The sequence below is a fragment of the Arthrospira sp. PCC 9901 genome (genome assembly GCF_059013425.1).
The window spans coordinates 1,384,114-1,441,784 of sequence record NZ_CP102296.1 but is presented as its reverse complement, the minus strand read 5'-3'; the positions used below and the strand labels follow the sequence as shown (position 1 = coordinate 1,441,784).

The 57,671-nt window shown below is 44.4% G+C and carries 53 protein-coding genes, 1 tRNA gene and 1 pseudogene (2 of these 55 only partly in view); 25 read left to right on the top strand and 30 right to left on the bottom strand.

Annotated features, from left to right (window positions below):
- Both NLZ44_RS06320 and NLZ44_RS06315 read right to left on the bottom strand, forming a co-directional pair.
- Positions 1-349: the 5' end (the start) of an ABC transporter permease gene (locus tag NLZ44_RS06320; protein ID WP_493752215.1), read on the bottom strand. Its footprint begins 452 nt before the window's first position; 349 of the gene's 801 nt are visible here — the first part of the coding sequence; its start codon is at positions 347-349; its stop codon lies off the left edge, out of view.
- A gap of 43 nt (positions 350-392) precedes the next feature.
- Entirely contained in the window at positions 393-1,457 is a 1,065-nt protein-coding gene (locus NLZ44_RS06315; protein WP_493752214.1) for an ABC transporter ATP-binding protein, read from the bottom strand.
- A 300-nt stretch (positions 1,458-1,757) separates the two neighbouring features.
- On the opposite strand from NLZ44_RS06315, the gene NLZ44_RS06310 reads away from it, so the two are divergent.
- Positions 1,758-2,657: a Uma2 family endonuclease gene (locus NLZ44_RS06310; RefSeq protein WP_493752213.1), complete on the top strand. Its 900-nt coding sequence runs from the start codon at positions 1,758-1,760 to the stop codon at positions 2,655-2,657.
- Between the two features lie 308 nt (positions 2,658-2,965).
- Positions 2,966-3,931, top strand: a complete 966-nt coding sequence (locus NLZ44_RS06305) for a glycosyltransferase family protein (protein ID WP_493752212.1) — start codon at positions 2,966-2,968, stop codon at positions 3,929-3,931.
- A 110-nt stretch (positions 3,932-4,041) separates the two neighbouring features.
- On the opposite strand, the gene NLZ44_RS06300 is transcribed toward NLZ44_RS06305, so the two are convergent.
- The 10 genes from NLZ44_RS06300 to hoxE all read right to left on the bottom strand — a co-directional run bounded on the left by NLZ44_RS06300 (position 4,042) and on the right by hoxE (position 13,459).
- Positions 4,042-4,521, bottom strand: coding sequence for a hydrogenase maturation protease (locus NLZ44_RS06300; protein ID WP_493752211.1), 480 nt, complete (start codon positions 4,519-4,521; stop codon positions 4,042-4,044).
- 74 nt (positions 4,522-4,595) lie between these two features.
- Positions 4,596-5,762 (bottom strand): SpoIIE family protein phosphatase, encoded by a 1,167-nt coding sequence (locus NLZ44_RS06295; RefSeq protein ID WP_008053062.1) that lies wholly within the window; start codon positions 5,760-5,762, stop codon positions 4,596-4,598.
- Between the two features lie 39 nt (positions 5,763-5,801).
- Positions 5,802-6,305: a PAS domain S-box protein gene (locus NLZ44_RS06290; RefSeq protein WP_493752210.1), complete on the bottom strand. Its 504-nt coding sequence runs from the start codon at positions 6,303-6,305 to the stop codon at positions 5,802-5,804.
- Complete coding sequence (locus tag NLZ44_RS06285; protein WP_048895188.1) at positions 6,305-6,583, bottom strand: (2Fe-2S) ferredoxin domain-containing protein; 279 nt, start codon at positions 6,581-6,583, stop codon at positions 6,305-6,307. The genes NLZ44_RS06290 and NLZ44_RS06285 overlap by 1 nt, the downstream gene beginning before the upstream one ends.
- 111 nt (positions 6,584-6,694) lie before the next feature.
- Positions 6,695-8,125: a Ni/Fe hydrogenase subunit alpha gene (locus tag NLZ44_RS06280; RefSeq protein ID WP_493752209.1), complete on the bottom strand. Its 1,431-nt coding sequence runs from the start codon at positions 8,123-8,125 to the stop codon at positions 6,695-6,697.
- 98 nt (positions 8,126-8,223) lie between these two features.
- Positions 8,224-8,772, bottom strand: a complete 549-nt coding sequence (locus tag NLZ44_RS06275; RefSeq protein ID WP_006624082.1) for an NADH-quinone oxidoreductase subunit B family protein — start codon at positions 8,770-8,772, stop codon at positions 8,224-8,226.
- Positions 8,760-9,476, bottom strand: coding sequence for a bidirectional hydrogenase complex protein HoxU (hoxU, locus tag NLZ44_RS06270; protein WP_493752957.1), 717 nt, complete (start codon positions 9,474-9,476; stop codon positions 8,760-8,762). The genes NLZ44_RS06275 and hoxU overlap by 13 nt, the downstream gene beginning before the upstream one ends.
- Before the next feature lie 75 nt (positions 9,477-9,551).
- Positions 9,552-11,201, bottom strand: a complete 1,650-nt coding sequence (gene hcp / locus NLZ44_RS06265) for a hydroxylamine reductase (RefSeq protein WP_493752208.1) — start codon at positions 11,199-11,201, stop codon at positions 9,552-9,554.
- 58 nt (positions 11,202-11,259) lie between these two features.
- A complete protein-coding gene (locus tag NLZ44_RS06260) occupies positions 11,260-12,873 on the bottom strand; it encodes an NADH-ubiquinone oxidoreductase-F iron-sulfur binding region domain-containing protein (protein ID WP_493752207.1) in 1,614 nt (537 codons plus the stop codon).
- A gap of 49 nt (positions 12,874-12,922) precedes the next feature.
- Positions 12,923-13,459, bottom strand: a complete 537-nt coding sequence (hoxE, locus tag NLZ44_RS06255; RefSeq protein WP_006669194.1) for a bidirectional hydrogenase complex protein HoxE — start codon at positions 13,457-13,459, stop codon at positions 12,923-12,925.
- Positions 13,460-13,817: 358 nt separating this feature from the next.
- Here hoxE and NLZ44_RS06250 point away from each other — a divergent pair, with 358 nt between their 5' ends.
- Entirely contained in the window at positions 13,818-14,084 is a 267-nt protein-coding gene (locus NLZ44_RS06250; protein WP_006669195.1) for a HypC/HybG/HupF family hydrogenase formation chaperone, read from the top strand.
- Positions 14,085-14,267: 183 nt separating this feature from the next.
- Here NLZ44_RS06250 and NLZ44_RS06245 read toward each other — a convergent pair whose 3' ends face one another.
- Complete coding sequence (locus NLZ44_RS06245) at positions 14,268-14,453, bottom strand: hypothetical protein (protein ID WP_493752206.1); 186 nt, start codon at positions 14,451-14,453, stop codon at positions 14,268-14,270.
- A 22-nt stretch (positions 14,454-14,475) separates the two neighbouring features.
- Between NLZ44_RS06245 and nifJ the strand changes: the two genes are divergently transcribed.
- Both nifJ and NLZ44_RS06235 read left to right on the top strand, forming a co-directional pair.
- Entirely contained in the window at positions 14,476-18,057 is a 3,582-nt protein-coding gene (nifJ, locus tag NLZ44_RS06240; RefSeq protein WP_493752205.1) for a pyruvate:ferredoxin (flavodoxin) oxidoreductase, read from the top strand.
- A gap of 138 nt (positions 18,058-18,195) precedes the next feature.
- Entirely contained in the window at positions 18,196-19,206 is a 1,011-nt protein-coding gene (locus NLZ44_RS06235; protein WP_493752204.1) for a dihydroorotate dehydrogenase-like protein, read from the top strand.
- Between the two features lie 39 nt (positions 19,207-19,245).
- Here the strand turns inward: NLZ44_RS06235 and NLZ44_RS06230 are convergent, their stop codons facing one another.
- The 3 genes from NLZ44_RS06230 to NLZ44_RS06220 all read right to left on the bottom strand — a co-directional run bounded on the left by NLZ44_RS06230 (position 19,246) and on the right by NLZ44_RS06220 (position 23,740).
- The gene (locus tag NLZ44_RS06230) at positions 19,246-20,661 is read right to left on the bottom strand and encodes an AAA-like domain-containing protein (RefSeq protein ID WP_493752203.1); all 1,416 of its coding nucleotides are present in this window, start codon (positions 20,659-20,661) and stop codon (positions 19,246-19,248) included.
- A gap of 104 nt (positions 20,662-20,765) precedes the next feature.
- The gene (locus NLZ44_RS06225) at positions 20,766-22,442 is read right to left on the bottom strand and encodes an ABC1 kinase family protein (protein WP_111890967.1); all 1,677 of its coding nucleotides are present in this window, start codon (positions 22,440-22,442) and stop codon (positions 20,766-20,768) included.
- Between the two features lie 155 nt (positions 22,443-22,597).
- Entirely contained in the window at positions 22,598-23,740 is a 1,143-nt protein-coding gene (locus NLZ44_RS06220) for a DegT/DnrJ/EryC1/StrS family aminotransferase (RefSeq protein WP_493752202.1), read from the bottom strand.
- Positions 23,741-23,797: 57 nt separating this feature from the next.
- Here NLZ44_RS06220 and NLZ44_RS06215 point away from each other — a divergent pair, with 57 nt between their 5' ends.
- From NLZ44_RS06215 to NLZ44_RS06185, 7 genes and pseudogenes are all read left to right on the top strand, one after another.
- On the top strand, positions 23,798-24,577 hold the full coding sequence (locus NLZ44_RS06215; protein WP_493752201.1) for an ABC transporter permease: 780 nt from the start codon (positions 23,798-23,800) through the stop codon (positions 24,575-24,577).
- 869 nt (positions 24,578-25,446) lie between these two features.
- The gene (locus tag NLZ44_RS06210) at positions 25,447-25,782 is read left to right on the top strand and encodes an antibiotic biosynthesis monooxygenase (RefSeq protein ID WP_493752200.1); all 336 of its coding nucleotides are present in this window, start codon (positions 25,447-25,449) and stop codon (positions 25,780-25,782) included.
- A gap of 156 nt (positions 25,783-25,938) precedes the next feature.
- Positions 25,939-26,920, top strand: a pseudogene (locus tag NLZ44_RS06205) (M48 family metallopeptidase).
- A 434-nt stretch (positions 26,921-27,354) separates the two neighbouring features.
- Entirely contained in the window at positions 27,355-27,774 is a 420-nt protein-coding gene (locus tag NLZ44_RS06200; protein ID WP_493752199.1) for a DUF4359 domain-containing protein, read from the top strand.
- Between the two features lie 272 nt (positions 27,775-28,046).
- Entirely contained in the window at positions 28,047-29,489 is a 1,443-nt protein-coding gene (gene gltX, locus NLZ44_RS06195) for a glutamate--tRNA ligase (protein ID WP_008049579.1), read from the top strand.
- A gap of 21 nt (positions 29,490-29,510) precedes the next feature.
- Positions 29,511-30,263, top strand: a complete 753-nt coding sequence (locus NLZ44_RS06190) for a CAAD domain-containing protein (RefSeq protein WP_493752198.1) — start codon at positions 29,511-29,513, stop codon at positions 30,261-30,263.
- A gap of 397 nt (positions 30,264-30,660) precedes the next feature.
- Positions 30,661-31,170, top strand: a complete 510-nt coding sequence (locus NLZ44_RS06185) for a hypothetical protein (protein WP_493752197.1) — start codon at positions 30,661-30,663, stop codon at positions 31,168-31,170.
- Positions 31,171-31,220: 50 nt separating this feature from the next.
- Here NLZ44_RS06185 and msrA read toward each other — a convergent pair whose 3' ends face one another.
- Positions 31,221-31,652 (bottom strand): peptide-methionine (S)-S-oxide reductase MsrA, encoded by a 432-nt coding sequence (msrA, locus tag NLZ44_RS06180; protein ID WP_493752196.1) that lies wholly within the window; start codon positions 31,650-31,652, stop codon positions 31,221-31,223.
- Between the two features lie 170 nt (positions 31,653-31,822).
- Between msrA and NLZ44_RS06175 the strand changes: the two genes are divergently transcribed.
- Complete coding sequence (locus NLZ44_RS06175) at positions 31,823-32,482, top strand: SDR family oxidoreductase (protein WP_493752195.1); 660 nt, start codon at positions 31,823-31,825, stop codon at positions 32,480-32,482.
- Positions 32,483-32,516: 34 nt separating this feature from the next.
- On the opposite strand, the gene NLZ44_RS06170 is transcribed toward NLZ44_RS06175, so the two are convergent.
- Positions 32,517-33,623 carry a sensor histidine kinase gene (locus NLZ44_RS06170; RefSeq protein WP_233497923.1) on the bottom strand — a complete coding sequence of 369 codons (1,107 nt, stop codon included), beginning with the start codon at positions 33,621-33,623 and terminating at the stop codon, positions 32,517-32,519.
- 145 nt (positions 33,624-33,768) lie between these two features.
- Here NLZ44_RS06170 and NLZ44_RS06165 point away from each other — a divergent pair, with 145 nt between their 5' ends.
- Positions 33,769-34,728 carry an MDR/zinc-dependent alcohol dehydrogenase-like family protein gene (locus NLZ44_RS06165; RefSeq protein ID WP_493752194.1) on the top strand — a complete coding sequence of 320 codons (960 nt, stop codon included), beginning with the start codon at positions 33,769-33,771 and terminating at the stop codon, positions 34,726-34,728.
- A gap of 9 nt (positions 34,729-34,737) precedes the next feature.
- Here NLZ44_RS06165 and NLZ44_RS06160 read toward each other — a convergent pair whose 3' ends face one another.
- From NLZ44_RS06160 to thyD, 4 genes are all read right to left on the bottom strand, one after another.
- Positions 34,738-35,007: a hypothetical protein gene (locus tag NLZ44_RS06160; RefSeq protein ID WP_006620513.1), complete on the bottom strand. Its 270-nt coding sequence runs from the start codon at positions 35,005-35,007 to the stop codon at positions 34,738-34,740.
- A 219-nt stretch (positions 35,008-35,226) separates the two neighbouring features.
- The gene (locus NLZ44_RS06155; protein ID WP_493752193.1) at positions 35,227-35,529 is read right to left on the bottom strand and encodes a hypothetical protein; all 303 of its coding nucleotides are present in this window, start codon (positions 35,527-35,529) and stop codon (positions 35,227-35,229) included.
- Between the two features lies 1 nt (position 35,530).
- Complete coding sequence (locus NLZ44_RS06150; protein ID WP_493752192.1) at positions 35,531-36,886, bottom strand: GTP-binding protein; 1,356 nt, start codon at positions 36,884-36,886, stop codon at positions 35,531-35,533.
- A complete protein-coding gene (thyD, locus tag NLZ44_RS06145) occupies positions 36,886-37,806 on the bottom strand; it encodes a thylakoid membrane protein ThyD (protein ID WP_493752191.1) in 921 nt (306 codons plus the stop codon). The genes NLZ44_RS06150 and thyD overlap by 1 nt, the downstream gene beginning before the upstream one ends.
- A 79-nt stretch (positions 37,807-37,885) precedes the next feature.
- Between thyD and NLZ44_RS06140 the strand changes: the two genes are divergently transcribed.
- The 6 genes from NLZ44_RS06140 (at position 37,886) to NLZ44_RS06115 (ending at position 42,995) form a co-directional block, all read left to right on the top strand.
- Complete coding sequence (locus tag NLZ44_RS06140) at positions 37,886-39,577, top strand: DUF3352 domain-containing protein (RefSeq protein ID WP_493752190.1); 1,692 nt, start codon at positions 37,886-37,888, stop codon at positions 39,575-39,577.
- Positions 39,578-39,621: 44 nt separating this feature from the next.
- Positions 39,622-40,860 (top strand): glycosyltransferase family 4 protein, encoded by a 1,239-nt coding sequence (locus NLZ44_RS06135; protein WP_493752189.1) that lies wholly within the window; start codon positions 39,622-39,624, stop codon positions 40,858-40,860.
- 77 nt (positions 40,861-40,937) lie between these two features.
- Positions 40,938-41,378 carry a ribosome silencing factor gene (rsfS, locus tag NLZ44_RS06130; protein ID WP_493752188.1) on the top strand — a complete coding sequence of 147 codons (441 nt, stop codon included), beginning with the start codon at positions 40,938-40,940 and terminating at the stop codon, positions 41,376-41,378.
- Between the two features lie 22 nt (positions 41,379-41,400).
- Positions 41,401-41,901: a CGLD27 family protein gene (locus NLZ44_RS06125; protein ID WP_493752187.1), complete on the top strand. Its 501-nt coding sequence runs from the start codon at positions 41,401-41,403 to the stop codon at positions 41,899-41,901.
- 22 nt (positions 41,902-41,923) lie between these two features.
- Positions 41,924-42,877, top strand: coding sequence for an asparaginase (locus NLZ44_RS06120; protein WP_493752186.1), 954 nt, complete (start codon positions 41,924-41,926; stop codon positions 42,875-42,877).
- Positions 42,878-42,921: 44 nt separating this feature from the next.
- Positions 42,922-42,995 (top strand) — tRNA-Met (locus NLZ44_RS06115).
- 565 nt (positions 42,996-43,560) lie between these two features.
- Here the strand turns inward: NLZ44_RS06115 and NLZ44_RS06110 are convergent.
- The 6 genes from NLZ44_RS06110 to NLZ44_RS06085 form a co-directional block, all read right to left on the bottom strand.
- Positions 43,561-44,859, bottom strand: coding sequence for a site-specific integrase (locus NLZ44_RS06110; RefSeq protein WP_493752185.1), 1,299 nt, complete (start codon positions 44,857-44,859; stop codon positions 43,561-43,563).
- 506 nt (positions 44,860-45,365) lie between these two features.
- Positions 45,366-46,919, bottom strand: coding sequence for a circadian clock protein KaiC (gene kaiC / locus NLZ44_RS06105; RefSeq protein WP_493752184.1), 1,554 nt, complete (start codon positions 46,917-46,919; stop codon positions 45,366-45,368).
- A 373-nt stretch (positions 46,920-47,292) separates the two neighbouring features.
- Positions 47,293-47,607 carry a circadian clock protein KaiB gene (gene kaiB / locus NLZ44_RS06100; protein WP_006618253.1) on the bottom strand — a complete coding sequence of 105 codons (315 nt, stop codon included), beginning with the start codon at positions 47,605-47,607 and terminating at the stop codon, positions 47,293-47,295.
- 96 nt (positions 47,608-47,703) lie between these two features.
- Entirely contained in the window at positions 47,704-48,561 is an 858-nt protein-coding gene (locus NLZ44_RS06095) for a circadian clock protein KaiA (protein WP_493752183.1), read from the bottom strand.
- A 195-nt stretch (positions 48,562-48,756) separates the two neighbouring features.
- Positions 48,757-48,972 (bottom strand): hypothetical protein, encoded by a 216-nt coding sequence (locus NLZ44_RS06090; protein ID WP_493752182.1) that lies wholly within the window; start codon positions 48,970-48,972, stop codon positions 48,757-48,759.
- A 179-nt stretch (positions 48,973-49,151) separates the two neighbouring features.
- Positions 49,152-49,760 (bottom strand): low-complexity tail membrane protein, encoded by a 609-nt coding sequence (locus tag NLZ44_RS06085; RefSeq protein WP_493752181.1) that lies wholly within the window; start codon positions 49,758-49,760, stop codon positions 49,152-49,154.
- A 211-nt stretch (positions 49,761-49,971) separates the two neighbouring features.
- Between NLZ44_RS06085 and NLZ44_RS06080 the strand changes: the two genes are divergently transcribed.
- From NLZ44_RS06080 to NLZ44_RS06065, 4 genes are all read left to right on the top strand, one after another.
- The gene (locus NLZ44_RS06080; RefSeq protein WP_493752180.1) at positions 49,972-50,256 is read left to right on the top strand and encodes a hypothetical protein; all 285 of its coding nucleotides are present in this window, start codon (positions 49,972-49,974) and stop codon (positions 50,254-50,256) included.
- A 70-nt stretch (positions 50,257-50,326) separates the two neighbouring features.
- Positions 50,327-51,340, top strand: a complete 1,014-nt coding sequence (locus NLZ44_RS06075; protein ID WP_493752179.1) for a GGDEF domain-containing protein — start codon at positions 50,327-50,329, stop codon at positions 51,338-51,340.
- Positions 51,341-51,660: 320 nt separating this feature from the next.
- Positions 51,661-53,187, top strand: a complete 1,527-nt coding sequence (gene bchB, locus NLZ44_RS06070) for a ferredoxin:protochlorophyllide reductase (ATP-dependent) subunit B (protein ID WP_493752178.1) — start codon at positions 51,661-51,663, stop codon at positions 53,185-53,187.
- Between the two features lie 242 nt (positions 53,188-53,429).
- Positions 53,430-53,771 carry a hypothetical protein gene (locus NLZ44_RS06065; RefSeq protein ID WP_006618245.1) on the top strand — a complete coding sequence of 114 codons (342 nt, stop codon included), beginning with the start codon at positions 53,430-53,432 and terminating at the stop codon, positions 53,769-53,771.
- Between the two features lie 58 nt (positions 53,772-53,829).
- On the opposite strand, the gene NLZ44_RS06060 is transcribed toward NLZ44_RS06065, so the two are convergent.
- Complete coding sequence (locus NLZ44_RS06060) at positions 53,830-55,113, bottom strand: tetratricopeptide repeat protein (protein ID WP_493752177.1); 1,284 nt, start codon at positions 55,111-55,113, stop codon at positions 53,830-53,832.
- A 299-nt stretch (positions 55,114-55,412) separates the two neighbouring features.
- Here NLZ44_RS06060 and NLZ44_RS06055 point away from each other — a divergent pair, with 299 nt between their 5' ends.
- Positions 55,413-55,886 carry a VOC family protein gene (locus tag NLZ44_RS06055; RefSeq protein ID WP_493752176.1) on the top strand — a complete coding sequence of 158 codons (474 nt, stop codon included), beginning with the start codon at positions 55,413-55,415 and terminating at the stop codon, positions 55,884-55,886.
- Positions 55,887-56,060: 174 nt separating this feature from the next.
- Here the strand turns inward: NLZ44_RS06055 and NLZ44_RS06050 are convergent, their stop codons facing one another.
- Positions 56,061-57,671, bottom strand: the 3' portion of a protein-coding gene (locus NLZ44_RS06050) for an Rqc2 family fibronectin-binding protein (protein WP_493752175.1). Its footprint extends 129 nt past the window's final position; 1,611 of the gene's 1,740 nt are visible here — the last part of the coding sequence; its start codon lies beyond the right edge, outside the window; the stop codon is at positions 56,061-56,063.

The window sequence follows — 57,671 nt, the reverse complement described above, 5'->3', positions numbered from 1 at the left end:
AGTTCGTAATTGGAGAAGTCGCCAACAGTTCTAGGGTTCCGCGTTTGCGTTCTTCTGCATATAATCCCATTGATAACATGGGCAGCACAAACAGAGATATGGTTCCCATAAGCCTCAGAAATACTTGCAGAAACTCATAGGATAAATCAATGGGGGGTTCAGTTAAACCCATTTGATCTCTCAAAGCTACTTGTTGAATCAGTCCCTCTGGTCCTAACAGAATAGCTATCAAAAAGTATCCAGTTAGTAGCCAAAAAATTCCGGCGATCGCATAAGCCAACGGAGAGGCAAAATACCCCTGGAGTTCTTTGCGATATATGGCGATGATATTACTAAAAACGACTAGCATAGTTTCCTATTAGTTTACGCAGAACCGGAGCCATCATCAGTTATTAATTCTCAACTGTTTCTTCTGTTTCTTCTGTTTCTTCTGTTAGCTGGTCTTCTTCTAGCTGGTCTTTGGCTATGTCCTGAGAATCGGGTTTATCCTCAGAAGGCGATCGGGCGATCGTCGCTTCTTCTTGGGCGGTTAGAGTTAGGAAAACATCCTCTAAACTAGCACGAGTGCGCCGCATTTCATAAACTTTTATCCCCTCAGTCACACAGGCGGCTATCAGCTCAGGTCCGGGTTCCCTGTTATTTTCACAAACGACCTGTAACCGCTGGCGTGGTTCCGTGGGAGATGTTGTTAATAGGTCAACTATTTTAACTCCAGGAACTGCTAACAGCGAGTTTAGGGTTTCCTCCTCGATTTCTCCCTCTACTTCTATCTCATACCCTGCACCCGCCGTCAACTTCTCCATCAGATTATCGGGGGTTCCCGTCGCTACAATTTGACCCTTATTGATAATTACCACCTGGCTACAGGTCATGCTAACTTCAGGTAAAATATGGGTAGACAGGATAATCGTATGGTCTCCGGCTAGACTCTTGATTAAATTCCGCACTTCAATAATTTGGCGCGGATCTAACCCCACTGTCGGCTCATCTAACACTATCACAGGTGGGTCATGCACGATCGCCTGGGCTATTCCCACCCGCTGACGATAGCCTTTAGATAGTTTACGAATGAGACTCTGGCCGCGATCCAATATACCGCAGCGTTCCATAGCCGCTTGTACTCGTAAAGGGCGATCGCCCGCCGCCACCCGTTTAATTCGCGCCACAAAATGCAGAAAACCCTCAACCGTCATATCAGGGTATAATGGGGGTGTTTCCGGCAGGTAGCCAATTCTCTCCCGCACCGCCATTGATTGTTCGTGGACTTCATACCCAGCAATTCTAGCTGTTCCATTTGTGGCTGGTAAATAGCCTGATAAAATACGCAGGGTGGTAGTCTTTCCTGCGCCATTGGGTCCCAAAAACCCTAAGATTTCCCCCGCTTTCACAGAAAAGGATACATCCTCAATGGCTGGGGTTGTGCCATAAATTTTGCACAGATTCTCAACTTCAATCATGGGTTATGTGCTATCGGTCTGGCAATAATCATCTTCAAGATTAACTGATTTCGGGACCTTCCTGATTATTTCCTGGGTCAGTCCTCCCTTCTCCCTTGGCGTGTTGATTTTTTCGTCATGAGTATAGCCATGAAACCCCCACAGGTTTAATCTAGGCGATCGCTCCTCCCTTTGTCAACCCCTATTATTCTTTAAAGGCGACGATGTTGGTTTTAACAGTGTTTCACAATAGGTGTAGACCATCAAATTTAGCCAAATGCTATACTATCTGCCATCACCTGCGATGAGAAACTACTGACTATGACCATCGCCCCATCATCCGAACTGGGAATTACTACCCTTCCCGACCATACTCAACTCCCCGACTCCGATGGCACTTTCGTGAAAAACTTTCAGGAGCATCCCCAAAGTATCTTATTGACTGATTCCATTCTATCAACACTAGATAGTCTACACCCAGACCAGCAATATGCCATAGGTCAAGATTCTGGCATCTATTGGCGATTAACAGAACCCCTAGAACGGGGGGCGGAATCTCCAGACTGGTTTTATGTTCCCAACGTTCCCCCAACTCTTGATGGTAGGGTGAGACGTTCCTATGTATTATGGCAGGAATATATCCCCCCTTTAATTGCCATAGAATTTGTGTCGGGAGATGGTTCAGAAGAACGCGATCGCACTCCCTTATATCAAATTTCTGGAGAACGTCAAAAACCCGGTAAATTTTGGGTATATGAACAAATCATCCGCCCCCCTTTCTATGCTATCTATGAGGTACACAAAGCCAGTGTAGAAGTCTATCACCTAATGGAAAATCACTATGAGTTAGTGGCCGCGAATGAAAGAGGTCACTATCCCATTCACCCCATGGGTGTAGAATTAGGCATTTGGCTCGGACAGTATGGCAACCTAGAATTGCCTTGGCTGCGCTGGTGGGATAGCCAGGGTAATTTGTTATTAACCGGGGATGAACGAGCTAGAATTGAACGCCAGCGGGCGGAAAATGAACATCAACGGGCGGAAAATGAACGTCAACGGGCGGAAAATGAACGTCAACGGGCAGAAAATGAACGTCAACGGGCGGAACAAGCCGAACTAGAGTTACAGCAGGAACGCCAACGGGCCGAAGCTGACCGCCAACGGGCGGAAAGACTAGCGGAGTTTTTGCGCGCCCAGGGAATTAACCCGGAGGAACTTTAAATAAATAGAGGCGATCGCACCTACCTATTTTGGGGAGGGCGATCGCTCTCGAAAATCCTACCCAAATGCTATACTGTCTGCCATAACCTGCGATGAGAAACTACTGACTCTGACCATCGCCCAATTAGATAATAGTAGCCAAAAGTTTGGAGTCCGTATGAAGCAGAGATAGCTTCTATGAATCACGTCCTGGTTAGGCAAATCGGTGGAAAAGGTATTTTGATTGATGATGGGGCTAACTAGACCCTATTATTGGATAGTGTCATGAAAACATACCATTAGAAACTAAAACCTAGGAAACTAAAACCATGATTCAGGACTTTGGGATTATCATTGCTTGTTGTTTTAAGGACTACCACTTTGCGGCAGGATGTTGTGCTAGTATTCGCTACTTTTTGGGGGATGTTCCTATCTGTTTAATCGTTGATGGTGATTTTAATACAACCAGCTTAGAAAGCACTTACGGTGTTAAGATTATTAATCAAAAGACGGTCAAGCATCCGTTTCTCAAGGAAAATAGTTTTGGTTGGGGCTTGACTAAAATGATTGCCTTTTGGGAAAGTCCTTGGCAGAATTTTCTGTTTTTAGATGCGGATACAATAGTCTGGGGGAATGTGCTAGATTTTGGGGGTCTTCAACATTATGACATGATTATTGATCATAATTTGGAGGATTGGAAGGCTGAAGATATTTCGCGTTTATTCTTTGACTTGGAGGGGATGAAAAAGCACTTCCCTGATTTTAATTATCAAGATCGACCCTATTTTGTTACCGGGGTATTTTGGGGCAAGAGGGGGATTTTTGGCTTGAATGAATATGCGGAACTGTTGGAGTTTAAGAATCAATACCCTGATGTTTTTAAATATGGCGAACAAGGGTTATTAAATTTCATGATTTTTCGGGCATTAGATGAGGGAAAAATTAATGTAAAAACTGCGCCAATGCAGGTTTTGATGTGGAACTATTCCCAAGAAGAAATGCGTCAACGTTTCCCCATTGAGGACGGGAAAATTCGGAATCGCGATTGGCACAAAGAGGCTTGTATTATTCATTGGGCGGGAATCAAACCATTCCTGGTTAATGATGTTTATTCAGACCCGATGACTTTTATGCAGCAGAAGTTTTATGAAGACTCTAAATGCCTAATTTATGGCAATGTTAAGATTAATTTGCTGCTGGAAGATTTGTGGCGATATCGACCCACCCGAAAATTTATTAAAAAACTGTTTTTGTATTTGATCCAATCCCCCAGTAGTCTATTTTCTAACACCTAAACTGTGGGTCAAAATCGAGGCTGACAGGTAAAATTGTCTGATGATAAATTTGGTATTTGCCAGTTCATTAACCAGATTTAAAGAAAATTTATAATTTGTATATTCAGGGTTTAATTACTGTCCTCATTTTGTCGGGTATTGCTATAAGTGTCGATTAGCATTTGAATTTGGGTTAAAGCATGATTAACTCCCTCTTCTCCGGTGGGAGAAAGACGATCGCCTAAATCAAAGTTCTCGCCGGGGACTGCTACTAGCCAGGCTTGGGGTGTGTATTCATAGAGAGTTTTGGCTAAGGAAAGAAGCGATCGCGGATTGATAGAATGACCCAAGTTAACCACTGTTTCTGAGTCATCAGGTGTCAGGGGTGAAACTTCCAGGACTTCCCCAGTAATACTAGCATCGACGAAAATGGCATAGTCAAAATGGGTTAATTCTTCGGCTATTTCCGGGGTTAATTGGTGAACTGAACGCGATCGCACATTAGGTTTTTCCCACTCTTCTACCAACCTGGCTACTTCCTGTCCAATGCCATCATCACCCCTTAACTGATTACCATAGCCAATAATTAAGAAATACTTGACATTTTCCATGGTATATGTTAGTCGTATAGTTAGTCGTAATTATCTGTTAAGAGTATCTGATGGTAAGACCATAGTCAGATAATTTAACAATATTCTACGGTAACTTCTTTCTGTTTTTGTTTGAGTAAGTTTACCAAATCTTCAATTAAACTGCGTCGAATCGAGATATTTTTAGGAAGGAGAGGATTTTGGTAAAACTCATTAATCTGTTGACCAACCAAAAGGAAAATAGAATCAGCCTCTAAAATTTCTCGCGCCAGAAGTACCGCACCATTTTGGTCAGAAGGAAGTCGGGTGATATCACAATTACACTGTCGGAGAACTGCTGTAGCTTTAGAAATAGTCAAAATTCCCTCAGTGACCAAATCAATTTCGGTTAATTTACCGATAGGGGGTAAATCTTTTCGCATGGTGGAAATATCCATTTCGACAGTTTCCCCCATATAATTAGCCACCAGATTTCCGGTAGTACCCCCACAGATAACTTTACGACCTTTAAAACTTAACAAACGTTCAGCATATAACTCATCCTTGGTAATATCTAAAGGAGGTCCGGTAAAAATCATAACCGGGTTACGTTTGCGGACATAAATACCAACAAAAGTAGCATCATCTCCGATTTTATCTCGATAAAGCGATCGCGTTTCCGCCATCACCTGTTCAATAATGCTACGGGAGTTAGTCGCTTGAGTCATAAACACTTTTTCCATGTATTTAGCGATATTATCCCACCCCCAACCAAAATTCATGGTATCCCCTAAACCAGCATAAAGAACACCATCACTAATAGCGCCCAGAAAGTCTCCCCTTTCTAGCTGTCCTTCCGAGGAAAGTATTTTTTTGCCGAGGATTTTTTCAGTCTTAGTGTCTAGTTTAATTACCCGTCCTTTGTTAAAATAAAAGACGGGGGGGTTATCAAAATTAATCACCTTAAACTGATTGGTTTGGTGGTCAATTTGAATAATGGTAAATGTGGCGTATGCAATTTGGCGAACTTGACAAATTGGCAGAGTTCCAATCACAGTTTTGATGACTTCCTCTAGGGGAACATCAGCATTTAACATAGTGATTAAAATTTCTGTAGTCAGGGTAGCTAGGATATTAGCTTTTACCCCACTTCCCAAACCATCAGAGAGGACGATGGTGCTTTTAGTTTCAGTTTTGGTAAACTTAACCTGGTCTCCACAGAGTTCCTCGCCTTTTTTATTAAGGCTGCGATCGCAAATATCAAAAAAGTTATCTTGACCCATAAGCCGACTCAACTACTTGGTTTGGTAAACAAAAATATGCTATTGGTTAATCATTTGGATAATTTTGAGAAGACTAACCTTAGTTTCGGCGGTAGTTTCTCCGAGTAGTCCAGCAATTTCTTGGGCAACCTTCATTTGATTGTCAACCACTTCGTTCACTTTTTTAACTGTTTGTTCCCGGATATCATTAATTTCCTTTTTCCTTTGCATTTCCGAGGTAATATCAGTCATAATGCAGGCGATGATATTTTCATCTTTAATCGGGAAAATCACCTCTTTTAAATACAGATGATGATTTTCATATTCCACCTCTATCCCCTGCATCATTTGGTTTTTTTCCCAAACTTTTTTAAATCGGTCTACATTCCCCAACAAATTAAAAGCGGGAGTCCCAATAATCTCGGCAGCCTCGACTTTAAAAAAGTTACAAAATGCCGGATTCACAACTTTAATATTCATGGAGACATCCACGGCAATTAAACCGTTAGGATCATATTCCCAAAGCAGTCGCCATAAATGGGGATTTTCATTATTTTCTAGCATTATGAATTCAATGGTAAATTACTATTTTGAATTATCGGCAAAATTTCACCGACAAATTTTTCTTCGATATTTTTAGGGCTGATATTAATAAAGTGTTGGTCTTGGTATTTCATGACAATACCGGAACTACAGGTCTCCAAGCAAAACGAACCTTTAAGTTCAATGCGGTTTTCTAGTTTATATTCTGCGATTAATTCCTGAAGTTTTGGTAACACTTCATAAACGCCCATTTGGTGACAAGCAGACCCCATACACAGGTATAAGTTTTGTTTTGCCATATCGATTAGTAAGGAAAGGAAGTGAACAAGAGATAGTCCGCAAGCAAATAGTCTGGGGTGGGGGGGGGAGGGGAGGCAACCTGCGGCGGTTGCCTCTGTGTTTAATCGTAGTTAATTACGATAAACCTCATCAACAATTGTGCCATCAGGTTTAAGTAACTCAATATGTAGTGGCATTTGACCAACAGCATGAGTTGAACAACTTAAACAAGGGTCAAAACAGCGAATTCCAGCTTCAACTCGGTTTAACAAGCCTTCTGGGATTTCATTACCATGGATATAATGCTTGGCAATTTGGGTAACAGTTTTATTCATTGCCAAGTTATTTTGTCCGGTGGCAATAATCAAGTTCACCTTTTCAATTAAGCCATTTTCATTGACTTTATAATGGTGAAATAGAGTACCGCGAGGGGCTTCACTAACTCCCACCCCTTCCAAGTTGTTAATTCCGGCATCAGCGCGAACGCGGGGGGAGGTAATATCAGGGTCTTCTACCAAAGCCTCGATCGCTTCAATACAAGCTAGAATTTCCACGAGACGGGCGTAATGGTAGAAGAAGGAAGAAGTAGCAACCCGACCACCAGAGCGATCGCGAAATTCCCGCAATTCCCGATCAGCATCGGTAGTTCCAATTTGATCACAGACATTCAGCCGCGCCAAAGGTCCTACCCGATAAATACCATCAGGATATCCGAGAGGTTTATAATAGGGGAATTTGAGATAAGACCAATTTTCCACAGCCTCACCCAAATAGTCTTGGTAATTATCCTCACTCAAACCATCAGCGACAATATTACCGTCACTATCGATAAAGCGCAGATGTCCGCCATAGTGTTCCCAATTACCATTAGGGGCGACTAACCCCATAAATAGAGAGGGGAATTTCCCAAATATATCGACCTCAGAAGCCAAGTCACTATCGAGGAGACGCTTTAATAGATTTAAGGCTAATTCGGTAGTTTGGCGCGCTTCTGGGAGGCGGTCTTTTATCCATTCCAAACCGTCTTGGGAAAGAGGCGATCGCACTCCTCCAGGAACCGCCCAAGCCGCGTGAATTTTCCGTGCGCCCAATAGTTCAATCACGGTCTGACCAAACTGGCGCAGACGAATACCCGCCCTAGCCAAATCTGGATCAGCGGCAATTAATCCGAATACATTTCTTTTGGCGGGGTCACTATCCCAACCCAACAGAAAATCGGGGCTACTGAGGTGGAAAAAACTCAAAGCATGGGACTGAGTTAACTGGGCTAAATTCATCATCCGCCGCAATTTTTCCCCGGCTGGTGGCACTTTTACCGCCAGAATTTTATCCCCCGTTTTAGCGGCTGCTAAGAGGTGACTCACCGGACAAATCCCGCAAATACGGGCAGTAATTCCGGCCATTTCAAACATGGGTCGTCCTTCGCAGAACTTTTCAAAACCCCGAAATTCTACCACATGAAATCGGGCATCTTCCACCTCTCCCGCATCATCCAAATATATGGAAATTTTCGCATGACCCTCAATGCGGGTCACTGGATCAATAACAACTGTCTTAGCCATAGTATAAAATCACCTCTCCAGGGAATCAACAATTAATAATTAACCAGATAATTGCGGGCTAACCATTAATTTTCTAGTCAGTCAACAACAGGGAAACCTTAGCCAAACTTAATCATTTCTCGCCCTTCCATTTTCGGCATTTTCCCTTCCACCAAAGGCGCGAGGGTAGCCTTAATGCGATCGGCGCTAGGGGGACATCCCGGCATAAAAATATCAACATCGACGACTTCATGCACTGGAGTCACACGTTCCAGCAATTCAGGAACAATACCGGGTTCTCTGGGAAGTTGTGGGGTAAAATCCCCTAGTTCCAAATAGCAGCGTTTGAGTACATGATCGGTGCTACCCAACATATTCCGCATGGCGGGAACATTAGCAGTTACGGCACAATCTCCAAAAGAAATCAAGAGTTTGGTGCGCGATCGCACTTCTTTAATTAGTTCCAGGTTATCTTCGTTAGCGATACCACCCTCGACCAAACAAACATCAACATTTTCGGGATATTCTTTCAGGTCACAACCTACCGGGGAGTAAACCACTTCGACTTTTTCCGATAGTTCAATCAGCCATTCATCCAGGTCTAAAAAAGACATATGGCAACCGGAACATCCTGCTAACCAAACCGTAGCAAATCTTATCTTTTCCATTCGTGTTTCTCCCGTGCATTAACTAAGAATTCTAATTTAGCGCGATCGCGAGTCATTTCGGCGACCGTCGCACCTTTACGGAAAATGGAACCCGTCGGACAAGCATCAACACATTTACCGCAGGAAGTACAGGCATCGACAGCCCCCCAAGGTTGATTAAGTCCTGTAATCATTTTAGCAGCCGGGCCGCGAAAAGCCACATCCCAAACATGAGCGCCTTCAATTTCATCACAGACTCTTTGACAGCGAGTACAGAGAATACAGCGGTTGTGATCAATGCCAAATTGAGGGTGAGAGATATCAACTTCTCGCTGTGGGAAACGGTAGGTAAAGCGGCTATGATCCATACCTACTTCAACGGCGACATCTTGCAATTCGCAGTTTTCATTAGCCACACAAACTGCACAAACATGGTTGCCTTCTGCAAATAGCATTTCCACAACCATTTTGCGATATTCTTTAATCTGGGGGCTATTAGTGCAAACTTCCATCCCTTCCGCAACGGTAGTTACACAGGAGGGCAAAAGTTTATTAATTCCGGCAATTTCCACCAGACATAAGCGACAAGCGCCCACATCAGAAATACCATCCAAATGGCAGAGGGTTGGTATTCTCACCCCCGCCTCTTTAGCGGCTTCTAAGACGCTCGATCCTTCTTCGATCGCCACATCAATGCCATCAATTTTTAAGGTGACAACGGACATAGTTTCTCCTTTCATTAAGGGAACATCTTACCGGGAGTCGGGAATATACAATATTCCCGATTTTCCCAGTTATTTCTAATTCAAACAAGCAGCTAAATCAGCTTCGGGAGTTGTAATAGCCTGTAGGTTGTATTTAGCCGAGAGGATAGCGAAGACATTAGGGGAAATGAAAGCTGGTAAAGTCGGACCCAAACGGATATCTTTGATACCCAAATATAATAGTGTCAGGAGAACCGCCACAGCCTTCTGTTCATACCAAGACAAAATCATAGATAGGGGGAGTTCATTAACTCCGATATCAAAGGCTTGGGCGAGTCCTAGGGCGATTTGAATAGCGGAATAGGCATCATTGCACTGTCCGACATCCATCAGCCGAGGAATGTTACCAATTTCCCCCATTTCCTTATCAAAAAAGCGGAATTTTCCACAGGCGAGGGTTAACACCACACAATCGGACGGAACCTGATCGACAAACTCTGTATAATAATTGCGATCGGGTTTAGCGCCGTCACAACCTCCCACTAGGAAGAAATGGCGAATTTTGCCTTGTTTAACCGCATCAATCACCTGGTCGCTAACATTTAATACCGCATTACGGGCGAAGCCAGTTTTCACCTGACGGGGTGGTTCATCTTCTGCAAAGCCAGGTAAAGAGAGGGCTTTGTGGATAACAGCGCTAAAATCTGGGGTAAGATTTGCCCTATCTTCGAGATAGTTGATGTCAGGATATCCCACCGGACCGAGGGTAAATAATTTATCCTCATAGTGTTCGTGGGGAGGCATCAAACAGTTAGTGGTGATGACTATAGCACCGGGGAACTTAGCGAAATCCTTGGTTTGATTTTGCCAAGCTGTGCCATAGTGACCGTAGAGGTGGGGATATTTTTGTTTAAGGACTGGGTAGCCATGGGCGGGTAGTAACTCCCCGTGGGTGTAAACATTAATACCAGTATTGGCTGTTTGTTGGAGGATGGCTTCGAGTTGTTTAATGTCGTGACCAGAGACCAAAATAGCTTTTCCGGCTTTCGCATTCAGAGGAACAACGGTGGGGATAGGATGACCATAATGGTTAGTGTGTCCCGCGTCGAGAAGTTCCATAGCCAACAGGTTCATTTCCCCGACTTTCATGGCTAGATTAACCCAATCTTCTAAACTGAGGTTAGGTTCTTCCAAGGCGGCGAGGGCTTGGTGTGTGAAACTATAAAGGCGATCGTCTTCCTGACCAAGTTCCTGGGCGTGGAAACTGTAGGAAGCCAAGCCCTTCAGACCGTAGAGGACGGTAAGTTTGAGGGAGAAGATATCGATGTCTTGACTAGAGTCAGCAATAAAGTTACGGGAAACTTCCTCCCCCTGGGCTACTAAACTATCAGTCCAGTCTGGTTGATAGGTAGCAGCTACAGACCAACTGATGGGCCGATCGCTAATCTGTTGGATTTGGGTTTTGAGTTTTTCCCGTTGAGCGATCGCCTCACGAATATAATGGTAAAAGCGTTTACGGTTAAAGTTAACATTCGTCATAGTGGCGAACATCGACTCACAGGAAAACACATCTACAGCATGGGTATCAATGCCCAATTCCTTAGCCTTCAAAGCCACAGGCGCAATACCCCGCAGACAGTACATTAATAGGTCTTGAACCGCATTTACATCCGGTCCTTTACCACAAGCGCCCCACTGGTGGCAACCTTGACCGCTGGCAGTTTGTTCACATTGTTCGCAAAACATCAATCCCTTCTCCTAATTTAGCTTCCTAGTTTCCCGTTTAGCTTCCCGATGTGAAATATTAGTGAACCGCCACCTTACCGTTAGCAGTTTGAAGCAACTCCAAATACTCGCTCTCGAAATACTGCAAGGTACTGGTAACCGGGTTAGGGGCTGTCATTCCCAAGCCACATAAACTGGTAGCCTTCACCATGTCGCACAACTGTTTCAGTTTTTCCAAATCAGCGGAGGTAGCCTGTTTATTGAGTAACTTAGTAAGCAACTGGTACATTTGCACAGTACCCACACGGCAGGGGATACACTTACCACAGGTTTCACCCCGGCAAAATTCCATATAGAATTGAGCCACCTGCACCATGCTAGTGTTTTCATCCATCACCACCATGCCCCCAGATCCCATCATAGATCCCAATCTGGTGAGAGATTCATAATCTACCGGGGTATCAAGAAAATCAGCCGGGATACAACCGCCAGAGGGACCCCCTGTTTGCACGGCTTTAACTTGCAGACCGCCAGGAATACCGCCGCCCATCTCTTCGACAATTTCGCGTAGGGTAATACCCATCGGCACTTCAATCAGGCCGTTATTGCGGATTTTACCCGTCAGGGAGAAGATTTTAGTACCCTTGCTTTTCTCGGTACCAATTTGATTGTACCAGTCCGCCCCGTTGCGGATAATGGGGGCTATATTACCCAGGGTTTCCACGTTATTAATCAGGGTTGGGCAGTCCCACAACCCGGAAACGGCGGGATAGGGTGGACGAGGACGGGGGTTGCCGCGACCGCCGCCAATAGAAGCTATCAGGGCGGTTTCTTCGCCACAAACAAAAGCACCCGCACCAACCCGAATATCAATGTTGAAGTCTATGGAGGAACCAAAGATGCGGCTACCTAACATACTCTGACGTTTAGCCTGTTGAATGGCTTTCTGTAGCCTAGTGATCGCCAGGGGATATTCTGCGCGAACGTATATATAGCCTTGGGTCGCACCGACTGCATATCCAGCGATCGCCATTCCTTCTAGGATACGGTGAGGGTCACTTTCTAAGACACTACGATCCATAAACGCCCCAGGGTCGCCCTCGTCAGCGTTACAGATCACATATTTTTGTCCTGGGGGCATTTTAGCCACAGTCGCCCACTTTAGACCCGTGGGATAGCCAGCGCCTCCCCGTCCCCGTAATCCAGATTTAGTAATTTCTGTCACTACTTCTTCTGGAGTCAGGTCATAAATTGCATGATGTAAGGCTCTGTAGCCTCCCACCGCAATATATTCCCCGATTTTTTCCGGGTCAATTTTGCCGCTAAATTCCCGAACGATTTTTAATTGGCGACTAAAGAAGGGATGATCAGGATCTCCTTTAACTGGTTTGGCTTCCCCGCCTTTCAGCGCTTCGATAATAGATGGCGCATCTTCGGGGGTGACTTTTTCATAATGAATGCCGTTAGGTTCGACTTCCACCATCGGGCCGCGTCCGCAAAACCCCATACACCCCACACCCACTATTTGCACGTCAGCCTCAAGTCCTGACCCCTTCAGGGCATCTTCCATGGCTTTTTTGACTTCTAGGGACTCAGAGGCTTGACAGCCTGTAGATGTGCAGCAGTGGATACGGATACTTTTTTGATTGTTGCGTTCCTTTTCGGCTAGTTCGACTAATTCGGTCAATTCCATAATATTTTATATCTCCTCTCTCAATGGAGTTGGGGTTATGAAGTGGCATTTACTCGGCTGAACCCTGCCACTGTTCCAGTCGTGCTACGGCCATTTCTGGGGTTTGCTGACCCGCGACTTTCCCATCAAAGACTGCGGCCGGAGCAATACCACAGGCTCCGATACAGCGCGCGGTGACAATAGATATCTGGCCGTCGGGGGTGGTTTCCCCGGATTTGATTCCGGTTTTCTCTTCTAAGGCTGCTAGGACTTCTCCACTGCCTTTAACATAGCAGGCGGTTCCTAAACAGACGACGCAGGTATGAGCGCCACTGGGTTTTAGGGAAAATAGATGATAGAAGGTGGCGACTCCGTAAACTTGGCTCAGGGGAAGTTTCAGTTGTCGCGCAACGTATATTAATACGTCTTCTTCTAAGTAGCCAAATGCTTCCTGGGCTTTGTGCAGCACTTCGATTAAGGCATCCTGACTATATTGGCTGCGTTTCATGGTTATATCCAGTACCTTGAAACGTTTATCGCCACTGGGATGGTTTGACGCTGCTTTACTTTTGGCAGATTTTGGGGAGGTTTCTGTGGGAGATGGCATAGTAGTTTTACAGTAATTTCTACACAGTTTCAACCCTATTAAATATGATCAATGTTGATCCCCACAGGGTTGATGTTCTATTTTGATGACAATTCATCCTATTTTGGGGACATTTTTGGGACAAATCCCCAAAACAACTGTAGGGTTGTTTATCTCCAAATATTTCGTTAGTTGAACATTACAACATTCTGTTCTAAATGTTAAGTATAACGGCAAACCCCGGAAAAAAGTATTAAGATAATTAAAAGAATTTCTGCCTCTGCTGGTGGGTCTGCTAACAGTGGTTATACTTAGTTAGCCTGTCATCAAACTACCACAGAGCCTAGAGATAGCCTACAGGTTGCTCTTGTCAACCTAAATGAGAATTATTGTCATTCTAGGGATGAAATATATGTGTCTAGCAGTTCCGGGAAAACTCGTGAGTATATCGGGAGATGATCCTTTACTAAAAAAAGGGCGCGTCAGCTTTGGCGGGGTCATTAAAGAGGTGAGTCTGGCTTATGTTCCTGAAGCGCAAGTGGGTGATTATGTTTTGGTTCATGTGGGTTTTGCTCTGAGTCGGGTAGAACCAGAGGACGCTTTACAAACCTTAGCAGATTTACAACAGATGGTCAAATTGGGTTAAAAATTGTTAAGACCTGATTTATATTTCCAGCTTCCTATAAGATAATAAATAGGGTAAGGTAGGAGGCAGTCAAGTTCCCAAAAACCCTTAACAAAGATTTAAAGATTGTGATCTGACTCAGGGGAAAGGAACCTTTGAATCAGACAACCGGCGCAGAGGTATTGTTGTCAAAATCTAGGTAAATTATCGACCCAATTTTTTTTGTTGTTGAATGACAAAATTTAGCGCGATCGCTTGGTAAAGAGAACTGTCAAGGACATGGCCAAGATAAATAATGCGATCGCCTAAAATTAGCTCGTCAATGGTTGTCCGGTCACAGCCATTAAGGCGGTTAATTCCGCAGTTTTTTGAACCTGGGTTAAATCCCAAGTAAATGAGAGGATTTTCAAGTATGAATACCAGACAGTATGCCACCCTAGACGGGAACGAAGCGGTAGCCCGCGTGGCTTTTCGTCTCAATGAAGTTATTGCCATTTATCCCATCACTCCATCATCACCCATGGGAGAATGGGCGGATGCTTGGACATCGGAAGGACAACCCAACATTTGGGGAACGGTTCCCGCAGTAGTAGAAATGCAAAGTGAAGGAGGCGCGGCGGGGGCTGTCCATGGTTCCCTACAGGGAGGGTCATTAACCACGACATTTACAGCATCCCAGGGATTATTATTAATGATTCCGAACCTGTACAAAATCGCCGGGGAACTAACCTGTGCGGTCCTCCATGTCGCCGCCAGGTCCATCGCCGCCCAAGCCTTGTCTATTTTTGGCGATCACAGTGACGTAATGGCAGTGCGGGCTACTGGTTGCGGATTATTATGTTCAGCCTCAGTCCAGGAAGCCCATGATTTAGCCCTAGTCGCCCAAACAAGTACCCTAAAATCAAGGGTTCCATTTATCCACTTTTTTGATGGGTTCCGCACCTCCCACGAAGTGCAGAAAATCGAACTCTTGGAAGAGAGTGATCTGCGGGCGATGATAGATGATGAGGACGTGTATGCACACCGCGCCCGGGGACTAACACCCGATCGCCCGGCTTTACGAGGAACCGCCCAAAACCCCGATGTTTACTTCCAAGCGAGGGAAAGCGTCAACCCCTTCTATAACGCTTGTCCAGAAATCGTCCAGAAAGCCATGGACAAGTTTGGGGAACTGACGGGACGGCACTATAAACTATTTGAATATCATGGCGCACCGGATGCCGATCGCATCATTATATTAATGGGTTCCGGCTGTGAAACCGTCCACGAAACCGTAGATTATCTTGCCGCCCAGGGAGAAAAAGTCGGAGTGCTAAAAGTCCGTCTGTATCGACCCTGGGATGCTAACGCCTTTATTGGCGCTGTACCAAAAACCGCCAAAGCGATCGCAGTTTTAGACCGCACCAAAGAACCCGGCTCAAGTGGCGAACCCCTATATTTAGATGTCGTCACCGCCATTAGCGAAAGCTGGGAAGGACCCGCCCCCAAAATCGTAGGTGGTCGTTACGGGTTATCCTCCAAAGAATTCAACCCGGCTATGGTAAAAGCCGTTTTTGATAACCTCCAACTCGACAAACCCAAAAATCACTTTACCATCGGTATTAACGACGACCTCACCCACACCTCCCTACCCTTTGACCCGGAATTTTCCACCGAACCGGATAACGTCATCCGCGCCATGTTCTATGGTCTAGGGTCTGATGGTACTGTAGGGGCTAACAAAAACTCGATTAAAATTATCGGGGACGAAACCAATAACTACGCCCAGGGTTACTTCGTCTACGACTCCAAAAAATCCGGCGCTGTCACCGTATCTCACCTGCGTTTCGGTCCTAACTTAATCCGCTCCCCCTATTTAATCGAAAAATCCAACTTTATCGGCTGTCACCAGTGGAATTTCCTAGAAAAACTCAATGTAGTTGATGCAGCCACCAATGGGGCGACCTTCCTGCTGAATAGCCCCTACGGACCTGATGAAGTATGGAATTACCTACCCATTGAAATTCAAGAGCAAATTGTCCGCAAAAACCTCAAACTATATGTCATCGATGCTAATAAAGTAGCCCGTGACAGTGGAATGGGTAGCCGTATCAATACGGTGATGCAGGTCTGTTTCTTCGCTTTGGCGGGAGTTCTACCCAAGGATGAGGCGATCGCCAAAATTAAAAAAGCGATCGAAAAAACATACGGTAAAAAAGGTTCAGCCATTGTCCGCATGAACCTCCAAGCCGTAGACAATACCCTCGACAACCTCTTTGAGGTCAATATCGGCGAAGCCAATAGCCAGGTACGCATAGCGCCGCCAGTCCCCGCTAACGCCCCTGATTTTGTCCGGGAAGTGGAAGGGATGATGTTAGCGCGTAAAGGCGACCAACTCTCCGTCAGCCAACTACCCTGTGACGGAACCTATCCCACAGGTACATCAAAATGGGAGAAACGCAACGTCGCCCAAGAAATCCCCGTTTGGGATGCTGATGTCTGTGTGCAGTGTGGTAAATGTATCATGGTCTGTCCCCATGCGGTAATTCGTGGTAAAGCCTACGATGAAAGCGCCCTCAATGGTGCGCCGGAAACCTTTAAAACCACTGCTGTCCGCGATAAAGCCTTTGAAGGGCAAAAATTCACCATCCAAGTATCTCCAGAAGACTGTACTGGTTGCGGTGTCTGTGTTGATGTCTGTCCGGCGAAAAATAAATCCATGCCTTCCAAAAAGGCGATTAACATGGAGTCTCAGCCACCCATACGAGCCACGGAACGGGAAAACTGGGAATTTTTCCTCAACTTGCCTAACCCCGATCGCCGTAATTTGCGATCGGATATGATTAAACAACAACAATGGCAAGAACCCCTGTTTGAGTTCTCTGGTGCTTGTGCGGGTTGTGGCGAAACTCCCTATATCAAGTTAGCAACCCAACTATTTGGCGATCGTATGGTTGTCGCTAACGCCACTGGCTGTTCTTCTATCTATGGCGGTAACTTACCCACCACACCCTGGGCGCAAAATGCCGAGGGTCGCGGCCCTAGTTGGTCTAATAGCCTATTTGAAGATAACGCCGAATTTGGTCTAGGCTTCCGTCTGTCCATTGATAAACATACCGCCTTCGCCTGTGAATTGTTGCAGAAGTTAGGCGGTCTTGTTGGCGATGAACTGGTAGCCAAAATTACCAATAACCCCCAAAAATCCGAGGCTGATATTTGGGAACAACGGGAACTCGTCGCCCAGGTTAAGCAAAAATTGCAAGGGTCTGATGATACCAACGCCAAACAGTTACTCAGTTTGGCTGATTACCTCGTCAAAAAATCTGTCTGGATACTCGGCGGCGATGGTTGGGCTTATGATATCGGCTATGGCGGTTTAGATCATGTCATTGCTAGTGGTCGCAACGTCAATATCCTGGTGATGGATACTGAGGTCTACTCTAATACTGGTGGTCAGTCTTCTAAAGCTACTCCTCGCGGCGCGGTGGCTAAATTTGCTGCTGGTGGTAAGCCTTCACCTAAGAAAGACTTAGGCTTAATTGCTATGACCTACGGTAACGTTTATGTCGCTTCTGTGGCTATGGGGGCGCGCGATGAACACACCCTTAAAGTCTTCCTGGAAGCTGAAGCATATAACGGCCCTTCCTTGATTATTGCCTACAGTCACTGTATCGCCCACGGTATTAATATGACTACGGCTATGAGTCACCAAAAAGCAATTGTCGAAAGTGGTCGTTGGTTGCTTTATCGTTATCATCCTGACCTCAAAGCTGAAGGCAAAAATCCCCTGCTGTTGGATTCGCGATCGCCTAAAAAATCCATCGAACAATCCATGTATGCCGAAAACCGCTTTAAAATGCTCACCAAAACTAAGCCCGTTGATGCTAAACGCTTGCTGAAAGAAGCACAGAAAGACGTTGACACCCGTTGGCAAATGTATGAGTATCTGGCGGCGCGTCCCTTGGATCAAGAAGGCAATCAGCCCAATACAGACACCTCTGGTGACAAAGAGTGAACTTCGTAAACCCACTGTAGACAGAAACTCCTAGTCCGGTTCTCAATTATAGGGGCGTGCCTATTTTTCGCCCCTATAAACCGGACCCCTAGAACTTTTCACTGCTTCCGTTTCCACTTTTCATAAGGAATCTATATTATGGATTTGAGTACGACCTATTTGGGATTGAATTTGAGGACTCCTATTGTCCCTTCCGCCGCCGCCGCTTTATCGGAAGATGTCGATAATATTCGGCGTATGGAAGATGCGGGCGCATCAGCAGTCGTTTTACACTCCCTATTTGAAGAACAGTTACTGCGAGAAAAATTTGAACTTAATCACCATTTGGAATATGGAACCAATAGCTTTGCTGAGGCTTTAACCTATTTTCCTGAACCAGAAGAATATCACGTCGGACCGGAACTTTATCTTGAGCATATTCGCCAAGCTAAGGAGTTGGTTGATATTCCCATTATTGCCAGTTTAAATGGTTTCTCCTCCGGTGGTTGGGTGGAATATTCCAAACTCATGCAGGAAGCTGGTGCAAATGCGATCGAATTGAATATTTATTATGTTCCCACCGATTTTGATATGAGTGGGGCTCAGGTCGAGGAAAACTATATTACTACTCTCCGGGAAGTTAAAGCCGAGGTTACTATTCCTGTGGCTATGAAACTTAGCCCCTTCTTTAGTAATATGGCAAATATGGCGAAACGTTTAGATGAAGCTGGGGTCGATGGACTCGCTTTATTTAACCGCTTCATACAGCCAGATATTAACCCCGAAGAACTAGAAATTGAGGTTAGTTCCGTTTTGAGTTCTCCCCACGATATGCGCCTACCTATGCGCTGGATTGCTATCTTGTATGGTCGGATTAATGCCGATTTAGCCTCCACTAGCGGTGTCGCGCGCGGTCACGATGCTATTAAAATGTTGATGGCGGGGGCTAAGGTAACTCATGTTTGTTCCGCTTTATTGCGCCATGGTATTGGTTACATCCAAGTGATGGAAAATGAGATGAAACACTGGATGGAAGAACACGAGTATGAGTCCGTTAAACAGATGCAGGGTTCTATGTCTCAGCGCCATTGTGATGATGAGTCAGCCTATGAACGCGCCCAATACATGAAAGCCATTACTTCCTACGTCCCAGAACATAGTTTATTCTAGGTTGATTCTAGGATAATAATTTCACCATATCATCACCCCTCAGTTTTGGCTGGGGGGGGTTGATAACTGTTCCAAAAAATATAGCCGATATAAATCACAGCCAATTTTAGCTAGGTTATCCTCAAAGTTAACTAATCCTAGACTTTCTAATTTATAAGCAGTAATCGCCTCCAAAGGCACACCATTATCGGATTTTAGGACTTTATTTAAAGCCCTATGCAAAGACGAATCTTGTTGAATTGTTACTAATAAATTCCGCAAATGGGCGCTATAAATTCCATCAGGCTTGCGGGCATTTTTGATTAAATTTTCCAGAGAAATACCGGATTTACTAATAGTATAAAAAGCCAGTTGTACTAGATAAGGATGTCCACCGACCATTGAGATTAAACCTTCTAGGCGTTTAAGTCCAGTCTCCTCCGCCGCCCAACTTAATTCATATCTCAAAGCCAGATCTTGCACTTGTTGCGGTGTAAATTGGGGTAGTTTTAACACCAAACCCACATTAAAAGGGGATTGATGTAACTGTAAAGGTACATAAACTTCGGTGCTGTGAACTACAATCAAGCGCAAATTTTCCCAGAGTTTATTATGTTTAGAGAGTTCGTGCCACGATCGCAACATGGGCAAAAAATCACTAGCAATAACCGGATACTCAAAGAGGCGGTTAACCTCATTCATAGCAATCACAATGGGGGTATCTTTAGTGATGAATAGATATTCCTCAAAATACAGCCGACAGGAAACTTTAGTCCCTAAATCTATATCCCAATATTCATCGAGTTTCGCTGGTAGCTTTAACTGCTTAGTCGCATTAGCACAAAACCATCTGACCAATTGTTCTAGGGAATTAAAAGTCTCAGCGTCTACTTCCAGAAAATTCAGATAAACAGTTCCATATCCCCAAGAAACTGCTTGGGTTAACATCCTATTAAGTAGGGAACTTTTACCCATCTTCCGAGGTGCTTTAATCCTCACGACACACCCCGGTTGTTGCAGTTCATTATAGCCCATATTTTCAATGGGTGGACGTTCTATATAAAAGGGAGAGTTAATTGAAATTGGACTCCCTGGGAGTTCTATATTATTGCCATCATTAGGATTCAATGAATTACCTGCAAAAGTTCCTGATTTCTGAACAGGGGGGGAAGTTAATGGGATCTGGTGCCGAGATTTGAAGACAAGTTTGAAATTTTTTTTGCTAACTTTTGTCCCCATGGCCTCGGAGAGTTCCTGCCATAATCGTCCACCAACTTCTTTAACATAATCATTAGCGTATGCAGATTTCTGGGAAATTTCACTGTAGGTCTTACCCATCCATGATTCAGATAAAATTAAACGCTCAATAGGGGAAAGCGATCGCCGCAGGAATTTTTCTTCTATCAGTTTTAAGGCTTCAGGGACATTCATGCCAAGGCAGAATAATTGAGCAAGGGCAATTTGATATATAATCACACTCTACAGATCATAACCAATAAAAGACCCAAATACTTAGACTTGGGCCTTTTTTTCAAGCATCCCTAACAAGGGAATTGTGATGATCTGATGAATAGCGATATTTATTGAATTCTCATAGCAGCCACTTGGGAGGTCGAAAACTCAGTTATTGCCCCCAATGCTACATCAAATAAGCGACTCGGTTTGAGGTCATCCTGAATTAAACCCCAGAGTCGTTGGACTTCAGCGGTATGTAGGCGATCGTCTTCCGTCAACGCCATGACAATTTGACGACGAAGGAAACTACCCTCCTCGGAAAACAGATATTGTAGGCCTAGCTGTGCAGTGGGGAGAATATCAAAATTGCCATCAGTTTGAGCGATCGTAATCATATTTTCCAGACGATGCCACTGGAAGCGACCATCTTTAAATAACACCTCAATCAACCGTCGTCGCAAAGCCGGAGTTTCTCCCTTCAACAGGCGACGCGCCACATAGGGATAAGCCACCTCAACGATTTTAAAATCCGGGTCGAGACTGAGGGCAATTCCTTCCTGAGTTACTAGAGACCGAATAATCAGGGCAAATTTTGCCGGAACCCGGAAGGGGTAATCATACATCAATTCCGAGAAACTATCGGTAATAGTTTTAAAGTTAAAATCCTTAACACTCTCCCCAATAATATCCCCCATAACCGCCTCTAAAGCCGGAATAATGGGAGCCATATTAGTATTAGGTGCTAAAAATCCCAACCTGACAAAATCCTCCGCCAACTCCTTATAGTCTTTATTAATTAAATGCACTACGGAATCAACCAGAGTTTCCTTCGTTTGCTGGCTTAACTGATCCATCATGCCAAAATCAATAAATGCCATGCGACCATCAGGCATAGCAAACAGATTTCCGGGGTGGGGGTCAGCATGGAAAAAACCGAACTCTAGCAGTTGTCGCAAGCCACTGGTCACACCGACAAAAATCATTTTACTCATATCCAAACCCGCCGCTTGGACACTTTCAATATCGGTCAACTTCAAGCCATTAATCCACTCTAAGACTAACACCTGATTGCTGGTATATTTCCAGTAAATTGATGGCACTTTTACGGTCGGATCATCATCAAAATAGGTGGCAAACCTTTCGGCATTTCGACCCTCATTAATATAGTCGATTTCCTCAAATAATTTTAACCCAAATTCATCGACAATTAGGGTTAAATCATGACCCAAATTCAGGGGTAAAATGGGAGACAACCAACCCGCCGCCCAACGCATTAAATACAGATCCAGGGTGAGAGTTGGTAAGAGAAATGGTCTTTGGACTTTAACGGCGACCTCTTCCCCTGTCAGCAGTTGTGCTTTATAGACCTGACCCAAACTGGCGGCGGCGACGGGTTCAGGGGAAATTTGTCGGAAAACAGTATCTAAATCGCGATCGAGTTCTCTCTCGATGATCGCCATGGCGATCTTAGTATCAAAAGGGGGTAGCTGATCTTGGAGTTTGGTTAATTCTTCTAAAAAGTCCTTGCGAATGAGGTCAGGACGGGTTGATAATGCTTGACCTACTTTAATATAGGTGGGACCGAGGCGGGTGAGAATATTACGCAGTTGGGCGGCTCGTTTCGGGGTTTCGGTAACATTCCGATGTCGCCATTGATCCCAAAGTAGACCAATAATGAACCCTGAAAAAAACCATATAACCGTGATCACGCGCCAGATGGCCTTCCAAAGCCGACGGCGATAATATTGAGCAATGGCTTGAGGATCGTAAACTCGGCGATCGCTATTTTGGTAGGGGTTCACTCCTTTTATTTCCTCTTCATATTCCTAAGTTTGGTCAACTGATTGCCTAGTTACCTGCAACCAAGGTCGGGGTAAATAGATCCCCTGGGTGAATTGATGATTTTTTATCGTTATGTTAACTATAATATACAAAACGACATATAACACTCACCTGCTCAACCTATAGCCCCCAATTTTAGGCAATCTTTGACAGCATAGATTACCCTATCTTGTTGTTCGCTGGAAAGTTCCGGGAACATCGGCAAAGACAAAACTTGGTGGCTGACCTGTTCTGCCATGGGAAAATCACCGCAGCCATAGCCTAAATCGCGATGAACCCCCTGTAGATGGAGGGGTATGGGGTAGTATACATTAGTGCTAACTCCGAGGCTCTGGAGTTGTTCTCGCAGGCGATCGCGTCCTGACGAGTCGCTGTTATTACCCACATATCTGATAGTGTACTGATTCCAAACGGTCTCGCCGCCTACACTTTCTGCTGGGACAATTAAACCGGGTATGCCCTCCAGTTCCTGACTATATCGAGAGGCGATCGCCTTTCTCTGTTGATTCCAGCGCGAGAGATACTCTAATTTAATGCTTAAAATCACCCCTTGTAGGGCATCAAGACGACTATTAATCCCCAACAGTTCGGAATTATATCGCTCAGGCTGACCGTGATTTTTCAGCACCCGCAACACACGCGCCAGATCAGGATTATTAGTTGCGATCGCCCCTCCATCTCCACAAGCGCCTAAATTCTTAGTCGGAAAAAAGCTAAAACAGCCTAGATCTCCCATACTACCCACCTTAGCATCACCCCAACTAGCTCCGGTGGCTTGGGCGCAATCTTCAATCACCGCCAAATTATGAGACCGCGCTACCGCCATTAATGCGGTCATGTCCACAGGGCGACCAAACAAATGCACCGGAAGGATAGCACGGGTTTGGGCAGTAATCGCCGCCTCAATTTGACTAATATCTAAGTTGAACGTATCCGGGTCAATATCCACAAATACCGGGGTGGCTCCCACGGCACTAATCACCTCAGAGGTAGCAATAAAGGAAAAACAAGTGGTAATCACCTGATCGCCGGGGCCGATTTCTAAAGCCCGCAAAGCCAAAAATAGGGCATCAGTACCAGAGTTGCAACTGACCAACTCAGAAGCCCCAATATACTCGGCAAACTTTTTCTCAAAACTGTCCACAGCATAGCCACCAATGTAGCGACCACTAGCCAGCAAGTCGAGTACCTCCTGATTAAGGCGATCGCTGATCATTTGATACTGTTGGGTTAAATCAAGGGCAGGAATTAGGTTCACGCGCTTCTCACACCACACTATACTAGAATGAGTTTTTCTCTGATTTCCGATAATTAGTTGATTTCCTTAGATTTTACAGACTTAGTGCTAATATTCGGACTTATGGCGATCGCCATTGGTCTATCAGTATCTGGGGGATTAGGCTTAGAATTCAAGCTAATCACTTCCGCTGGGCGCGCCTTCAGTCAATTAGTCGTCTTGGGTTACGTCCTGGCTATTGTCTTTGACCCCACCACGACAAGCCAACCTCTCCTAGTCATAGCCCTAATTATGGCAATGATTACCCTAGTTGCCATTGTCTCCCGTAACCGCATCAGTCGCCAACTTCCACAACTTTTACTCTGGGTTGGGGTTTCCCTATTTATTAGCACTGCCCCGATCGCACTATATATAATATTCCTGATTATCCAACCTCCACAACCTACTACCCCTCAATATCTCATCCCTATGGTCGGGGCCATTTTGGCTAGTACCATGAATGCGGCGATCGTCTCCGGTCACCACCTGGTTAACAGCCTAAACAACCACAACATCGAAATCGAAACCCATCTCAGTTTGGGGGCTACCCCCGACCAAGCTATCCACCACTACCGCCGAGAGGCTATTCAAGCTGGATTAACTCCTACTCTTAACGCTATGGCGATCGTTGGTGCTGTCACTCTCCCCGGTATCCTCACCGGTCAGCTACTCGCTGGTATTAACCCCTTAGATGCCGTTTCCTATCAAATTCTGCTCCTATTTGCGATCGTTCCTGCTAATTTACTAGCAACTATTATCCTCTCCTTCGCTATTGGTCGCCAATTCTTTAACTCACAACAACAGCTTCAGCATTATTAGCAAGTTGATTTTTTCTTCAAAAAAAAATTTTCGGTCCCGATCAGCGTCGGGGGGTTGACAGGCCGCCGGAACTCATGATAAACTTCTTATATACAGTTTTACAATCAAAATATAGCTTTTTTAAAAAAATTACCAAATATTTCCATTATATAAGAGTATATCACGAACATCTCGCCAAAAGCAAGCCCCTCCCCCCAGAAAATTTTTCGCGATATTTCTTAACATTTTGTTACAAAAGTTAACATAATATCCAGATATAGATAATTAAGGGGAAATTAACAGCGAATAATTGATAAAAATTGACCTATATGGGTTAATATGGGTTTTGGGCTCAGTTCCTCTCCGTGTGGCGGAAAAGAGGGGGTGTCAAGACTTGTTTCCTATAGAGCGCGTAAAGTACCTCAGGATCTGGCATTTGTCAGCACCCCCGGCTGAAGCACAGGGGCTTCGTGCCCCCCTTTCAGGTAGCTGACCAGCTATAGCCTTAACTGGCTACGTTCAGAGCAAGAGTTAAAGTTCCTACCCTGGAATGCGTGCTAGTTCCAGGCCCTAGAACCGAATCGTTAAACATCTCTAAGGGGTTAAGGACGTGCGATTTGGATAGTACCGACTCTGAACATTGGCGAAGCAAACATTACCCCGCAAGGGAGTCGGAGCCAACCATAGCTTCATGGAGGGGCAACCATACCCCTCCACCCCGCAAGGGGGTGCTGGCGGCTAAAGCCGCTTGAGTCGGTTTTCCTCTCCGCGATAAATCACGGAGCTTCCAACCCTCCCAGGAGTTTTACGTGAATGTTGGTTAGCCAAAATGTATCGGTTGGTCTAGCACCAGGAGTCCAATGATCTAAACTCATAACCGGTGGTTAGTTATGTCCGAATTTTTTGATTTTCTGAAACACAAACACGCCTATATTGCGATCGGGGAGTTTAAGCCTGGTAAATTTGAAGAAGCCCGAGAACTGTTTGAACAAGCAGTTTCAACCTACAGTACCGGGTTCAAAGGGTCTTATTTGCTACAGGAACCAGGAACTGATCGTGGTATTGCCATTATCTTCTGGGAAAATATCCAAGACATGGAAGCCAATCAAAGTGAAGCATATCAGGCTTTGCTAGATAAAATGACACCCCTATTCGCCAAAGCCCCGACTACTTCATTCTACGAAGTTCGTAGCGAAATTCGTGCCGCCGTCGAATCTCTAGTTTAATCAAAGCTTGGGGCTGGTAACTCAAAAGCAGATAATCAACCTTGATTAATCATCACCCTGGTCGAGTTGAGTTAAACAGAAAGTGGGATAGCCAGCCCCGATAATCTTTCAGTTTTCGGTTAAAATAGTAACCAGATAAGTTTCGATAACCTGATTATGCCGACTTATACCGGAATTTCCAGCGAAGCATTCCGCCACCCCCTCGACCGAGAGGCAGAAATTGCCCTGCGGAGTGTTCCCGGCTTCGATTTAATTGCGAGTAAGTTCGTAGAGTTTGTATATGAACGCCCCCAATATATATATTTAATGGGGAACTGCATTCAGGTTAGCGCCCGCCAGTACGCCAGCATTTATCATATTTTTCGGCAATGTATTCGCGATCTGAGATGTATTTCCAGAACCCGCCCTATTTGTCGCCCAGAACCCCCAAGCCAATAGCTTCGCCCTAGGACAGGAACACCCGTATATTATCATCAATACAGGATTATTAGACCTGGTAGAAGAGGCAGAATTGCGGGCGGTGTTAGCCCATGAACTCGGTCATATTAAATGCGGTCATCCCATATTAAATCAAATGGCAATTTGGGCTATGAGTGTCGCCTCAATGTTGGGAGAAGTAACTTTTGGTTTGGGAAATGTAGTTAGTAGTGGTTTGATTTACGCCTTTTATGAGTGGCGACGCAAAGCGGAATTATCTGCTGACCGTGCGGCTTTGCTGGTGACAGACAACCTTAAACCTGTCATGCAGTCTATGATGATTCTATCTGGAGTTAGCGCCAAACACGCCCACGAGTGTAGCTTAGATGAGTTTATCCGCCAGTCTGAACAGTATCACGATTTAGATCAAGATGAACTGAATCAAGTGTATAAATTTCTACTATATAATGGTGGTCAGGGCATGATGTTAAGCCATCCCTTCCCAGTTGAACGGATCCGATTTTTGCGGGAGTGGTCGAACTCTGAAGAATACCGCCAAATTCGCCTAGGGAATTACAAACAGGCTGTGGCTGATGGTTCTGTAAATGTGGAAGCGAAAACCCCTACTTCGGAAGCGGAAAACTTACGCCGTCAAATTGCTGAGTTGCAAAAGGAAATCGAACGTTTAAACCGAAATAAGGACGCTACGCACCACCAATGAACCAATTAATGGTAGGGTGCGTCAGAGAGATTAACCTTTGGTGAAAATGGGGAGGTAAATATATGTTTACGATCGCACAGAACCAGTCAATCAGGTATCATCGGTAATGCGATCGCTTACTCGATCAGCCCAAAACATAATTCAATCAACTACAATGGTAGCAGTCTGGGGAAACCTGGACTGCGCCCACCTGGGGGACAGGTGATCAAAGTCAATAATTTAGTCAGTTTTTTCCGAAATCTGTTCCACGGAAATTGAAGGCTACAATGTGAGTGAGGGATATCATAGCCCGGTCTGGTTGATAGCTATACTGAGAGGCTGTTGTTTGTCTAACAATTTTAACTCTGAGCAGTCCTAGTCCGGCTTAGTGGAACTTAACCTAGTATGATGTTCTATTTTTCTCGATAAAATGCTGTTAGAGGTGATTATTTAAAATGATGAAAGTTGATCGGATGGAATCAAGCCATGCTGGTGGGTATATCAGTAAAATGGCTATCTCTCTGGCTATTTTGGCGGGAACAATGGCTTTAACTAACCCCAGTCGCCAAGACTATCTCGAATATGCCTCGGTGAAGTTATCCCAAGAAGCGAAAAATAACCTATGTAATGAGGCGGAAGTTCCGGCTATTCTCCGAGGTTTTTCTAATATGATTGTAGACACCTGCAATACTTTGGTAACTTCTCAACGGGGTACAATTAGGGCTTTTATTGACAATTCTACTCACCGACAAAATGCGATGATTTTTAGCATTTACACATCGGAAGTGTTGAATAATCGCTATAGAACTCTGGCTCTGTTTGGTAATTTTATCCCATTTTCAGTGGAAAAACTGCCGGAAAATTCCCTACAATAATCGGAAGGAGCCCAATTGTATTCTGGGTAAAAAGCGCCCTCCCATAAGGGCGGGTGCTAGGTCAGCCCCAGGAAACAAGACAAGACGGCTGCACCCGCTGCCAATGTTGGTTGAGGGTAGAATGGGTTTGCGATCGCTTTCGGTGGTATGGACAGTTACAAAAAAAGATACAATGTTGAGATGGCGATTGTGGTTTGTTGAGTGGACAAAAGCCAACATTGACAATTAGCCAGCCGTTGGCGCGATCAAGATACACAGGCAACCCAGAAATTATGACTGTCAGAGTTCGTTTGGCTCCTAGCCCTACAGGTAATCTACACATTGGTACAGCCAGAACCGCTGTATTTAACTGGCTTTTCGCCCGAAATCAGGGCGGTGAGTTTATACTACGCATTGAAGATACAGATCAAGAGCGATCGCGTCCTGAATTTACCCAAAATATTTTAGATGGACTAACCTGGTTGGGTCTAAATTGGGATAAAGGGCCGTTTTTTCAGTCGGAGCGCCTGGACTTGTACCGGGAAGCCATCTGTAAACTCCTAGATGCGGGTTTGGCTTACCGTTGCTATTGTACTCCGGAAGAACTTGAGGAAATGCGATCGGCTCAAAAAGCTAAAAATCAAGCTCCTCGCTATGATAACCGCCACCGCGACCTAACCGCAGCACAAAGGGCGGCTTTGGAAGCTGAAGGCCGCAGTGCCGTGATTCGCTTTAAAATAGACGACAACCGAGAAATTAGATGGAATGATTTGGTCAGGGGTTCGGTAGTCTGGAAAGGCTCCGACTTGGGGGGAGATATGGTCATTGCTAGGGCTTCGAGTAGCAATGCGATCGGTCAGCCTCTCTATAATTTGGCGGTGGTGGTCGATGATATTGATATGCAGATCACCCATGTAATTCGCGGTGAAGACCATATCGCTAATACTGCCAAACAGATACTACTCTACGAAGCCTTGGGGGGAACGGTTCCAGAATTCGCCCACACTCCTTTGATTTTGAATCCTGATGGCCGTAAACTATCTAAGCGGGACGGGGTGACTTCTATCTCAGATTTCCAAAATTTGGGTTACACAGCCCCCGCTTTGGCTAATTATATGACACTATTGGGTTGGACTCCCACTGATTCGACTCAGGAAATCTTTACCCTAGAACAGGCGGCGAAAAACTTTGGTTTTGATAGAGTCAATAAGGCGGGGGCAAAATTTGACTGGGATAAGCTCGATTGGTTGAATGGTCAGTATATCCATAATCTGCCAGTGTCGGAGTTGACAGATATGTTGATTCCCTATTGGAAAGAGGCGGGTTATGACTTCGACCCACAGAGCGATCGCCTTTGGTTGGAACAGTTAACAACCCTCATTGGTCCTAGTCTTACCCGTCTCAAAGATGCAGTAGATATGGCCGCGATGTTCTTTCCCTCCAGTGTCAGTTTAGATGAAGAAGCCCAGCAGCAGTTGCAACAAGAGGGAGCCCAAACCGTCTTGGCAGCTATCAAGGATAAACTCGAATCTGAGCCTACACTGACAGCAGATACCGTCAAGGATATGATCAAAGCTGTTACCAAAGAGACGAAACTTAAAAAAGGGCTGATCATGCGATCGCTCAGAGCAGCTCTCACTGGGGCTGTTCATGGCCCGGATTTGGTTGAGTCCTGGCTGCTTCTCCATCAGCGAGGAACTGATCTAACTCGCTTGCAAAACATATTAGATCGTTAATTGTTATTGAGGCTGAATGCTATGGCGGATAGCTCTAAATCCAAACCACAAGACGATAAAACTCCCATTGAGGATAAGACCTCTGCTACTAAAGCAGATACTACTCCAGCTAAATCCTCTACTCCCAAAGAGAAGGAACCTGTAGTTGAGGCTAAACCTGCTGCTAAACCCCCAGAACCGGAACCCAAACCGGAACCCAAACCGGAACCCAAACCGGAACCTGTGGCTGCTAAACCCCCAGAACCCAAACCGGAACCCAAACCGGAACCTGTAGCCGCTGCTAAACCCCCAGAACCGGAACCCAAACCGGAACCCAAACCGGAACCCAAACCGGAACCCAAACCGGAACCCAAACCGGAACCCAAACCGGAACCCAAACCGGAACCTGTAGCCGCTGCTAAACCTGCTGCTATAACTACCGAACCCACACTTGGGGGGGGTGTAGATATGCCGGAAGTAGATGTGACAGCGATTAAAGAAAAGGTCCTGGACTTTTTCTCGAATTTACCCGAAAACTTTAGTAAGTTTTTCAGTGAATACTACCGTCCGCTAACAACTGTAATTCTGATTATTGTGTTGTTTGTAACCCTGCGGGTGTTAGTTGGGGTGATTGATATTATTAATCAAATCCCCCTAGTTAAACCCAGTTTAGAAATGGTGGGAATTGGATTCTCTGGATGGTTTGTCTATCGTTATTTACTGCGGAGCGAAACTCGTGAAGAACTGGTTAATAAGTGGAGCGAGTTTAAAAAAGATGTGTTTGGGGAAAATTAATACTGTGTAGAGTTACTATTTATCAGGCTAATTCTTGCTCAAAATTAGTGGGAATTATTTACTGGTAAAAAAAGTTAATTGCAGCTCTAATTACACCACATCAAACATCGCAAATATCAAGTCCGGTTAATCAGTGAATAACACCTAGCTAAAACGGACTTGATACAACTGGAAGTTAGGTAACTTCCGTATATTATGATTCCCCTGTCTTCAACATAAGACAGGGGATTGTTGTAATCGGGATAGCTATTAATCAGCTATTATTCATGATTCTGTAAGTCTCAAATAGCGCTACCAGACCTTCCCCAAGACCATTGGGATGATAGCCGGATAATTAAAAGCTAATTATAACTATAATATAGTTATCTCAAATTGTGTGATATAAGGAGAAAGACTCATGAAAATTGAGCAAACCAAAAGGATAATATTTGGCTCAATGCTGGCAGTTGTTGGGTTATTTGTCAATAGTTCAGGGGTGGCTCATTCTCAGGGTTCTAACCCAACAGTAATGTTTGAAAACGTGACGCTATCACCGAATTTTCAACCAGATCCAATGATTCTTAGGGGACTGAGTGGGGGTCCGGTGAGGAGTCAAGATATTGCGGGTAGAGAGGAAACGCCAACGGGTCCCTGTATCGGTTATGTGGATCAAAAGCCAGACCATACCCTGATTTTAACTGAGTTTTTTAACCATCTGAGTCTGACGGTTAAAAGCAATGAAGACACTTTGATTGTGGTTAGGGGACCGGGGGGGAGTTGGTGTAATGATGACTTAATTGGTATGAACCCAGGAATTATCGGTCAGTGGTTATCTGGTAAGTATGAAATTTGGGTGGGTTCCTATGAACCTAATAGCTATCACCCATATATAATTGAAATTACTGCTAGGAGGTCTTCTGAGAATTGATCATAATGACAATTTACCAGGTGGGTTGATTCCCGATATATTCTCTAATGTTAGGGACCGCCGGAACCGGGGTAAAATTCGGATGCGGGTTTAATTTCAGTAACAATGGGTCGCGGATAGGTTCCTGATATTTGCAGTTGATGTTTGGATTTTCTGGCGATTTGTTCCTGTTGGGAATTATGATAAAAAATTGCTGATCGGTATTGTTCACCTCGGTCAGGACCTTGGCGGTTTAGGGAGGTGGGGTCATGAATTTGCCAAAATACTTCTAATAGTTGTTCGTAGGAAACTACATCAGGATTATATTGAAGTTGTACGACTTCTGCATGACCTGTAATTCTAGCGGCTACGTCTAAATAAGATGGGTGGGGAAAATGTCCCCCCATATATCCGGTGGCGGTTTCAATTACGCCGTTGATCTGACTAAATTTGTCGGCGACTCCCCAAAAGCATCCGGCTGCAAAGGTGGCGGTTTCTATCATATTGATGATCAGGGTTTATAGGAATTATGTATTTTGATTATCGATCTGATTATCGATCTGATTATATAACTGTTCAGGTAGCTAAATTTGAGAAATTTTGGCGATCGCCTACTCAAAACATCGCCCAACCCGCTACAACAAGATAAGAGAGTTTAATAATTTGAATCCTAATGACAACTTATTTAGTTACGGGTGCTACCGGAGGAATTGGCTTAGAATTTTGTCGTCAATTATGCGATCGCCAAGAAACTGTGATTGCAGTCTGTCGCCATTCTAGCGCCGAATTAGAACAATTAGGGGTGCGAGTCGAGTCGGGGTGTGATCTCACCTCCCCAGAAGCCGTCAGTAAGTTAGCCTCCAATTTAAAAGGTACCACTATTGATGTACTGATTAACAACGCGGGTATTTTAAAGCGTAACACCCTGGAAAACCTGGATTTTGATAGTATCCGCCAACAGTTTGAAGTCAACGCCTTGGGACCCTTGAGAGTCACTCAGGCTTTACTCCCTCACCTCCAGTCTGGCTCAAAAATTGCTATAATCACCAGTCGCATGGGTTCTATTGGTGACAATACCTCTGGGAGTTCCTATGGTTATCGAATGTCTAAAGTAGCCGTAAGTATGGCGGGAAAATCTCTCTCCCATGACTTAAAACCCCGGGGAATTTCTGTAGGTATTTTACACCCAGGTTTAGTCAAAACCCGCATGACTAACTTTACAGGGATTACTCCCACCGAGTCAGTACAGGGACTATTAGCCAGAATTGATCAACTCAACTTAGATAATACTGGCACATTTTGGCACGCTAATGGTGAGGTACTTCCCTGGTAATATGTAGGGTAGTTTAATCAGGTAATATTAATGGCTAATCATACTTAATATTACTATCATCAATTTCCGATTCTTGATCAGCTAGGGGTAGCAGAATTTCTACGGTAGTTCCTTGGTTTCTTCCGGGACTGTTTAAATAAATGCTACCCCCCATCATTTCCACCAAATTTTTAGATATCATTAAACCGAGTCCCGTACTTCCTTGAGGATTAGTGTTAGACTCATTTTCTACTTGAAATGCCTCAAAAAGTCGGTGTTGATTTTTCGGCTCAATACCAATTCCGGTATCTTGAACAGTGATAACTGCCATAGTGATTGGGGAGTCGCTGGGATTAGATTTCACCTGTCGCAGTTGAGTAATAATCGTAATATTACCACGGTCTGTAAATTTAATAGCATTACCAATCACATTAATCAAAACTTGTTTTAATTTGTTGGGGTCGGCTTTAATTTTAATGCCTTGAAAAAAATCTTGTCGGTAAAGCTGTAGATTTTTCTTGCGAAAATTGCCGAACTGTAAATAAATAGCAGCGGTTAGGGATGCGTGCAAATCAATAGACTTTAACTCAATTGAGACTTTCCCCGCTTCAATTTTTGCCAAATCCAAAACCTGATTAATGAGGTTAATTAAATGCAGAGAAGACTGATAGGCTTGTTGCAGAAGTTCGGTTTCTTCGTCACTGTTATCATATAACTCATCAAGTAGCAGTTGTAGGGAACAGATAATGCCATTTAGAGGTGTTCGCAGTTCATGAGATGTTTGCCTGAGAAATTCATCTTTGCGAATATTAGTATTGTTAAGACGGATATTTTCCTGTTCAATATGATGGTACTTTTCTGTTAATTCCTGCCAATTTTTTTCGAGCTGGGTTTGTTGTAAATGCCAAGAATCGCACAGGTCTTGAATATGATTTTCTAAATCCCGTTTTTCCTGATACCACTTTTGTTGTTTGTGGTAACTATGCCAAGCTGTTCCAGCGGCTAATAAAACAGAAATCAAGCTAATCAAAAAGGCCACCACATCATTACCCCATAAAAAATAACCTAACCCATACAATATGGCAATAGCTATCATCAGACCAATAGTAGTAATTTTCACACCGGACTTTGATAATATATTTTGTGTGAGCTTTTTCGGCATCAATGGTATCCACCAACCCACTATATGAGTGAGTGCTCCTTTAGTAAAAATTTACTGTGTTTCTATTCTAGGTGACAAATTCCCGGTTGTCGGTAAATTTAAAGATTGACTAAAATATAGCAAACGTTACTGATTAGGTAGAACCATGAAAGCAGTTTGGCTGGAAAATCAGCAACTGGAACTCCGCACCGACATACCCACGCCTACACCGAGTCCAGGAGAGGCATTAGTGCGAGTCCTGCGAGCCGGGATTTGCAACACTGACCTAGAATTGCTTAGGGGATATTATCCCTACCAAGGCATTCCGGGCCATGAATTTGTCGGTGTGGTGGAACAAGGTCCCCCTAATCTTCTGGGACGGCGGGTGGTGGGAGAAATTAACGCCACCTGTGGGAAATGTAGATTTTGCCTGACTCAACAACCCACCCACTGCGAAAATCGCACTGTTCTGGGTATAGTTAACCGTAATGGTGCATTCGCTGATTATCTCACGCTTCCAGTGCAAAATTTGCATTTAGTTCCCCATAGTGTTTCTACGGACGCGGCGACTTTCACGGAACCCATTGCGGCGGCGCTGGAAATTCAGCAACAGCTATCTATTCACCCGGAATGGCGGGTTTTAGTGGTCGGAGATGGCAAACTAGGACAACTAATCGCTCAAACTTTGGCTTTAACGGGTTGTGATTTGTTGGCTGTAGGTCGTCATCGCGAGAAGTTACAATTATTAGAAAATCGGGGTATTAAAACGGGATTTGCTGATGCTGTAGTTGACAGGAGTTTTGATTTGGCGGTAGAATGTACTGGCAATCCTGAAGGATTTACGATCGCCCGTCGGAGTTTGCGATCGCGTGGTATTCTGGTCTTAAAAAGCACATATACGGGAAATTTGACTATTGATGTATCTTCTCTGGTGGTAGATGAGATTACTTTGCTAGGTTCCCGCTGCGGTCCTTTCGTTCCGGCTTTGCAACTCTTGGCAGAATTTCGGGTTGATGTGGAACCTTTGATTCAGGCTAAATATTCCTTAGATGATGCGATCGCTGCTTTTAACCATGCTCAAAAGCGGGGAACTTTAAAAGTTTTGGTTGATGTAGCAGGGTCTTGATCTTCTGGGTTATTTGGATTCGTAGTCGGGACAGTCGATCGCTTTTTCGGAAAGGGCTATAGTTGGTTGGACGGGACATTTAAGGCGATAATCTCCGGTAAAAAAGCTACAGTTAGCACAGGGGATTTGATGCATGATTTTAGCTCTTTTTATGGTCTGGGCGATCGCTGCTCCGACATTCCAAATCGTGAGGAACATCAACCCCCAAGCGACGACAAAGCATATAGGAACTAAAAAAGGTTCAATAGCCTGAATGAGAAACTGTAAAAATCTCAACACGGTCAATACCTTCTGCTATAAGAATCTGTGAATGAATTAGGGTGAGTTTACCAGTGCTTAGAGTTTCGCGCTTTGAGTAGTTATTAGCTCAACTCAAATCAACCACTGGTACTCCCTTATAGGCGAAGCTGACTTAGCCTATCATGGGAGTATGATGGGAAGTTTATATGATAGCATATCATGGAATTATATCATAGCCCGCAGTGATTGTCTAGGTTTCTAGGGAGAATTCAAGCGATGGTGTAGTGTTCGCAGTTGACTGAGACGTTCTTGGGTGATCATTTCTAAAGCCTTATGCCAATTTTCTTGAGTGAGAGTAGGGGGAGATTCTGAAGCTAAGGTAATATTCCCCGGAACCGAAGGCACTAAGGCGCTATATTCAGGGGGGGAAGAGGGTTCTGTTGATTCTCGGCACTTTTTCCAGGCGAGGAATTGCACAAACTCCTCAAGTTCTTTAATTTCCGGTTCAGACATTTGTTGAATGGTGGCAATAGTTTCGGGCTGTAAGTGTAGAATATTCATGCTATCCAATAAAATCATCAAATTCTTGTCGTAAACGATAAATTACCGTCTCGCGATCGCACTGATTAATAATCTCTTGAATGACGGTATCAATACCATATTCCCCCCAAGTGCAACCCTGTTCTAAGTAAACCTGGGCGGCGCGACCGACAACATAAGTACCATAACCAGCGATCGCAGCTTGAGTAATAGCGGCTCCTGCATAGCCGGGAAAATTAGCCACTCCTACCGCGCCAGTTTTGCCGATTCCTAGGAGTAAACCACTACCGATTTCACCCAATAAAATCGCCCCAGAGCTGGCCAAAATTTGCCGCCATAATTTCCCCGCCTCATAACTGGTAATAGGCAACCCATACAACTTAGCCAAGGCGCGAATTAACAGCAAGTCGGCGAAAAAAGCGCCCGCGACATCTAAAAAGGCGACGGGATTGATAGCGACGGCTATGGCTTTATATTGGGTAAACTTCCAGATTAAATCTTCGGCTTCGGCACGGTGTAAACGAACAGTCTGGCGTGCGATCGCCCGGTCAGCTTCCCGGGCTTGAACCAAAGCATTTAAAGCCAAAAGCGATCGCCCTTCCCGATAAACAATAGTAGCGATCGCCCGCTGTAACTCTTGAATTTGAGGCGGTGGCGACTCCCATTCCTGAGTAGTGCGGCCATTTGGCCATTCTACCCGCACCTGTAGGGGGGTAGGTTCAGCAGCGACCCGGACAATTTCTATAGAGGAGGGAACCATAGCCGAACCCCTCACCGCCAACTTTTCCAAATTCCGATAAATCGCCTCCTGTTCAGATTCGGGGTAAAGGTCAATCTTGTTAAATACGATAATCAAAGGTTTTTGGGTACGTTTTAACTCTGCGATCGCCTCATACTCCGTGCGGGTCAAATCCCCCGACACCACAAACAGAATCAAATCCGCCTGACGGCTAACCTCCCGCGCCATTTCACCCCGAATATGGCCCGCGACTTCATCAAGTCCAGGGGTATCGATTAACTCCACATCAATGGGTTCTACTTCCCGTATTTCTTCCGGTCTCACCGTCCAGCGCACAGACCGCGGCCATTGCGTGACCCCGTGAGTTGGTCCAGTTTGTAGGACTCGCTGACCCAACAAAGCATTCAAAACCGCCGACTTTCCACGACTAACCAAACCAAAAGCGGCGATCCGAATTAACCCCTGGTCTAGTTTTTCCAAATTAGCAGCCAGAGTATCAAGCTGTTCCTGTACTGTAGCTTGTAGTTGGCTACCCCGTGGGTCTGGTTGGCGGCGCATTTGACCATAACGCTTTAACGCCTGCTGTAAACTGCTGCGCGCACGTTGGAAATGGGCGGTGGATGGGTCAGATCGAGACATCAGGCGAGAATCTCCTCTAGGGCTGGTTTCACCGTAGAATATTGATATGGAAAATTGTAGGATTGGGGGCGTAATGGTAACACCTGTTGGCCTTCTAATACTACAATAGCAGCATCTCCTAATAGCATTTCCAGGGCAAAACTAGGCACAGGCAACCACGAGGGACGATTCATAATTTGGCCCATTTGTTGGCATAGTTCGTTCATGCGGATCGGGTTAGGGGCGGTAGCATTCAGAACCCCCTCAACTTGGGGATTTTCTAAGCTGAAGCGAATTAGATTGACTAAATCGCTAATATGAATCCAGGAAAACCACTGTTTACCGCTGCCCAGGGGTCCCCCGGCAAATAGTTTAAAGGGGGTGAGCATTTTACCCAAAGCTCCTCCCATACCGAGTACAATACCAAATCGTAGGATCACTAAACGGATATCACTGTTTTTGACAGGGGTGGCGGCGGCTTCCCACTGTTGGCAGAGGTTGGCTAGGAAATCGTTTCCTGGGGGGCTGCTTTCGTCAAAGGTGGCTGTTTCACTGGTTCCGTAGTAGCCTATGGCGGAGGTACTGACTAAAACTTGAGGTTGTCGGGTGGCTTTGGTGCAAGCCAAGACAAGTTTTTGGGTTTGGATAACTCGACTTTGGTATAGTTCCTGTTTCCGGGCTTCTGTCCAACGTTCATCGGCTATGGGGGCTCCGGCTAGGTTGACTACACCATCACAGCCAGCGATCGCATCTTCCCATGAACCTGACTCGGTGGGAGTATAGCCCACAATCTCTAGTTGGGGGTAGTTGGCTACGGGAAACACCCGCCGCCCTCTGTCCGGGTTACGGGTAAGCACGATAATTTGATAACCTAGGGAGTGGAGTTGTTGGACCAGATGTGAACCCACAAATCCGGTGGCTCCTGTAATTGCTACTTTCATGAACTCAACTAATAATTAATAATTAATAATTTTTAACTGCCAAGTGTCAACTGTCAACTGTCAACTATCAACTTTGAACATGACCTTAAAAAAGTCTAAACTGATTATGGCTGCTGTGGCGATCGCTTTTACGGGGACAGTGGCTGGACTGCTTTATATGCGAACTCTGCGAGTACAGGTTTATAGCCCAGAAGACAGCTTGAGATTGGTTCCTGAAAATGCACTGATGGCGGTTTTGGTTACCCCGAATCCATCGGCTCTTCACTATTTAAGACAATTTGGCAATCAACAAACTAGGTATCATATAAATCGCTTTTTGTCAAGTCTTAAACAACAGAGTTTAGCCGGAACTTCCCTAAATTTCGACCGAGATATTAGACCCTGGCTAGGGGGAATTTTAGTGAGTGTGTTGCCCTCAGACCAGTCGGAAGATGCTGATCTACTCATGATATTAGCTATTAAAAATCATTGGCGGGCTAACCAGTTTATGAGTCGGCTAAATGCCGAATTAAGTGTGTCAGGAAAACCGCCACAATACCGGGGTATTACTATTTATGAATATGGGGAGGATAGTGGTAAAATATACCATATAGCTAGAGTGGGCGATCGCCTGTTAGTAGCAGCTAGTCCCGAACCAATCCAAAAAGCGATCGACACGAGTTTTGGAGAACCTAACTTAGCCCAATTGTGGAAAGGTATAAACGCAGCCGAAACCGCCAATCAAGCCACAACTGATATTAGTTATCCCTTGTCCCCAGCACCATTTCCTACCGAATCCCACATGGTTACCATGCCCTTAATAACTATTTTTGTGGCAGACTATAACCGATTTTTAGACAAATTATCGGAGTTTTCCGACTCGTCTTGGGAATCTTGGAGTCGGGTATCTAAATTAGCCCCAATTCAATCTGCCATGGTGAGTTTAGGGGTAGAAGCAACAGGATTTAGGATTAGAGGGATAATGCAGCAGAGGCGATCGCCAACCCCCGTTAACTCCTCCCCCCAAGTCGGTCAAATTCTTTCCAGATTTCCCTCAGAAACTGTTGCTATGGTGAATAGTCATGGAATTAATCGGTTCTGGTCACAATTGGTTGACCAAAGCCAAATTGATCCGAGTATTCAAGACATGGTAAAACAGATAAGGTATGGATTGGCAGCTATTGAACTTGATGCAGATGAGGAAGTATTTGGTTGGATGGATGGAGAATTCGTCCTGGCGGCGATCGCCTCCGAAAAAGGGATTCTCGCCCCCCTGGGATTAGGCGGCGCATTGGTCTTAGAAACCAGTAATCAAGCGATCGCCCAAAACACCTTAGACCAACTTGATGAGATTATCGCCCAAAGTAATCCCCCCGTTAACGTCGAACAGCGAACCATTGAAGGGATCGAAGTAACCGAATGGAATGACCCCCAACAGGGGACTTTGTTCGGACATGGATGGCTAACCCCTAATCTGCTATTTTTCGCCTTTGGTGGTCCTGTCGTTGAAGCCATGACCCAGGTTCATAATCCATCCTTAACCGAAACACCCCGATTTCAGAAAATTACCAAATCTTTACCAGAACCATTACACAGTTATGTTTACTTAGATATGGAAAACCTACTATCCTGGGCGACAAGCTACCTTCTAGCTGCGCCTGCTGTCGCCCTACCAAGGAGAACCATTAGCCTACTTAACTCAGTCCAAGGAGTTGGTATCAGTACCACTCAACCAACCGATGATCATATCGCTATTGAGGTACTTCTGACCCTAAAACCTAGAAGATACTGAGATGAAGATAGTTGAATTTATTTCCTCAACATAAGCTGAAAATTATGCGTATCCTGATTTATTCCTACAACTACTATCCTGAACCCATTGGTATTGCTCCCTTAATGACTGAACTGGCTGAAGGTTTAGTTAAACGGGGTCATCAAGTGCGGGTAGTTACCGGAATGCCTAATTATCCAGAACGTCGCGTTTATCCAGAATATCAGGGTAAATTTTATCTGAATGAACAGAGAAATGGCGTAGAAATTCAGCGGAGTTTTATTTGGATTAAAGGGCCTAAACCAGGCTTAAAAGCTAGGTTGATGTTAGATGGGAGTTTTATTGCTACCAGTATTGTACAAGCATTTAAAGGCTGGAAACCCGACGTAATTTTTGCCACAATTCCCCCGTTACTTGTATCTTTGCCTGTGGCTTTATATGCGACAATTAGACGCTGCCCGGTCGTGTTAAATCTTCAGGATATTGTCTCGGAAGCAGCCATGCGGGTTAAGTTGGTTGAGGGGGATAGCTTCGTGTTGAAGACCGCCCGCAAAGTCGAAGAATTAAGTTATAAAAATGTGAGTCGAGTTAGTGTAATCGCTGAGGGATTTAGGGATAATTTATTACGGCAAGGTGTCCCCGCCGATAAAATTGCCTATATTCCTAATTGGGTGGATACCAAGTTTATTCATCCTTTACCTAAAGAAAAAAACCCCTTTAGGGAAGCTCACGGATTAACCGATAAATTCGTGGTGCTTTATTCTGGGAATATTGCCCTAACTCAAGGGATGGATACTGTGATTAAAGCCGCCGCTAAACTTCAGCATATTAGTGATATGGCTTTTGTGATTGTCGGAGAGGGTAAGGCTTTGGCAAATCTCCAAGAGTTATGTAAAGTTCATCAGGCAGATAATGTGTTATTACGACCCTTTGAACCCCGGGAAAAATTGCCGGAAATGTTGGCGGCGGCTGATGTGGGTTTGGTGGTGCAAAAACGAGATGTCACGGCGTTTAATCTACCTTCTAAAATTCCCGTGATTTTAGCCAGTGGTAGGGCGATCGTGGCATCGGTTCCAGATACCGGGACCGCTAAGGTGGCTGTACTCCAAAGTGGCGGCGGGGTGGTGGTTCCCCCGGAGGATCCCCAGGCTATGGCTGATGCGGTCTTGAAATTATATGGCGATCGCCACTTAGTAGAGGCCTTGGGTAAGCAGGGCCGTAAATTCGCCGAGGAAGAATTTAGCTTTGATTTAGCTTTGAGTAAATATGAAGCCCTATTTACCGAGGTCAGCAACTCTCGTTAACAGCTAACACCCAATACCTGCACACCGGATCTTCATTCGAGTTGTTACAATGATCGCATCCGTCCAACCTGTCACTAATGGGGGAATTTTATCGCTTAATGTTTAATAATAGCCATAGTCAATATGCACCAGATGGGTCTACTACCCTTACGGGTCGGGTTGATGACACCACCCTAGGAACAGCGCGCGCGGCGGCGCGCGCCGCCGATGATCGCAAAGCCGACAACATTACACTGCTGAAAGTTACTGAAGTTTCCTACTTAGCAGACTACTTTCTGATTGTCACCGGGTTCTCAAATACTCAGGTTAGGGCTATTCATCAAGCCATTATCCAGAAAGTAGAAGAGGAAAACCAGCGACAACCGCTGCGAATTGATGGTCAAAGCGAAGGTTCTTGGATAGTGGTAGACTATGGTGATGTCATGATCCATATTTTGCTACCAGAGGAACGAGAGTTCTATAATTTAGAAGCCTTCTGGGGTCATGCTGAAAAAATTAGCTGGTCTGCACTGACTTAAACCCTAAGCCCTAAAAATACTTATGAGAAAGGTTTCTGTTTCAGTCTGCCCCGTCCCCCCAGAACAACTTCCCATCAATGAATATCAGGAACTCAAAGAATCTTGGTTTTTTAGTTGGGTAACATTACCATGGCCGAAATATCTGGGCAAGTTAGCAACTGTCTGGCTATGGTCCGGTGTCATTTTTGCCCCCGTCGCGGCTGCTAGTTTTGCCCCCCAACGGAGTCCTGTCCATTTTATTTTGAGTGCGGGCGCAGGTTCCACTCTGTTTCTGGCCTTGGTTTTGCTGCGGTTGTATTTGGGATGGTGGTATATCCGATCGCGTTTAATTAGTCCAACGGTTTTTTATGAGGAGTCGGGATGGTATGACGGTCAAACTTGGGTAAAAACTCCTGAATTTGTCACCCAAGACCGGTTAATTATTACCCATCAGGTGCAACCCCTCCTATACCGACTTCAACAAACCTGCTATGGTTTAGGGGTAGTTATGGCTATGGGAGGGATGATTTGGATCGGCATTTAAAATTATTATTGATTCGGAAAATATGACAAGGGGAAAACGTACACACACAGCGGAATTGGAAGTTAAATTGTTGCGCGAGGGGATTACAGAAGCCGTCCATCGCATTCAAGCCGCCGTTTGTGATAACCGGGGTAAACTTCTGTTTCTGGCTGGTAGTCCAGACACTTCTACTTTTGTTCGGTCCGCTTTGAAGCCTTTTCAGGCTTTGGCAATTACTACCACTGGCACTTTAGAACGTTATGATTTGACTGACCGTGATTTGGCGATCGTTTGTAGTTCCCATCACGGACAGATTGAACAGGCTAGACAAGCCTTTAATATTCTGTGGCGCTGTGATATTGACCCTTCTCATCTACAATGCCCTATTCCTCAAGGTAAACGTAGCCCCCTTGAACATGGTTGTTCTGGGAAACACGCCGGAATGCTGGCCGTCTGTCGTCAACGTCACTGGCCTTTGGAGACCTATCTACAGCGTAAACACCCCGTCCAACAATTGATTATCTCTAAGGTGGGAGAACTTTTGGGTATTCCCGGAGATGAGTTTGTCGGCGCTAGGGATGATTGCGGGGCCCCAACTTATCAGATGGAATTGTCTCAGATAGCGACTTTATATGCTCAGTTGGCTTCCGGTGATAATTTAGACATGGAACGCATTGTCCGATCTATGACCCATCACCCTGAGTTTGTCGCCTGTGAGGGACATTTTGATACGGAATTGATGCGATTAACACAAGGGGAACTCATCAGTAAGTCTGGGGCTGAGGGAGTCCAATGTGTGGGTCGGGTCGGTGAAAGTATGGGATTGGCGATTAAGGTTATGGATGGGGCGAATCGTGCTAAATATGCGATCGCTATTCATCTACTCACTCAGATGGGTTGGATTACTCCTACAATGGCTGAAAACCTCGCTGATAAGTTCATGAGTCTCAATAATTTTAAGCGCTTAGAGGTTAGCGGAGAATTAATTATGATTTAGGGGTTGCAATTTATCGGCTGTTGGTTTATACTGTATTCATACAGCGCGGGGTAGAGCAGTCTGGTAGCTCGTCGGGCTCATAACCCGAAGGTCAGTGGTTCAAATCCGCTCCCCGCTATTAAACCGAAAACGTTGATATATACACTATAGCGGGAATTTACTTAACCCGATAGTCGTACCGTTACACTCTAAATGCACTCCATTTAGTCTTAGCATACGGGGCAATTGGTGCATATCCCTTAGCAACAAAACTTAATTATTGACGGGTTAATCAATAAGTACAACTTAATCAATCTGTCAAATATCCATATCACCCCCCTAAGCAGACAAGTGATAGGGTAGTTCCCTTGTGATACCCGTCAATGGCAAGCCTATCGGTTCCTAACGTCACCATTGACTGCTATCCCGTCGGTCACTTCCCCAAGAGTGTCTATTCCGGTTAGGGGGGAGGGTATGTTTCCAAGCCAACACGGTAGCCATAGAAGGAAACCCGTTAAGGAATCAATGTACAAAGATATCAGGCCGCCTTTTCGTGGACTAGACCTATAGGTAAACCTATGAGCGATCGCTAAATCTGAACTATCATCTACCGGAAATGCCGATCGCACATTTAGGAGTTAGTGCCAAATGAAACCCCCTAGGTATTTAGCCTAGAGGGTATTGTGTTGTGGGTTTATTGGGGATTAATCATCGAGTTGATATATTGCCCTAAGAATTGCCTTAACCTCTGGTAAATCTGGATTGATGCCGATATTAGTTAAGGCTTGTTTCCCCATATCTAGTGGCAATGGTTGCCTTTGGTGTCGTGTCAGGATGCCTAACTCTGTGGCAAGGTTGCGGCGTTTTTTGTACTTGCTGTCATTAACCGTTACTGAGTGACCAAACGAACGCGCCCTGATTTCCTGTGGTATCCCGTTCATCTCGCCTAGTTGGCTTCCAAGGTGTGGGAAAGCGTAGGCTTGAGTAAATCCCCATTTATGGTTTTCTAGCCATTTACGATGATTACGATTAAAGCCACTAGGGTTTTGGGATTCAGTAATAGGTAAACAGACATTATGAATTCCTAGGCGGTCAATCAGAGTCTTGTCTTTTGACATTGGTATTGCTAACCGCCAACCCGTCTTAGTGCTATTTCCAAAGCAAGTAAACTCACCAATAACTAGCACTAACTCAATGTTTTTGGGGTCAGATATAGCTGGGAAAGTGATACCGTCAACTGTAATGGCTTTGGTTAGATTTTGACTTGCCGCAACTTCTGATGGTCTCAATCCGTACAAAGTACACATTGCTGACACCCAACACCAACCATCGCGAGCCTGATTTTCTGTGACAGAACGATAATCAGTGTTGCGTTCCTTGTCTAGTAAGCCTAGCAGGGTATCTAAGTCTACACTTTGGGATTCAGTAAATACTGTTTGAGTAGGGTCAATCTTTTCTAATTTCTCCAGTGCTTTTTTACAGCCAGCACGTTCTGCTACCTGTTTTAACCGATAGTATCTGTCTTTGAATATTTTATGACCTACTGGACTACTACCATCCTGTAATGGGCTATACAGTGCCTCCTTGATGCCATCCCAACTAACATAGGCATCCCAGTCTTTTACCTTGTCAAACACAGTAAGAAAACAGCCGTGATACGATGATTGGTCACTAGCTATATCACGGGAGCGTTTCCGTTTGGTGTTACGATGCACTCCATTAAAGTAATCATCCTCCATGTCTTTAAACACTTGACGGTAAGTGATTAAGTCGTTTTCCATGGGAACTTTGGATTCATCAAGGATAGTAGCCTTGTACCAGTCCAGCCATTCAGATACTGACTGAAATTGTCCGTCAAGGGATTTATGAACTAACCAGGCTTTGTCAACAGCCTTACGGATACCCTCAGAAGTGAATTGACAATTACATCCCCGTTGCTTACGTCCTCCCATTTCCGGGTCTTTAGTGATATCTAACTGAATCGTCCCCCGGTTACACTTCATCCTCACACCTTTGGGACATTGTTTGCGAAGTTGAAAAACTCAAGAATGTCTTGAAAGCCTTGATATGTACCACTGTGTGTACTGTTTGTACTTGCACTCATTTTGCACTCGATCCTAAATATGCGATCGCCTTTGAGTGCATTAAAGTGACGGTAGAATAAGGGTTACAGGTTTTAGTTAAGGTTCAAATCCGCTCCCCGCTATTAAACCGAAAACGTTGACATATCTACTATGGTGGGAGTTGCCTTAAATGGTTGCGTCACCTAAGCTATTAGGTCTGACGTACCCTGCTATTTTCCAGTCAACAACCCTATACTTTTGCTCTGGCAACTTTCGAGTCACTGAGTTGGTTTGTTTTTTGCAGCCCACATTACCAAAAAAAGATTCGCTTTCCGAGGGTTTAGTTACTGGTGCAAATTCATCTCACCGTTAAGGCTCGCGCCTTAACGGGAGTGGTAATGCGTGACATTGAAGATAGGGAAAGGTTCACCGTAAAGGTTTAGTCGTCAATCCGGATCATCTTGAACTCCCTTAATAATGCGAGACAACTCACTTTTTTCATTAATAGAAATTCGGGTGGGAGAACCGCCAATAATGCGTTCGTAATCCCTAAACGAGTCAGTAATATGGGGACCATGTTCGGTGATAGTATATTCCCGAATACCCTTATCATGCCAAGAACCGCGCATTTTAAACACATTAATAGCCCTAGACATTTGACCACGAATTTCCACATACTGAAGCATAAGAATCGTGTCAGTAATAGTCGAAATATGAGAATCGGTAATCGAGTGTGAACCCATAAACTGGTCAGTTGTATTGGTAAAAAAGCCGGTAATTTCCTCCTGTTTAGCATATCCAGTGACAGCGATTACAAACTGTCGAAAAGCATTACTACTAACTCCCCTAGCTAAAGCAGAAAGAGAATCGATCGCAATGCGGGAAGGTTTAAACTCAGAAATTTCCGAGCGAATAATTTGCAAATGGTCTTCCAAGCCTGTAGACTCAGGATAACTACAGATTATTTTGAGTAATCCCTTACGTTCCATCGCTTCAAAATCTAGTCCCCAAGAGTGAGCATTTCGCAACAATTGAGCGCGGGATTCTTCATAAGCAAATAGAATAGCACGCTCATTGCTTTGACAGGCGTTATTAACAAAGATACTAACTAAGAGAGTCTTACCAGTTCCGGTAGCACCAGTCGCCAGAATAATTGAATCTTTAAAAAAGCCGCCGCCGCACATTTCATCGAGAGTTTTATTACCAGAAGAAACCCTGACATTAGAAGACCGTTGAGTAAGTCGCATAGCACCGAGGGGGAAAATACTAATCCCATTTTGAGTAATCGTAAAAGGATATTCTCCTTTCATGTGGGTAGTACCGCGCAACTTCAAAATTTCCACCGTGCGGCGACGGCGTTCACCTTCCAAAACATTTCGCAGAATCATGACATTATCAGAGACAAATTCCTCCACACCAAAGCGAGCGACCGGACCATATTCTGACTCTCGCTCTGTGGTCATAATTGTGGTGGCTCCGACTTGCTTTAAACGAGCCACTAATCGGAAAATTTCTCGTCGCACGACTCCGGCGGCTTCATATTGTTGAAAAATGGCAGTTACCGAATCAATAGAAACCCGTCTAGCTTTATATTTGCGAATGCCATACTGTATGCGTTCAATGAGTGCTGAAAGGTCAAAGTTGCCGACGATATCTTGACCTTCTGGGTCCGGGGAGGCATCAAGAATAAATAATTTCCCCTCATCAATTAATCCCTGTAAATCCCAACCAAAACTGGCCGCATTTTTGATGATATCGGTAGGAGCCTCTTCAAAGGTGACTAAAATACCCGGTTCATCAAAATATGTGATACCATTGTAGAGAAATTGAACGGCAAATAAAGTTTTTCCTGTACCGGAAGTACCACTAACCAAGGTTGACCGACCTGCTGGCATTCCCCCATGACTGATATCATCAAATCCTTCAATCATGGTGCGGATTTTTTGGACACTAATTAAGTTCCGTTTATTGGGTTCTGATTTGGGGTTGCTATTGACCATAATTATTGATTTTAAAAACGTTTGGCTTTGAGTATTCTATATTTCCCCATCAACAGGGTCTATGGAAACTGGGTTATATAGATCTAGGCTTTGGTATTGTACTGCATTGAGGGAATCGAGAATAACCACAAGATAGATATCAAAAGTTGGCTATTTTTTGTTCCCGGTTCTATTTAGCCTGGTGGTTGCTATAACTGTTATTTATATTTACCATAATCTTGGCTGCATCAGTGGGAATATGATCATCTCGAATTGATCGGCGGACGGGGATATTCCCACGGAGACCTTAACTGCGATCGGACAATGGGGTTTATCCCCTAGCTGAAAGGGTTAGGGGAGTAGCGGTGTCCAAGATGGGGGGTTGATGGCTGACCTAGAAGTTATAATCGTCGTCTTCTAATTCTTCATAGAGTAAATCTAATCCAATCAGCACTTTTTCGCGATCGGAGAGGTCGCCAATAATTTTCCTCACTGGTGGGGGCAGAATTTTGGATAAAGTCGGTGTTGCCAAAATTTTATCCTCTTCGGCGAGTTGAGGATTTTTGAGAACATCGATTACTTTGAGAGCATAAACACCTTGAAACTCTTGTTCTAAGATATCTTTAAGGGTTTTGAGGGCTCGAACTGAGTTAGGGGTATTCCCAGCCACATAGAGTTTGAGAACATAAGTTTTCTTCAGAGGAGTCATAGATATATCTACCGATATAAGATGAAAATTTGAGGGAGTAACAGAGATTTTTTTGACATTAGACCCGTGATGAAATAGACAGGTATTCCTACCTGGTCATTCTCCCCATGACTCACGGGGTATGGAACGACGATACATTTCGCATAAATGAGCTAAAGTGTCAATCAAGGTAAGTCTGTAGTCCAGTAAAACATCTTCACTACGTCCCTCAAGTTTGAGTTGTTTGGAAAAATTATCCATCAAATCCATGTGAATCTCAACAATGCGAGTCACTGGAATATCCCCGAAAAACGCCATGTTAACGTATTCGTCAATTTTATTATTCAAATTTTTATCGTTAGCAAAATAGCTTAAAACAATTTGGCGATATTGAGATTTAAGCTGTTCCAATAGCTTCTGACGATCTGCCTTGGACAGGTTTCTCAGAAAATTTTTAGGATTTCTCTTATAATACACACCTAGATATCCTAGTCGCTCATGTAATTTGTCCATGAGTCTTCGCTGCTGGCGAACAATGAAATTAGTTAACTCCGTAGGGGTATCTACAGAGGATGATTCATCGGTCAGACGAGTGGTGACAGCATGGGTAATAAATTGGCTAATAGCTTTATCAATATATCCTTGTATTAGATGAATCTGTTGACTTTTTAACTGGACTTCTGTTGAGGAAAGTATGTAATTCTCGGAGGGTTCAGTTAGGCTAGGCTGGACTACAGGGGACTGCTCATTAGGTATAATGATTAAGGTGGGGATGGAAATTAAGTTTTGCTGGAGTTTATCAACTAAACCCTGCCACTGAGGCGACCACTCCAGAATTAGACAGTCAAGTTGGTGTTTATGTTCTGTTACATATTCTATAAATTCCTCTGGGGAGTCGAGTTGAATAATTATGTAGTGTTCTTTTGGCAAATAGGAGGACACCGACTGAGATAACTCAATCGATGGGATAAACATACATATGGACAGTTGCAGACTCCAAAGGTGGCTGGGTACTGCGCCTGGCTTTTCGGGTTCGTGTTGAATCAGAAGCTCTTACTCCTTTGATTATTGATTCTGATTGGTGTAGGCCGATCGCTTACACTAGGGTTTACTGATGTTTTGGGGTTATGGTTTGGGGTTGAACAACTGCCCTGGGTTGATGATACTTGATTAATAGGCTAAGGTTTCTAGAGTTTCCCGTAAATATATGCGTACCTGTTGGTCAAGATTGAGATTCTGGAGATTTTCGGCAGAATTTCGGTCTAGCTGCCAACCCTTGAACCCTGAACTGGTGGCGATCGCCTGTTTGAGATCAGACCAGATCTGAGAGTCCCGGCGGTTCATTGCAGCATCAGGGTTCCAGAAAATTGAGGTAGATTGAGCCATGACGGTACATTAACTAAACAGTAGTGGGGCTCTACCTGATTGGCCTGGAGCAGACATAACATCAGGCTGAACCTATCTCTTATCATAATGACAATTTTACAAAAATTTAAGCTAATCTCTGCATAGTTGGTAAATTTATCGTAAATTTATCGGGGTTATGGTCTATCTGGGTGATGAGGCTATGACGTTTTTTCGGGGTTGGGGGTGATGGGTAAGATGCGATCGACTTTCATACCAACGATGGTAAATCCTTGGCTAATCTGCTCAGTTGATAGGGGATGACGCTGATTTAGCTGGGATTGGGAGGTCAAAAATACTAATAGTACACTGATTGGCACTTGGGTAAATAGGTTACACCCGCAGAAGGCTATGGCGGCGATCGCTAAACCCAAAATCCTCCAATTCGGAAGTATGGAGGCGACATCGGTGGCTAGGGGTGCAATGCGGTAAACTTGCCACAAAATCGGCAGCAGCAAAACAGGGGTAATTATGGCAAAACCCTGATGGCGTTGGGTTTTAAAACCTGTGAGAATCCGCTGTTGTTCTGTGGTTAGTTGTTCCGGCTTAATGGCGATCGCCAAAATGCTATATATATAGAAGGGGCGAAACCACTGCATCCATAGCACTGGAACTATACCCAGGACTGCCACCAGTAAAAACTCTATGGTGATAGGAAATACAGGATAACCCACGGCAAATCCCAATAGGCATAATCCTAGCCAAATGGGAAGAGTTGCCAATCCGGCTAAATGAATCCAGAGAAAGGGATCGAGTCTAAACCGTTGCATGATGGGTTATTCCGTACTCCTGAAGGTTGATGGTGGCAGGTTTGGCTATGATCTAGTTTGTTGGCTAAATAGTCGGCAAAACCTGCATCTATTTAGGATGATCATACAACAAATAGGGGAAAACTCATATCATATTCAGTGGGATCGGATTGGTGGCGGTAACAGTGGCGCTCTAGGATAGTAGTTTGCGATATAATGGAGACGAGGCAAAATGTGGATCAAAATCAATGTAATTCTGATCGGGGTTTCCCTGATTTATATGATTACTCCTTTGGCGATCGCTATTCTGGCGATCGGGTTGGCTAATGTCTTGGGGTGTTCCGCAACTGGTATGGATTTTCAATGTCCAGGGAACCCCGGGTTAGGACAGTTACTAACCACTATGGGAATGCTACATTGGTTCGGTATGTTTACTATCCCTTCTGGAGCTATTATCGCTATCATCTTGACTGTCGCTTTGAGTGTACAAATGTTTTTACCCAGGTTTATCCGTTAAATTAATGGAGGTGAAATCACAGCTTTTAATGGATTAGGTCGCGAATCATCGTTAACCTTTATAATTTGTGATGATGGACCACCTTCATATAGAATCTACTCTCCAGGATTTAAGGCTTTATGATATCCGAACAGATATCAATCAGCCGGGAAATGTGCTGGCTAAAATTTTTGAAAATGATGGCAGTCTTCCCGGCGTTCTACTGTATAATTTTGATGAGTTCGTGGGGATAATTTCTCAGCGACAATTCTGGCGTACCCTCAGCCGTCCCTATGGGAGAGAACTATTTTTGACCCGTCCTCTGCGGTCTATGTACCGTTTTTTAAGGATTCAACCTTTAATATTACCTGCTAATGTTTTAATTGCTGAAGCCGCTGGTGCAGCCTTAAATCGTTCGACAGAAGAACTATATGAGCCGTTAGTGGTACAGATTAATCAGGGCTATTTTAGATTGTTAGATACCCAACAATTACTGATGGCTCAATTATATGTTCACCAATTATCAATTGAACTGTTAAAAAAGACAGAAGCACAGCTACAAGAAACCAACCTAGAACTGCAAATGTTGGTGAATCTTGATCAGCTTACCCAAATCTCTAACCGTCGCCGATTTGATGATTTTCTACAGGTGGAATGGGAGAGACATTATCGAGTCAGACTTCCCATATCTTTAATTATGTTGGATATCGATTACTTTAAATACTATAATGATTCTTATGGACATCAAGCCGGGGATGAGTGCTTAAAAAATGTCGCTCAAATTATCAATCAAAATGTTGAGCATTCTAATGCTTTAGTAGCTCGTTATGGGGGGGAAGAGTTCGGGGTGGTCTTACCTGAAACTGATTTGGAAATGGCGGAGGCGATCGCTGAAAAAATCCGTCTAGCAGTCCAGGAAGAACAACTCCCTCACATTCACTCAAAAGTCTCTCCCTATGTATCTCTAAGTTTAGGTGTCAGTAGTCAAGTCCCCACTTATTTAACCTCCACTAAAACTTTAATTGCTGCTGCTGATGCTGCTCTTTATCAAGCCAAACAACTAGGGAGAAATCGCATTTTTAGCTTCTATAGCGAATTAGTTTAATCACAAAGCAACCGTTAGGGAGCCAGATGGGGGATATATAGGTGATAGAGCATGAGAAATTTTACCCATGATTTTTTGTAGGATAATCTGGGTAATTTTGTCAAGGGAATTGCCGAAATATTTACAAATCTCAACAATAAATATAAGAATCATTGCATCCCATCATCAAATGGTTATTTAAGTGGCAGACTGAATCACTAGAGCCTTAATGTATCGTCTAGGAAAATAGGTGTTTTTACTCGGTACTGTCGATAAAGTTGGCAGATTGAGACTATCACCATAACCCGTGATCAGTAATTATAAATAAGGGAGAAAATTGTATGAAATTAGCCTACTGGATGTATGCAGGACCTGCTCATATTGGGACACTCCGCATTGCTAGTTCTTTTAAGAATGTACACGCAATTATGCACGCTCCTTTGGGGGATGATTACTTTAATGTAATGCGGTCTATGTTAGAACGGGAAAGGGACTACACCCCAGTAACAGCTAGTATCGTAGATCGCCACGTCTTGGCGCGCGGTTCCCAGGAAAAAGTCGTTGATAATATTGTTCGTAAAGATCGGGAAGAAAACCCAGATTTAATTGTTTTGACCCCTACCTGTACCTCTAGTATTCTGCAAGAAGACTTGGCGAATTTTGTAGAACGCGCTCAGTTGGACGCTCAAGGGGATGTGATGTTAGCAGATGTTAATCACTATCGGGTTAATGAACTACAGGCGGCCGATCGCACCTTACAACAAATTGTCCAATTCTATACTGAAAAAGCCCGAAAAAAAGGGGATTTACCGGAAGGAAAAACGGCGCAACCTTCGGTTAATATTCTGGGAATGTCTACCCTAGGTTTCCATAATCAACATGATTGTACTGAATTAAAACGGTTAATGGCAGATTTGGGAATTCAGGTAAATGAGGTAATCCCGGAAGGCGCATCAGTTCATAACCTCAAAAATCTGTCTCGCGCTTGGTTTAACTTAGTTCCCTATCGGGAATTGGGAATGATGACGGCTGAATATTTACAGGCTGAATTGGGAACGCCTTATGTTGATATAACTCCTATGGGGGTGGTAGAAACTGCGCGGTGTATCCGCCAAATTCAAGAGTTGATTAATGCTCAAGGTGCTGGTGTCGATTATGAAGAATATATCAATAATCAAACTCTGTATGTTTCCCAGGCGGCTTGGTTCTCTCGTTCGATTGATTGCCAGAATTTAACTGGTAAAAAAGCGGTGGTGTTTGGGGATAATACCCACGCGGCGGCTATGACTAAAATTCTGGCGCGGGAAATGGGTATTCATGTGGTTTTGGCTGGAAGTTATTGTAAGTATGATGCGGACTGGTTTAAACAGCAAGTTAGCGAATACTGTGATCAGGTTTTAATTAGTGATGATCATGGTGCGATCGCTGATGCGATCGCTCGTCTTGAACCTGCTGCTATTTTTGGAACCCAAATGGAACGCCACGTTGGGAAGCGTTTAAATATCCCTTGTGGTGTCATTGCTGCGCCTATTCATATCCAAAATTTCCCCATTGGATATAAGCCATTTTTAGGCTATGAGGGAACTAATCAAATGGCTGATTTGGTGTATAATTCCTTTACCTTGGGTATGGAAGATCACCTGTTGGAAATCTTCGGTGGTCATGATACCAAGGAAGTGATTACTAAGGGAATTTCCGCTGATTCTGATTTGAGTTGGTCTAAAGATGCTCAGGCGGAATTAAATAAGGTTCCCGGTTTTGTGCGGGGTAAGGTCAAGCGCAACACGGAGAAATTCGCCCGCGATCGCGGTTTCCAAGAAATTACCTTAGAAGTCATGTATGCGGCTAAAGAGTCCGTTGGTGCTTAGTAATATATCAGCCAATTCCCCCTAGGTTACATTCCTCACCAGAAACCAATCTATTTAGTCTATGATTTTAGTCTACAATGGAGGTTGAGATACTGGTGGGGAATTTTCATGAGTTGATGTGAGGGGTTGACGGGACGGAAAGCAACTCTCACCAACTCTCCGGGGTGAAAGACTCTTCCCCATTGGTATGAGGAAAATGCTAGACTAGCATTAACACAAATTAACCAAGGTCATGGAGAGTTATGAAAATTATAACACCATTGGTAGGATTGGCGCTAGTGTTATTGGGGATTTATTTTCTCGGTCAGAATATCATAGTCGCTACTAGGTTGTCACTCAATTTGTTCGGAAGTATGTCAACCGCTGGGAGTGTTTTGTTGATGGTTTCTGGTTTGGTGGCTTTGATCTCTTTTCCTAGGGAAACTGGAAATTTGGGTTGGATACTGCTATCGCTGGGAATTATCTTGGTATTTCTACACGCCAGAATTATACTGCGTCCTAGCAGTTTATTGACATTTTTGTTGTCTATAAGTTCAATTTTGGTGGGTTGTAATTTACTGAAAACCAGAACTACTAGATTTTGAGCGGGACAATTGATGACTTTTTCAAAGGGTATCAAATACTCTGCTAAGGGGGAATTATTTATCTAATTTGGCGGTTGATTTCATCAATTTTGGCGAGAAAATAATCCTCTTTGTGTTGCAGTTGTTGGGCGAGTTGTAAAGCTCTTTGAAAGGCTTGTAATGCTTGGGGATATGCCTGTTTTTGCCGATGGATTTCTCCTATACTATCATAGGTGTTCATCATGGAAAAAAAATTGAAGGAACGTTGATTAACCAGTAGTTTAGCTTGATATAATTCTAAGGCTGTTTCAGTTTGATTTTGTTCCATATAAAGTTGCGCTAATCGCGCGAGGGCGATACTAGCATTCTCAAATTGTTGGATATTTATGGCAAACTGATAGGCTTGTTGATAGGCTTGACCAGCTTGTTGGAATTGACCGAGTTGTTCGTGGTTGGTGGCGATCGCTATTTTGAGGTCGGGAATTGGCACTAAATTGGACTGTTGAAGATGATATTCAACCAGTTGCTCACGAGTGGCGATCGCTTCTAAAAATTCCCCCATTTGTTCATAAATAAATGCTAAATTTCGGAGAGATTGTAATCGCGAAGGTGGGGGGTTTCCGTTGGCTATGGGTGGTGGTGGTGGCGGTAGTTCTCCCCGTTGGCGCAGGTTTTCGATCTGTTGTTGAGTTCGCAGTAATTCTCGGTAAGCCGCCGCTGCTTGGGGATAGTCTAACCAGTTAAGATAAATCACAGCGATCGCATTTAACCATCCTTCTTTTTGCCAGATATTATCTTCTGCATAAATTTCTAACAGCCTCTGATAGGCTTGGATTCCATAATCTTTGGCGCGGACTGTTTGAAAGGCATTTCCTAGGGCTTCTAAAATAGTCTGATCGGGACTGTTGAGGAGAATTTGATGGAGGCGATCCGTAATAAATTCCAAGTAGAGACGCTGACCATTTTCCCAGGAAATTAACCCGACTCTTTCTAGGGCGGCGATTTCTTCCAAAGGTCCGAAATAGCGACGTAAACGCAGTTCCCTAGTCCATAATTCAAAAGCAGCGATCGCATTTCCCGCCGCCAGGAGAGCCGTGGCTTCCGCGTTCAGGCGATCGAGTTCAGGGGCGAGGGTTTCTTGTTCACTTTCACTAAGGATATTTCCGTCTCTGGGGGGGTTAGGTAATAAAGGGTCAGGTTCTTGACTCAGCAGGGGGTTAGGCGCAAAGGGATCGAGAACTCCTAGATCTACTTCTTCCGACTGATTTTGGGCGGCGGAAAGGGTGGGAAAATGGAATCCTACCCCTATTAACATTAAGGCGATCGCACTAATTTTAATACTATTAAAAACTGGTCTTACCATAGAATATTTGTCAATCGTCAAGTTGATGGGTTGAATCTGATCCGCAATTATAGCAATTTTTCCCCATAGTGACACAGGAGAATCGTGGGGTGGTCAACCGGAATACTCTAGCTATTGGTCATCGGATTTATATAGAATTATTGGCAGTGATTTGGGCTGGCGTTTCGCGAATAAATATGTTATAATGAAAATCCATCTTTATACTAAATCAAAAATTTACCAAGTAACAGAAGATATCACCCCCGTTATATACTAATTTAGTTAGAATGGATGAGTAGGTATTTGGCGGAGTTATAACAATGCAGACTATCTCCAATCATCATCAAAAGTGCTTAACCGCTGGGATGCTACGTCGCGTCCATCATATCGCCTTAAATGTTGCCGATATCCAGGCTTCTCGTCAATTTTATGGCAAAGTTCTGGGACTCCATGAACTCACCGGAGATGAGGTTCCCAGCACCCTCAAATCATTAGTTGCAGACGGAAAAGTAGCCAACTTTGTCACCGGAGATGGCACAGTGATTGATTTATTTTCGGAACCTAACTTACAACCTCCCCACCCTGACCCGACCCATGAGTTTACTGGGGCCAATCATTTGGCTTTTGATATTGATCCGACTCTCTTTGATGCGGCTGTTGAGGCTTTACAGAATCATAATGTCGCGATCGCCAGAGGACCTATCAGCCGCCCCACAGGTCGCGGTATCTACTTGTATGACCCCGATGGATTTATGATAGAGATCCGTTGCGATCGCCTTCCCGGTCAGGCTTAATGAAAATGACCAGACTCCTGACGGGGACTGGTCACGCTAAATAAGGATACCGTTGTTGTTGCGATTTGAGGATACCCGAGTTGGGCGTTCCGCCTTCAGTAGCGGGTATAAATTCTCAAACCTCTCCATTGCATTGTAACAAAAAGCACAACATTTTTTAAAAAAATTAACTTTTTAGCCATCTAGCCCCAAAAGGGCGATCGCCTGTTGAGGTACACCCCATAAAACCTGTTCATGTTTATAGATAACCATTCCCGGTTTCGCCCCCTTGGGTTTATAAACATATTTCGGCTGGGTGTAAATGACGGGGACCTGTTCACTCTGACGCGCGCGGCTATAATAGGCCGTGATATTAGCCGTAAACTGCAAATCATTATCATCAGGAACCTGTCCCGCTGGTAGCCTTAATAAAGCATGGCTTCCAGGAATTTCCTGGGTATGAAACCATAAATCATAGTCCGTGGCTACCCGAAATGTTAGGCGATCGTTTTGTTGATTATTCCGACCTACTAATAACTCAAAACCACCAGGAGTTACATACCGATAAAATTCCGTTTCTGTTCCTAAGTTTTGGGGGCGATAGTCGGGAATTGTTAGATATCCTTCCTCGATTAATTCCCCTCGAATTTCTTTCAGGGTTTGCAAATCTCCCGGTTTTCTATAATTAGCAACTTGATATAGGGCTGCTTCTACTTGTTCCAGATAGTTGATTTCTTCCCGGACCGCTTCAATTAGTGGAGCGATCGCCATACGGGCGCGTTTCATTTTCTGATGGCGTTTATAGAGACTTTGGGCATTTTGCACCGCATTTTTTTCCGGTTCTAGGGGAATTTTTACAGGTGCAGATGTTTCAAAATCAGCGAGGGTGATTGATTTCATTCCCGGCTGCCACTCATGTAAACTAGCCATTAATAAGTCCGCTTGACTACGATATAAATCCGCTTTTTCTGACTGTTGTAGGCGCTGGTTAAATTCCGCTAACTTGACCCCCAATTTCTTCAGGAGTGTCTGCAATTTTTGGCTGATTTGATGCTGCAATTGTCTGAACTCCTGACCGTTTAATTCCTGGGTGTAATACTCATTGAGAAGTTCCTGCACATTCCCCGGAATTTCCCCTATCTTTCCCCAACCCATGACGCTGTAACCTGTGGCTGTCCAAACCGGTTCAAATTTCCCAGTTTCTAACGCTGTTAACCACTGTCGCCACTGCTGGAATAGTTTTTCCCATTCTTCATTGCTTAAACTGTCCGTAGTGCGATCGCTTTCCAAATTCGCCGCCGCCATTAAACCCACTGCTAAAGTCGAACTTAAACCTCGATAGCTTTTCATTAATTGTCGTTTCAGCAAATCGGGAATTAAACTAACTCTTTCTTGCCACTTTTCTAGGGGTTCTTCTAGCTTAGGAATGGGGTCAGTCAGACCGGGCGGTAATTCATAGCGATCGCCTGTTTGGATCGGACGCACACTAGACTGTTGAGAACTCACTTGGTGCGCCGCAGTCACAATTAAGTTATCTTTTCCCGTTAAAATAACATTGCTATATTTCGTCATTATTTCTACATATAAATGCCAGAGCGCCGCTTCTCCTGGACGCTTCGCAAATTGCAGATCTAAAACCCTTTCCCAGGGCGCAACTTCCGCAATGTCTACTAAAGCCAAACCACTCAGTTGGTGTCGCAATTGGTCGCTAAATGTGAACGTATCAGCAACCCGTGGCGGCGGCGTAGAAATACAAATTCGTGCCGCTTGGGGATGCCAAGAAATGTCTAACCAGCCCCTACCCTT

Bases quoted from the DNA above. Each gene is read 5' to 3' on its own strand.
- NLZ44_RS06285 (WP_048895188.1), bottom strand. From the start codon at position 6,583: ATGGCAAAACAAAACTTATACCTGTGTATGGGGTCTGCTTGTCACCAA.
- NLZ44_RS06170 (WP_233497923.1), bottom strand. From the start codon at position 33,623: ATGCCGAAAAAGCTCACACAAAATATATTATCAAAGTCCGGTGTGAAA.
- NLZ44_RS06120 (WP_493752186.1), top strand. From the start codon at position 41,924: ATGACAAGGGGAAAACGTACACACACAGCGGAATTGGAAGTTAAATTG.
- NLZ44_RS06135 (WP_493752189.1), top strand. From the start codon at position 39,622: ATGCGTATCCTGATTTATTCCTACAACTACTATCCTGAACCCATTGGT.
- NLZ44_RS06065 (WP_006618245.1), top strand. From the start codon at position 53,430: ATGAAAATTATAACACCATTGGTAGGATTGGCGCTAGTGTTATTGGGG.
- NLZ44_RS06290 (WP_493752210.1), bottom strand. From the start codon at position 6,305: ATGCTAGAAAATAATGAAAATCCCCATTTATGGCGACTGCTTTGGGAA.
- NLZ44_RS06155 (WP_493752193.1), bottom strand. From the start codon at position 35,529: ATGAATATTCTACACTTACAGCCCGAAACTATTGCCACCATTCAACAA.
- NLZ44_RS06125 (WP_493752187.1), top strand. From the start codon at position 41,401: ATGAGAAAGGTTTCTGTTTCAGTCTGCCCCGTCCCCCCAGAACAACTT.
- bchB (WP_493752178.1), top strand. From the start codon at position 51,661: ATGAAATTAGCCTACTGGATGTATGCAGGACCTGCTCATATTGGGACA.
- NLZ44_RS06165 (WP_493752194.1), top strand. From the start codon at position 33,769: ATGAAAGCAGTTTGGCTGGAAAATCAGCAACTGGAACTCCGCACCGAC.
- NLZ44_RS06175 (WP_493752195.1), top strand. From the start codon at position 31,823: ATGACAACTTATTTAGTTACGGGTGCTACCGGAGGAATTGGCTTAGAA.
- NLZ44_RS06190 (WP_493752198.1), top strand. From the start codon at position 29,511: ATGGCGGATAGCTCTAAATCCAAACCACAAGACGATAAAACTCCCATT.
- NLZ44_RS06235 (WP_493752204.1), top strand. From the start codon at position 18,196: ATGGATTTGAGTACGACCTATTTGGGATTGAATTTGAGGACTCCTATT.
- NLZ44_RS06200 (WP_493752199.1), top strand. From the start codon at position 27,355: ATGATGAAAGTTGATCGGATGGAATCAAGCCATGCTGGTGGGTATATC.
- NLZ44_RS06300 (WP_493752211.1), bottom strand. From the start codon at position 4,521: ATGGAAAATGTCAAGTATTTCTTAATTATTGGCTATGGTAATCAGTTA.
- NLZ44_RS06080 (WP_493752180.1), top strand. From the start codon at position 49,972: ATGTGGATCAAAATCAATGTAATTCTGATCGGGGTTTCCCTGATTTAT.
- NLZ44_RS06315 (WP_493752214.1), bottom strand. From the start codon at position 1,457: ATGATTGAAGTTGAGAATCTGTGCAAAATTTATGGCACAACCCCAGCC.
- NLZ44_RS06280 (WP_493752209.1), bottom strand. From the start codon at position 8,125: ATGGCTAAGACAGTTGTTATTGATCCAGTGACCCGCATTGAGGGTCAT.
- hoxE (WP_006669194.1), bottom strand. From the start codon at position 13,459: ATGCCATCTCCCACAGAAACCTCCCCAAAATCTGCCAAAAGTAAAGCA.
- NLZ44_RS06185 (WP_493752197.1), top strand. From the start codon at position 30,661: ATGAAAATTGAGCAAACCAAAAGGATAATATTTGGCTCAATGCTGGCA.
- nifJ (WP_493752205.1), top strand. From the start codon at position 14,476: ATGAATACCAGACAGTATGCCACCCTAGACGGGAACGAAGCGGTAGCC.
- rsfS (WP_493752188.1), top strand. From the start codon at position 40,938: ATGGGGGAATTTTATCGCTTAATGTTTAATAATAGCCATAGTCAATAT.
- hcp (WP_493752208.1), bottom strand. From the start codon at position 11,201: ATGTTTTGCGAACAATGTGAACAAACTGCCAGCGGTCAAGGTTGCCAC.
- NLZ44_RS06110 (WP_493752185.1), bottom strand. From the start codon at position 44,859: ATGAAGTGTAACCGGGGGACGATTCAGTTAGATATCACTAAAGACCCG.
- gltX (WP_008049579.1), top strand. From the start codon at position 28,047: ATGACTGTCAGAGTTCGTTTGGCTCCTAGCCCTACAGGTAATCTACAC.
- NLZ44_RS06310 (WP_493752213.1), top strand. From the start codon at position 1,758: ATGACCATCGCCCCATCATCCGAACTGGGAATTACTACCCTTCCCGAC.
- NLZ44_RS06055 (WP_493752176.1), top strand. From the start codon at position 55,413: ATGCAGACTATCTCCAATCATCATCAAAAGTGCTTAACCGCTGGGATG.
- kaiC (WP_493752184.1), bottom strand. From the start codon at position 46,919: ATGGTCAATAGCAACCCCAAATCAGAACCCAATAAACGGAACTTAATT.
- NLZ44_RS06140 (WP_493752190.1), top strand. From the start codon at position 37,886: ATGACCTTAAAAAAGTCTAAACTGATTATGGCTGCTGTGGCGATCGCT.
- thyD (WP_493752191.1), bottom strand. From the start codon at position 37,806: ATGAAAGTAGCAATTACAGGAGCCACCGGATTTGTGGGTTCACATCTG.
- msrA (WP_493752196.1), bottom strand. From the start codon at position 31,652: ATGATAGAAACCGCCACCTTTGCAGCCGGATGCTTTTGGGGAGTCGCC.
- NLZ44_RS06085 (WP_493752181.1), bottom strand. From the start codon at position 49,760: ATGCAACGGTTTAGACTCGATCCCTTTCTCTGGATTCATTTAGCCGGA.
- hoxU (WP_493752957.1), bottom strand. From the start codon at position 9,476: ATGTCCGTTGTCACCTTAAAAATTGATGGCATTGATGTGGCGATCGAA.
- NLZ44_RS06075 (WP_493752179.1), top strand. From the start codon at position 50,327: ATGATGGACCACCTTCATATAGAATCTACTCTCCAGGATTTAAGGCTT.
- NLZ44_RS06250 (WP_006669195.1), top strand. From the start codon at position 13,818: ATGAGAATTATTGTCATTCTAGGGATGAAATATATGTGTCTAGCAGTT.
- kaiB (WP_006618253.1), bottom strand. From the start codon at position 47,607: ATGACTCCTCTGAAGAAAACTTATGTTCTCAAACTCTATGTGGCTGGG.
- NLZ44_RS06260 (WP_493752207.1), bottom strand. From the start codon at position 12,873: ATGGAATTGACCGAATTAGTCGAACTAGCCGAAAAGGAACGCAACAAT.
- NLZ44_RS06090 (WP_493752182.1), bottom strand. From the start codon at position 48,972: ATGGCTCAATCTACCTCAATTTTCTGGAACCCTGATGCTGCAATGAAC.
- NLZ44_RS06295 (WP_008053062.1), bottom strand. From the start codon at position 5,762: ATGGGTCAAGATAACTTTTTTGATATTTGCGATCGCAGCCTTAATAAA.
- NLZ44_RS06095 (WP_493752183.1), bottom strand. From the start codon at position 48,561: ATGTTTATCCCATCGATTGAGTTATCTCAGTCGGTGTCCTCCTATTTG.
- NLZ44_RS06275 (WP_006624082.1), bottom strand. From the start codon at position 8,772: ATGGAAAAGATAAGATTTGCTACGGTTTGGTTAGCAGGATGTTCCGGT.
- NLZ44_RS06150 (WP_493752192.1), bottom strand. From the start codon at position 36,886: ATGTCTCGATCTGACCCATCCACCGCCCATTTCCAACGTGCGCGCAGC.
- NLZ44_RS06305 (WP_493752212.1), top strand. From the start codon at position 2,966: ATGATTCAGGACTTTGGGATTATCATTGCTTGTTGTTTTAAGGACTAC.
- NLZ44_RS06210 (WP_493752200.1), top strand. From the start codon at position 25,447: ATGTCCGAATTTTTTGATTTTCTGAAACACAAACACGCCTATATTGCG.
- NLZ44_RS06060 (WP_493752177.1), bottom strand. From the start codon at position 55,113: ATGGTAAGACCAGTTTTTAATAGTATTAAAATTAGTGCGATCGCCTTA.